The sequence below is a fragment of the Novosphingobium album (ex Liu et al. 2023) genome, from assembly GCF_029076845.1.
GTDB lineage: Bacteria > Pseudomonadota > Alphaproteobacteria > Sphingomonadales > Sphingomonadaceae > Novosphingobium.
The window spans coordinates 1-54,978 of sequence record NZ_JARESE010000007.1 but is presented as its reverse complement, the minus strand read 5'-3'; the positions used below and the strand labels follow the sequence as shown (position 1 = coordinate 54,978).

The window sequence follows — 54,978 nt, the reverse complement described above, 5'->3', positions numbered from 1 at the left end:
TGTTCGTCCACCGCAATGTCGCGAACCTTGCGAGCGCGGCGGATCCGAACTTCCTGGCGGCGCTGCAATTCGCGGTCGATGTCCTGAGGGTCGAGCATATCATCGTCGTCGGCCACTATGGATGTGGCGGCATTCAGTCCGCGATGACCCAGGATAGAGAGGATGCAATCGGCGCGTGGCTGGCGCCGGTTCGCGCGCTTCATCGCGCGGGCGGCAACGCGCAGGAGACCGACGCCGATTGTCTCTGTGAACGCAATATCCTGGCTCAGGTGACGGCACTCGCCGTCAATCCGCTCGTCATGCAGGCATGGGAGCGGCGCGCGTCCCTGACGCTTCACGGCTGGGTCTACGCGATCGGGGACGGCTTGCTGCAGCCTGTCTGTGCCCCTGTAAGCGGCAGGCTGTCCGACGCACCGATGGTCAGCGCCGCGGCAGTTGCGAGATGAGCCCGGTCCGTGTCTTGGAAGTCGCCGGCAGCGAACGGACCCATCTGGACAAGGCGGTCGCTGCATGCCGGGACGCCGGCGCGCCAAGCCGCGAGATAGACGCTCGGATCGCGCTGGCTGTGTTTCCCGCGCTCCGACAGCTGAATCCCGTTGGCCCCGGCGTTTGGCGGCAGGGTGACGGCAGCCATGTTCGGGCGCTGCTCTATACCGCGACACGCCGGGCGGCGGCGACGCTGGTGCCCCAGGGGTGCTGGATAGAGACCGGCCCGCGGGGACCGATCGTCATGGGCGAGCTCGGGGAATGGATCGGCCTCCATCCGATCGAAGCAATTGCGCTGTGCATCGCGGCGCTCGATGCAAGACTGGCCGAGATATCTCATGCGGATTGAGCCCGGGGAGACACCACCCTTTCCCCTCACCCGTGGCACGCGGGCCTGCGGAACCCTGAGCGGCTATCATTCGAGTCAGTTTGTCGAGCATCTTCGGCACCATGGTTATGCGAGCATCTCTCCTGCCGATTGGGGCGCTCCGCTTGTGGCGACCTCGCTGGCGGACTGGGTAAGGTTCGCCGACAGTTGGGATCGCCTCGACCGTGACTGCTGGATGGGCGATGGCGGTCGTTATCGCCGCCGCCGGTTTGCGGCCTTTGCGGTCAACGGCGGCACGATCGCGCGAAAACCGCACCAACCACATTTCCAGAGCTGCGCGCACAACCGGCTGAATGGCGGGATCGCACGATGGTTCTCCCCCGTCGAGACGGTGATTGGCGACCATGGTCTGACGAGGGGGTTGCTACAGATCGGTGAGGAGTTTGCCAACGCCCTCACGGGCTGGACAGAGCATCGCTGGCATGCGGAACTCCATCAGTTTCGGATCGATGCAACACACGGCTCTGGTCAACCGACGCCCGAAGGTCGCCACCGGGACGGTGTCACTGCTGTGCTGATGGTGCTGATCGGCAGGCGCAACGTCCGGGGCGGCGTGACGATGCTGTCAGAGGAGCACAGGTTCGTCGCGGAACTTTCACTCAAGCGCCCGCTGCAAGCGCTCGTTCTCGACGATAGGCGGCTGCGGCACAGCGTCAGCGCGGTGACCGCGAGAGAGCAAGGCGTGCCAGCCTGGCGTGATGCGCTGGTGATCACGTTCCGGCCGGAACGTATGCCCCATTCATTTGCATCCAAGGAGACCTGCTATGGCTGACCCACGCACCAACGAGACACGAGCGCAGCTCGACAGCGGGAGCCTTGTCTTCGCACTACCGCCCCTGCCCTATGGCTTGAAGGATCTTGAACCGGTCCTGTCGGCGGAAACCCTGGAAATCCATCATGGCAAGCATCACGCACGCTACGTGGAGACGCTCAACCGGCTGCTCGCCGAGCAGAACTTCACGGCCCACACGCTCGAGGAGATCATTCGCGTCGCGCAACGCAGCGGGGCAAAGGGCCTCTTCAACAATGCCGCCCAGGCCTGGAATCACAGCTTCTTCTGGGAAAGCATGGCCGCGAAGCCATCGCAACCCTCCGGTCCGCTCGCGGACGCGATCTCGGCAGCCTTCGGCAGTCTCGATGGCCTGGGCCAGCGGTTCGCGGCCGAGGGAGCGGGCCACTTCGGCTCAGGCTGGGTCTGGCTGATCGCAAAGCACGACAAGCTGGAGGTGATCTCGACCCATGATGCGGCAACCCCGATTGCCGAGGATGGCGTGACGGCGCTTCTGGCATGCGATGTGTGGGAACACGCCTACTACATCGACTACCGCCAGGATCGCGCCACCTGGCTGGCCTCCTGGTGGAACAAGCTCGCGAACTGGCGTTTCGCCGAGCGGCAATATGGCGCGGCGCTCGGCCGCGGCGAGCCGTGGCACTATCCCACGCCGACAACCGCCCCTGGAAAGTGAGAGGAGTATGATATGCTGATCGATGTATTGGCGGGCCGAGACAGCCGTTCCGCGGCTTCCTGGGGAGCTTTTCATTTCGCACGGTCGCCAAGCCCCGGAGAAGAGATCGAGATCGACGGCACCTTCGCGGTCGTGACCAAGGCGTGGCACCGACCCGATATCTACTACAAGGGTGCCAAGTTCGTGATCCTCGTGGATGATCCGGTGAGCAACATCAGAAGCGAACGTCAGATCCGCGAGGATGCCGAAGCGATCGCGTAACACGGGCTCCCCGCTCCGAGGAAAGGGTTCGATTTCCGCCGCGCAGCAGGTGAGGAAGACCCCACCGGAATCCTCTTGTTCGAAGCCCGCGAGCGAGACACGGCGCGCTTGTCGTTGGCGCCCTCATTGGTCGTCACAGCGAGCTGAACCCTGCTGCCGCTTCTCTTGTTTGAGGGGCGGCGCATCGCGCGCGCGGTTCCGGCCGATACCCGCCGGCGCCACTGCGCAACATCCGGCCGGATGGAGCCTCGGCACCGACGCATGAGGCTGAACGCGTGCGCTACAGAGCGCATTTCGGCCGTTCTGCGAACGGCGCACCAAAAGATCTGATCGTCAGTTCCGCGATCGCCCGCCGCGCGATCCAGGGCACTGCCAGACCGCTACGGGAATCTCCTATTTGACTTGGGCCGGGGCTCTCGACATCATGGTTCGATGCAGAATCGGCGCCGCCATTTTCGCTTTCGCCACCACGGGGGGCAGCTTCTCACGGGCATGTAGCCCCGGGTTACGGTGCGCCTTGCCCCGAGCTCGGGGCATAAAATCGACCACATGCAGACGAGTGCGGGTCCCGTTGTGGCCGGCCGTCCACCCCCGAAAGAGAAAGTCATGACGAGCACCAAGGCGAGCCGGCGGCCGCCCATCCAGATGATTGATACCGAAGCCGATGCATTGACCGATCTGGCGATGGCGGCGGAAGACCGCGTGCCGCAAGTGAGCGAAATGCTGCTGAACGAGATCGCGCGCGCAAAGACCCATTCGGCCCGCACGATTCCGGCCAATGTCGTGACGATGCACGCCAAGGTCCGATTCATCGACGAGGCGAGCCGCAAGGAATACAGCTATGAACTCACCTACCCGCGAGACGCAGACATCTCGGCGGGGAGGATCTCGATCCTGACGCCGGTTGGCGCCGGTCTCATCGGGCTGCGCGAAGGCCAGTCGATCCTGTGGCCCGACCGCGACGGGCATGAACGTGCACTCAAGATCGTGGAGGTGTCGCAAGCGGCCCGAAACGGCTGAATGCGTCACCCGCCATCACAATAAGGAGACTCTATGAGCGCATCCATGCTCGATCAGGCGCTGACCCGGCTCGACGATGCCGCCTGTCATCTCAAGCTCGACCCCGATGTCCTGGAAAAGCTGAAATATCCGCGCGAGACGGCGAAGACGCGGCTGCTGATCCGGATGGATGACGGCTCGCGCAAGTCGTTCATGGCCTGGCGCTGTCGCTATGACGACACACGTGGCCCGACGAAGGGAGGCATCCGGTTCCATCCCGACGCGACGGCGGATGAGGTGGAGACCCTCGCATTCTGGATGACCTTCAAGTGCGCGGTGATGAACCTGCCCTATGGCGGCGGCAAGGGCGCCGTGCAGGTCGATCCGCGCAAGCTTTCCAAAGCCGAGTTGGAGCGTCTCTCGCGGGCCTATATGCAGGCTTTTTCGGGGATCATCGGCCCTGATCGGGATATCCCGGCGCCCGACGTCTACACCAATGCGATGATCATGGGCTGGATGGCCGACGAATATGCCTCGATCGTCGGGCGGGTATCGCCAGCGGTGATTACGGGCAAGCCGATCGCGCTCGGCGGTTCGCTAGGGCGGGACGATGCGACGGCGCGCGGCGGCTTCTACCTCCTGCGGCATCTCGAGCAGGCGCTTGGCGTCGGGCCCGGTTCGCGCGTCGCCATTCAGGGGTTCGGCAATGCCGGCAGCCATATCGCGCGGCTCCTGAGCGAAGTCGGCTACAAGATCGTCGCCGTCTCGGATTCCCGTCACGGCATTCATTCGGACACGGGGCTTTCCTTCGAACGGTTGGTTGCCGCGAAACAGTCCGCGGGGCTGGAAAGCCTCGCCGGATCGGACGGCATCGCGGCAATCGCGCCCGACGAGATCGTCGGCATCGACTGCGACGTCCTCGTGCCGGCCGCGCTGGAAAACCTGATCCACGCCGGCAACGCGGAAGCGGTCAAAGCCAGGGTCATCGTCGAACTCGCCAATGGGCCGGTGACCCCCGAGGCAGACGAGTTGTTGAATGCCAAGGGGATCGCTGTCCTTCCCGATATCCTGGCGAACGCGGGCGGAGTCACGGTATCCTACTTCGAATGGGTTCAGAACCGGCAGGGCTACTACTGGACGATCAGCGAGATTCACGAGCGGCTCAAGGCCAGCATGGAAGCCGAAGGCCGCGCCATCTGGGATCGCGCGGGCGCCCACGAGATCACCCTGCGAAGCGCCGCCTATGTGCATGCGCTGGGTCGTCTGGCCGAGGCGATCGAGGCTCACGGGACGCAGCAGTTCTTCACCTCCTGAGCGATTTCAAGGTCAAGGAAAGCGGTGCGCGCAAAGTCGCAATTCGGCGACCGGCGAGGCGATGACGATCAAGGCATCGCCCAAGCTCGGGCTTACGGCGCCGAAGGGCGAGCTGAACCCCTGATCGCGGACAGCGCCGTTCCCGGACAAGGCTCTGGGGACAGCGCGATCCCGCCGCTCAGCCGAAGGCCAGAGAGCCCTGCCGCGGCGTCTGCGGCGGTGCCGAGCGCGCCCGATCTGTCAGCAGCAGCTTCCGGGCGGTGGGCGAAAGCGTGTAGACCGCCTGGCGCTGTGCGCCGCGATTGTGGTGATCGACCCGATAGCCTTGATAGTGGCGATGTAGAATACCTGCCCGAACGAGATCGGATACGGCACGGCTCACATTCGTCTTGCCGGACGCCCGAATTCTCGCGCGGATTTCGGACTCGATGTCTTGGTCTGCCTGGGCAGGGTCAGCGGGCAAACCCCCTGCCCGCTTCATTTCCTCTCGCACCCGAGCGGCCAGCGCCATCCGCCGGGGATAGCTGTTTGCCATCGGCACAAGCGCATCGCACAGCCAGTCCCGAATTGAGATGGCCTTGCCATCGTGGACCACGAGCGGACCCGCGCTTCCATCGGGGTTTGCGATCTTCGCGATGAGATCAAGAACCATGTAGGCATAGCGAGGCCGCGAGGAGTTTTGCGAGAGTAGCTCCACAAGGCGGGGCATGTCGAACGGCCTGCTGTCAGGATCGGCGATGAGGCGGGTCTGGAGCATGGCAGAATCATGCACAGGTAGAACGAAAAGTGAATCCCCTTATTCCCGCCGGGCGACATTTGTCTCCTGTGACACTTTGCCGGCGGGTAAAGTGTCATAAGTGGCGGTTTAGAAGTCTGTACGCCCAACGCGGCGATCCAACCGACCACGATTGGTCAGGTCGGGCGGGCTGTCTCGGGTAGCGGCCAACCCCGCCGTAAAGAGCAGCGGAATGAAATGATCGGGCGTCGGGATCCCATTGCATAGTCTGCACGATCGACGTGCCGTCAGATGATCGGCAGCGCTTCGCTCACCTGGCAAACTAGCATGTCGCCGAAACGATGGGTTCAGTCAGCCACTGAGAATACGCGCAAAATGCGCTGCGCCCTGCGCCCCCTCCGGCGTCTCGCCGGATAGGTCCCTATTGACGGGGTTACTCGACAAGCCGGACAAATCACCCGCCCCGAACACGGCTTCGATGCCGCGCACGCAAAGCTCTGTCCCGCTATCGGCAAGGCTGTAATAAACCTGCCGTGCCTGCTTGCGCGTGCTTACAAGGCCCGATCGGCGAAGTTCGGCGAGTTGCTGACTGAGCGCGGGCTGGCCGATGCCGGTTGCTTCATCGATCGCCGAAACCGGTTGCTCGCCCTGCTCCAGCAGCAACGACAGGATCATCAGGCGCTGGGGCTGCGCGTAAGCCTTGAGCTTTTCCGCCGCCGCGTCCGCCAGCTCGCGGGCGGCATGGAGCGCCGTCACGGCGCGCTCCGGCAGAACCAGTCGGCCCCATCCGTGTCTTCCGACGGTGGCAGCAACAGCGGCGCCCCGGCGCGCCATCCTTCGGGCGCGAGGCGATCGCCTGCATGCGCGGCTTGGAGCGCGGCGAGCATGCGCAGCATTTCCTCCACGGAACGCCCGACATTCATAGGGTAATGGGTGATCGCACGGATCACGCCGTCTGGATCGATGAAATAGGTTGCCCGGACACCGGCGCTGTCCCGAGCGTCCTCGCCAATCATGCCATAAGCCCTGCCGATCGCCATCGACGGGTCTTCGACCACCGGGAAGCCGATCTCCACGTCGAACAGGTCGCGGATCGCCTTGAGCCAGGCAAGATGCGAATAGAGGCTGTCCACCGACAGGCCGAGCAGCACGCCGCCCAGCTCCTCGAAGCGACCCTGCGCCTTGGCGAGGCCGACGAATTCGGTGGTGCAGACCGGCGTGAAATCGGCGGGGTGTGAAAAGAACACCACCCATTTCCCGCGCAGCGAGGACAGGCGCAACGACCCTTTGGTGGTCCTGGCCTCGAAATCGGGCGCGACATCGCCAAGTCGCAGAGAGGGAAGAGGTTCGTCCGGCGTCGTCATGGTTTCATCCTTGGCATCTCGCACGTCTTGACGCAATGAGCTTACATACTTACATAGTTCTGTAATTACGAAATCCAAGGAATAAGCCATGGACGAAGCGATCAGGCGCGCAGCGCAGCAAATCAGCGAAGCCCGCAAGGGCGTGCCGCAAATCCGGTCCTTCTTTGACGAAGCCACCAATACGGCAAGCTATGTCGTTCACGATCCCGAAACGCATCACGCGGCGATCATTGATAGCGTGCTGGACTATGATGCCGCTGCTGGCCGCACCGCTTTCGGATCGGCGGATGCGATCATCGCCTATGTGCGCGAACAAGGCTTGAAGGTGGAATGGCTGCTGGAAACGCACGCCCATGCCGATCACCTGTCGGCCGCCCCGTATCTTCAAGAGAAGCTCGGCGGGGAGCTCGCCATCGGCAAGGCGATCCTGACCGTGCAAGCGACCTTCGGGAAGCTGTTCAACGAAGGGACCGAGTTCGCGCGCGATGGGTCGCAGTTCGACCACCTGTTCGAGGATGGCGACCAATTCACGATCGGCAACCTCAAGGCGACCGTGCTGCATGTGCCGGGGCATACGCCGGCCGATCTCGCCTATGTGATCGGCGACGCGACGTTTACCGGCGATACGCTGTTCATGCCGGACTATGGCACGGCGCGCGCCGATTTTCCGGGCGGCGACGCACGCACGCTTTATCGCTCGATCCGCCGCCTGCTGACTCTTCCCGCCGCAACCCGCCTGTTCCTGTGCCACGACTACAAGGCGCCGGGCCGCGACGACTATCGCTGGGAAACCACGGTCGCGGAACAGCGCGCCGGCAATGTCCATGTCCATGACGGCATCGATGAGGAGGGCTTCGTCGCCATGCGCGAGGCACGCGACGCGACGCTGGAAATGCCGAAGCTGATCCTGCCGTCGATCCAGGTGAACATGCGTGGCGGCCATCTGCCCGAGCCGGAAGGCAACGGCACGCGCTATCTCAAAATCCCGCTGGACGCGCTGTGAGGACGCTGTTTCCCGGAGCAATGCCTGGCATGGGGTTCCTCGGCGGGCTTCTGATCGGCCTTGCCGGCGCGGTCATGCTGCTGGGGTTGGGCCGGATTGCGGGCGTCAGCGGTCTTGCCGCGCGCGCCATCGGCCTCGGCAGCGGCATGGATTCGCGCGCTATCGCACTGGCCTTCATTCTCGGCCTGCCACTCGGTGGGGCATTGGTGGCTGTGGTTCGGCCGGTTTCCATCACTTTTCCGTCCTCTGTGGTCGTCCTCGTCGTCGGCGGCTTGCTGGTCGGTTTCGGCACGCGGCTCGGCAGCGGCTGCACCAGTGGCCATGGCGTATGCGGCCTGTCGCGCCTGTCGCTCCGCTCCATGACGGCGACGGCGCTGTTTATGGCCGCGGGGTTCGCGACCGTGGCGGCGATGCGCGCCCTGGGATGGACCTGACATGCGCGGTCTCATCGCCTTGCTCGCCGGCACGATCTTCGGCGCGGGTCTTGCCTTGTCCGGCATGACCGATCCCGCGCGTATCCGCGCCTTTCTCGATCTGTTCGGGGCATGGGACCCGACGCTCGCCTTTGTCATGGCCGGAGCCATAATGCCGATGGCGCTTGCATGGCTCATCCAGCGCCGCCTGCCTCGCGCCCTGTCCGGCGACGCCTTCGCCTTGCCGGGCACCAGACGCATCGACGCGCCGCTGGCCGTGGGCGCGCTGCTGTTCGGCATCGGCTGGGGCATCGCCGGCCTTTGCCCCGGCCCGGCCATCGCCAATCTTGCGCTCGCGCCATTTGCAGTCCTGCCGTTCCTCGCCGCGATGATCGCAGGGATTCTGCTCCACCGCCTCTGGGCGGCAGGGCGCTGACACCAGCGGAGAAGCCCCATGCAAAAGATCACACCCGTATCCGCCAATTTCTCGGTATCGCCCCAGATCGGGCCGGAAGACATGCCCGCTGTGGTGGCCGCCGGCTTCCGGTCCATCATCTCCAATCGTCCCGATGGTGAGGAGCCAGGACAGCCGGACGCGGCCACCCTTGCACGCGTGGCGCAGTCGCATGGCCTTATCTTCGAACATTTGCCGGTCACCAATCCCGACATCGCCCCGACCGACGCTCGCGCGATGCAGGCCGCGCTGGCCCGGCTTCCCAAACCCGTTCTCGCCTTTTGCCGGTCCGGCGGACGCTCTACCGCGATGCACGCCGCCGCCTTGGCGCTGGGCAGCGATGCAGCAGCAACCTATGATGTGGTGATCGTCGGCGGCGGCAGCGCGGGCATCGCCTGCGCCGCCAGCCTGCTCAAGCGCCAGGCCGATCTGTCGATCGCGATCATCGAGCCGTCGGACGTGCATTATTATCAGCCGGGCTGGACGCTGGTGGGCGCGGGCGTGTTCCAGCCGCGAGCCACCCGCCGGGCGATGGCCGAGGTGATGCCCCGCAAGGCTCGGTGGATCAGGCAGGCCGTGCGAGCCTTCCAGCCCGACAGCAACAGCGTGACACTCGCCGATGGCACGGCGATTGCCTACCACGCGCTCGTCGTCGCCCCGGGCCTGAAGTTGGATTGGGGAGCCATTCCGGGCCTTTCCGAAACCATTGGTCGGAACGGCGTCACCTCCAACTATCGCTACGATCTCGCGCCCTATACGCACGAGCTGGTGCGCAAGATGGCGCAAGGCCGCGCGCTGTTCACGCAGCCGCCCATGCCGATCAAATGCGCCGGCGCGCCGCAGAAGGCGATGTATCTCTCCTGCCATGACTGGGAGCAGCGCGGGTTGCTCGAAGGGATCGAGGTCGAGTTCCATAGCGCCGGCCCCGTCCTGTTCGGCGTGGCCGATTATGTGCCCGCGCTGATGACCTATATCGAGCGCTACGGCATCGATTTTCGACCCGGATCGAAACTTGTCGGCGTGGACGGCGACGCCCGGATCGCCCGCTTCGAGCAGGGCGGCGATGGCGAGAAAACAGTGGTCGAGCGCCCGTTCGACATGCTCCACGTTGTTCCGCCGCAGGTGGCGCCAGATTTCGTGGCGGCAAGCCCGATCGCCGATGAAAGCGGCTTCGTCGCGGTCGATCCCGCGACGCTGCGCCATCCCATATGGCCCAACCTGTTCGCGCTGGGCGATGTCATCGCCGCCAGCAACGCCAAGACCGCGGCCGCCGCGCGCAAGCAGGCCCCGGTGGTCGCGGTGAACGTCATCGCCGCGCTTGACGGCAAAAATCCCGTGGCGGGCTATGACGGCTATGGCTCCTGCCCGCTCACCGTCGAGCGCGGCCGGATCGTGCTGGCCGAGTTCGGCTATGGTGGCAAGCTCCTGCCGAGCTTCCCCAACTGGCTGCTCGATGGCCGCAAGCCGACGCGCCTCGCCTGGTTCCTCAAGGATCGAATGCTGCCGCCGATTTACTGGCATGGCATGCTCAAGGGCCGCGAATGGCTCGCTGGCCCCAGCCCGATCGGACAGACGCCGTGACGCTCGAGCCGATCCAGTATCTGCTCGGCATCCTTTCGGGCTCGCTCGTCGGGTTCAGCCTGGGGCTGGTCGGCGGCGGCGGGTCGATCCTGGCTGTGCCGCTGATGGTCTATCTGGTCGGCGTGCCCAACGCCCATGTCGCGATCGGCACCAGCGCGCTGGCGGTAGCGGCCAATGCTGTGACGGGCCTTGTCCAACATGCCCACGCCCATAATGTCAAATGGCGCTGCGGCGGCATGTTCGCGGCCGCGGGCGTCATCGGGGCGCTGGGTGGCTCGACCCTCGGGAAGATGGTCGATGGCGAGAAGCTGCTGTTCCTGTTCGCGCTGGTCATGCTGCTGGTCGGGGCGGTGATGCTCAAGGGGCGGGGCGATCCCGGCAATCCCGGCGCCGAATGCAACCGGGAAAAGGCGCCCAAAGTGCTCGGCTACGGCCTTGGTTCGGGCCTGTTCTCCGGCTTCTTCGGTATTGGAGGCGGCTTCCTGATCGTGCCGGGGCTCGTCGCCTCGACAGGAATGCCGATCCTGTTCGCGGTCGGCACGTCGCTGGTCGCTGTGACCGCCTTCGGCCTCGCCACGGCGGCCAATTATGCCTTTTCCGGGCTGGTCGATTGGCCGCTGGCGATCCTGTTCATCGTCGGCGGAGCCATCGGCAGTCTGGCGGGCACGCGCCTGGCCCGCCGTCTCGGCAAGGAAACCGGGCGACTGACTGTGGTGTTCGCGATGCTGATTTTCGCCGTCGCCGCCTATATGCTCTGGCGTAGCGCCGACGCGTTTGTTGGAGCGTGAGTGAGACCATGACCGACCGGCAATCCCATTGGGAAAATGTCTATACGGCCAAGGCCGACGATAGCGTGAGCTGGTTCGAGGAGACGCCAAGCGTGTCGGTCAGGCTGATCGAAAGAGCGACAGATGCGCGCGGGTCAGTCATCGATATTGGCGGCGGTGCTTCCCGTCTCCCCGATGCGCTCCTCGATCTTGGCTTCACCGATGTCGCAATCCTCGATCTATCCGCCCAATCCCTTCGGATCGCGCGCGCCCGGCTCGCCAGTCGTGGAGATAAAATCCGTTGGATCGCGATGGATATCACCCGCTGGACGCCCGATCGGCTATATGACGTATGGCACGATCGCGTCGCATTCCACTTCCTGACCGATGCCGACGATCAAGCGCGCTATGTCGACGCGCTCCGGAATGCACTCGCGCCGCGCGGGATAGCGATCATCGGCACCTTCGCGCCTGATGGACCGGAACGCTGCTCCGGCCTCCCCGTTGTGCGCCATGACAGCGAGAGTCTGGTGGCCCTATTGGGCAGCGATTTTTCGCTCCTTTCAGAAGAACGGCATGAACACCGCACGCCGGCTGGGGTCATTCAGCAGTTTCAGTTCAGCGTGTTTCGCAAGAATTAGGCATTTGCGGGGGGGCCAGGTGCAAATGGACGGCGACACAGGTACGGGTGAGGCACAATGTCCAATATTCAACCCTGGTGCTCGTCCTAGAGCAGGCACCGAAAGGACATAGACATGTTCGAATCGTTCGATGCGCTGTTCCTCGCCCGCGCGCAATTCGCCTTCACGGTGAGCTTCCATTTCATCTTCCCGGCCTTCTCGATCGGGCTGGCAAGCTACCTGATGGTGCTGGAAGGGCTGTGGCTGAAGACGGGCAAGGGCGTCTATGCCAATCTCTATCGCTACTGGCTGAAGATCTTCGCCATTGTCTTCGGCATGGGCGTGGTTTCCGGCATCGTCCTCTCCTATCAGTTCGGCACCAACTGGTCGGTGTTTTCCGACAAGGCCGGACCGATCATCGGGCCGCTGATGGCCTATGAGGTGCTGACCGCCTTCTTCCTCGAAGCCGGTTTCCTGGGCGTGATGCTGTTCGGCATCAACAAGGTCGGCCCTCGGCTGCATTTCGCCGCGACCTGCGCGGTGGCGGTCGGCACGCTGATTTCCGCTTTCTGGATCTTGTCGGCCAATAGCTGGATGCAGACGCCCACCGGCCATGAGATCGCCGCGAACGGGCAGTTCGTACCGGGACCGAGCTGGTGGGCGATCGTCTTCAATCCCAGCTTCCCCTATCGGCTGGTCCATACGGTGATCGCCGCCTTCCTTACCACCGCCTTCGTCGTCGGTGCGGTCGGCGCCTGGCACCTGCTGCGCGACCGGACCAATCCGGGCGCGCGCAAGATGTTCTCCATGGCGATGTGGATGGCGGCGCTGGTCGCCCCCGTGCAGATCTTCGCTGGCGACATGCACGGCCTCAACACGCTGGAGCATCAGCCGGCCAAGGTGATGGCGATGGAAGGCCATTATCAAAGCCACCCCAACGGCGCGCCGCTGATCCTGCTGGGCATACCCAACAGCGCGCGGCAACGCGTCGATTATGCGGTGGAGATTCCCAAGGCATCCTCGCTGATCCTCAAGCACGACCTCAACGCGCCGCTGGCCGGGCTCGACACCGTGCCGCAGGATGAGCATCCGCCCGTCGGCGTGGTGTTCTGGGCCTTCCGCATCATGGTCGGCCTTGGCTTCGCCATGCTGGGCATCGGCCTGTGGAGCCTCGCCGCGCGGGCAAGGCGCAAACTCTACGATTGGCGCTGGCTGCATCGCGCCGCCCTGGTCATGGGACCATCGGGCTTCGTCGCGGTGATCGCCGGATGGGTGACGACGGAAGTCGGACGCCAGCCCTGGACGATCTACGGCCAGCTTCGGACCGCGCAATCGGTGGCCCCGCTCGACGCACCGGCAGTGGCGACCTCGCTGCTCGCCTTCATCCTCGTCTATTTCGCGGTGTTCGGCGCGGGCGCGGTCTATATCCTCAGACTGATGGGCAAGCCGCCCGAGCCGCATGAAGATGCCGTGCCGACGCACGGCCCGGTGCGGACCGCCGGTATCACGCCCGCGCCCGCGATCGAGGGAGGCAGGCCATGATCGATCTCACCATCATCTGGGCCGGGATCATCGCCTTCGCGGTCGCCGCCTATGTCGTCATGGACGGGTTCGATCTCGGCATCGGCATCCTGTTCCCGCGCTTCCGCGTCGGCCCGGAACGCAACACCGCGATGAACAGCGTGGCACCCGTGTGGGACGGCAACGAGACGTGGCTCGTGCTAGGTGGCGGCGGGCTGATGGCTGCCTTCCCGCTCGCTTATGCCATCGTGCTGCCCGCGCTCTATGCGCCGATCGTCGCCATGCTGCTCGGCCTTGTCTTTCGAGGCGTCGCGTTCGAGTTCCGCTGGCGCGATCCCGGTCATCGCCGTCTGTGGGACATCGCCTTCTGCGGCGGTTCGGTCGTCGCCACGCTGGCACAGGGGATCACGCTCGGCGCGCTGCTGCAAGGCATCACGGTGAAAGGGCGCGCTTATGGCGGCGGCTGGTGGGAATGGCTGACGCCATTCTCGCTGCTGACCGGCGTCAGCCTGCTCATCGGCTATGCGCTGCTCGGCGCGTGCTGGCTGATCTGGAAGACACAAGGGCCGCTTCAGGCCCAAGCACGGGGCATGGCGAAGGCGCTGCTGCCCGCGCTGCTGGTCGCGATCGGGCTGGTCAGTCTGGCGACCTCCTTTCTCGAAGCGCAATATCATCAACGCTGGTTCGAGTGGCCCGGGGTGCTGGCGACCGCGCAGATGCCGCTGCTGGTCGCGATCATCGGCTTCCTCGCCTGGCGCGCGATCGGCAAGGTGCAGAATGGGGGACGGGACTGGATGCCCTTCTTCCTCGCCCTGCTGCTGTTCGGCCTGTCGATGGTAGGGCTTGCCATCTCGATCTGGCCGGACGTGATCCCCGGCCGCGTCTCCATCTGGGAAGCCGCCGCGCCCGAACGCAGCCAGATCTTCATGCTGGTCGGCGCTGGCATCATGGTGCCGGTGATCCTGGCCTATACCGGCTGGGCCTATTGGGTGTTCCGGGGGAAAGTGGATGAAGCGGGATATCACTGAGCCGCCCGGCCCGCTTTGGAAACGACTTTGCTGGTTCGCTGCGATCTGGGCGATAAGCATCGGCGCGCTCGGCGCCGTGGCCTATGGCATTCGCCTGATCCTCAAGCCTTGATGAACGGAAGCTTTCCTATCAGTAATCGGCCGATTTGCCGTTCATATAGGCTTGGGGAGACGCCCCCATTTCGGTGCGGAAGGCATAGATGAATGCCGAGGGCGATCCATAGCCGAGTTCCAGGGCCACGCCAGTCACATCCATCCCGCCGCCGAGCAGTTCGACGGCCTTGAACAACCGCATCCGGCGCCGCCAGGAGCGCAGGCATATTCCGACCTCGGTCTCGAACCGGCGGGCAAGAGTCCGCGGCGACATGCCAAGCGCGCGTGCCCATTGCTCGGCCGAGCGAGGATCGGCGGGATCGGCGTAAAGGGCAGCGCAGAGTTCCGCGAGGGCTTCGCCGCGCGGCCAGGGCAAGGCGGCCGGGATCGGCGCGGCGCGGCGCAGTTGATCGAGGATCAATTGCGTGACGCGGCCGGTATAGCCGTCGCCATCCGATTGCAGATCGACGATCTCCACGATCAGCGCCTTGAGAAGCGGCCCAACGGCATGGACGATGGGCTCGACGGGGAGCCCTGCGCTGACGTCCTGCGCGATCCAGAGGCTGCGGAATTGGGCGCCGGCCAGCGAGCCAACGCGATGCGCCACACCGGCGGGCAACCATACCGCTTGATCGGGCGAAATCACAAATGAACGGCCGGCGATGGCAACGGTGAGCACCCCCGAAATCGCATAGACCAGCTGACCCCAATCATGGGCGTGCTCGGGAAAATAGCTGCGGGCGGCAAGCGATTGCGCGCGCATCGTCATCGGGGCGGGCGGCTTCGCGTCCGGCGGCGCGGCAACGGGCTCCCAATCCAATGTTTGGCTGTTATTATACATAGATTGTCTTGTAATCGAGAGACGGCCAGACGGAAAGCGCCTATGTCGGTAGCAGCGCCCGGGCGGCGCATTGCCTGCAACCCGACACATACGGAAAAAAGAGACGCCAATGGCGCAACGCGACACTTACGGCCTTCCCCTCTCGACCACCTCCGATGAAGCGGCGGCCCTCTATCGCGAGGGCGTGGCCTTGATGCTGTCGGCGTGGCCGGACGCGGCGGAAGTATTGGATGTCGCGAGCGACGCAGATCCCGAGTTCGCTCTGGCGCATGCGGCCCGCGCCCGGTTGCACGCAATCCACTCCGAAACCGCCGAAGCGCGAAGCCGCGTCGCGATCGCTCGTAAAAAGCGCGTTCGAACCGAGCGGGAAGCGAGCCATGTCGACGTGCTCAGCCTTGCGCTCGGCGGCCAGTCGCAACAGGCGCTGGCATCCGCGCTCGCCCATGTCGAACGCTGGCCACGTGATGTGATCATCCTGTCACTGCCACTCGGCGCTTTCGGGCTGTTCGCCTTCTCCGGGATGGCCGATCACAATCAGGCCAAGGTCGAATTGTGCGCCCGCCACGCAGCGGCCTTCCCCGAGGAGGATTGGTGGTTCCTCACCTATTACGGTTGGTCGCTGGCCGAAAATGGCGTGGTAGCGCGCGGGCGCGCCATGCTCGAACGTGCGATCGAACTGCGCCGCGAGAACGCCAATACGGCGCACGCGCTGGCCCATGCGATGTTCGAGAGCGGTGCGAACGACGCGGCCGAAGCGTTGATCGCGGATTGGCTGCCCGATTATCCGCGCGGCGGCATCCTGCACGGCCATATCGCCTGGCATGCGGCGCTGGTCGCGCTGGAGCGCGGTGACGCCGACGGCGCGCTCGCCATCTATGCCGACAAGGTGCGGCATTCTGTGTCGCAGGGGACGCCAATCAACATCATCAGCGACGCGGCATCATTGCTCTGGCGGCTGCAAGCCTATGGTCATGCCGTCCCCGAAGGACTCTGGCAGGATGCGGCCGCCTTTGCGCGGAAGGCTTTCCCGAGGCCCGGCCATGCCTTCGTAGATTCGCATATGGCGCTGCTCGAAGCGGCGACCGGCGATAGCGCAGGTCTCGACCGCCGCATTGCCGCGCTAGACGAGATGGTCGGCAACGGGGCGCTTGGCGCGGGCGCGATCGTGCCCACCATCGGCCGGGCCGCGCTGGCGTTCGCCGGGGAGGACTATGGCGGATGCGCCCATATCCTTGAACCGATGGCGGCGGATGTGGCGCGCATCGGAGGCAGCAACGCCCAGCGCGAGGTGATCGAGGACACATTGCTCGTCGCATTGATGCGGAGCGACGAAGCCACGAAGGCGCGAGCCTTGCTCGATCGCCGCCTCCATCGCCGTCCTTCACCGCGCGACAGTCGCTGGTTGTCCGGTCTGGCGGCGTGAAGCATATCATGTCTTCGACAAACGCAGCTTCATTGAACCCGCACGCGCCGGATCTGGGCGACCGGCGCGAGCAGCGCGGAACGATCATTCGGCTTTCGCTGGCACAGGCGCTCGCGGGCGCCAATTCGACGGTGATCTATGCGACCGGCGCAATCATCGGCGCCAGCCTTGCGCCCGACAAAACCCTGGCGACGCTGCCCATCTCGGTTTTCGTTGTGGGGATGGCGGCCTGTATCCTGCCCACCGGCCTGATCGCCCGCCGTCATGGCCGGCGCGCGGCGTTCCTCGCCGGAACCGCCGGAGGAGTGCTGACCGGCCTGCTCGCGGCGCTGGCGGTGGTGCTGGGATCGTTCTGGCTGTTTTGCCTCGCCACCTTCTTCGGCGGCGCTTATGCCGCCGTCGTCCTGTCCTTCCGTTTCGCCGCCGCCGATTGCGTAGAGCCGGAATGGCGGCCGCGCGCGCTCTCCATCGTCATGGCGGGCGGTGTTGCGGCCGGCGTGATCGGGCCGCAGCTCGTCACCTACACCATGGACCTGTGGCCCTCGCATATGTTCGCGGCGACCTTCCTCGTGCAGGCGCTGGTCGCGGTCCTGTCGGCGGTGGTGCTGACAGGCGTTAGACTGCCGATGCCGACCACCGCTGAGAAGGCGGGCGGTCGTCCGCTGTCGGTGATTGCCCGGCAACCGCTCTTCATCGTCGCCGCGACCTGCGGCGCGGTGTCCTATATGCTGATGAATTTCCTGATGACCTCGGCCCCGCTCGCGATGCGGATGTGCGGCCATAGCCAGGAAACCTCCAATCTCGGCCTGCAATGGCACGTCATCGCCATGTATGCACCTAGCTTCTTCACCGGGCATTTGATCACGCGCTTCGGGGCGGGCCGCGTCGTCGCGGTCGGCTTGGCGCTGATCGGCATCTCGGCGGCGGTCGGCCTTGCCGGCATCGATGTCGCGCATTTCTGGGCCACGCTGGTCCTGCTCGGCGTGGGCTGGAATTTCGGCTTCATCGGCGCGTCGGCGCTGGTCCTCGAATGCCATCGGCCGGAAGAGAAGACCCGCGTGCAGGCATTGAACGATTTCATCGTCTTCGGGACGATGGCGGTCGGCTCCTTCTCCTCCGGCGGCCTGCTCACCGCTTATGGCTGGGACATGGTGCTGTGGGTGTCGTTCGGGCCGCTCGTCCTTGCGGTGATCGCGCTGTTGCTGGTCACCCGGCTGCGCCGCTCTCCCATCATCGGCAAGGAAGCTGTAAGATGACCTCGACGGAAATGCTTGTCCGCGCCGCGCTGGTCGGCATCGGCGGCACGGTCGTCCTCGATTTTTATGCTGTCATCCTCCAGCGTGTCTTCGGCGTGCCCGCGACCAACTGGCGGATGGTGGGGCGCTGGATAGGCCATATGCCGAAGGGCGAGTTCGTCCAGCCCGCGATCGGACAGGCGAAGCCGGTGCCGGGCGAACATGCGCTGGGCTGGGCCTTTCATTATGGCATCGGCATTGGCTATGGCCTGCTGCTGCTCGCCCTTTGGGGCGCCGGCTGGTTCCACAGCCCGAGCATCGTCGAACCATTGACCCTCGCCCTCGTATTGCTGGTCCTGCCCTATTTCGTGATGATGCCGGGTCTGGGGTTCGGCATGGCCGGATCGCGAACACCCAGGCCGAATATGACCCGGCTGAAAAGCGTTATCGGCCATTCCGTGTTCGGCATCGGCATGTATCTCACCGCGCGCCTGTTGGCGGCGGCCGCATCGTCAGGAGCGTAGACTATGACCAGCGTCAGAGTGGCACCATGACAGGATGGCGACCTCGCGCCGTCCGGGCTTGTGGAAAGTATAAGCCCCCGGCGAGCTGACGTTTCAAATATCCTTGTCCGAACAGCTTCCTGACTTCATCATGATGCATACAGTCCCGGAATCATCGCTGTGCGGGACCGAATTCTGGAAATCTATCCATGGAGGTTCCCGTGAGTGGCTGGCTGGTTAGCGTTACCTATGAAATGAGCGGAGGCCTACCCACGCATGAGGCGCTTTTTGTGTGTTGGGTTTCCGACAAGGAAGAAGCGCTTCGCAAAGTGAGCGATTTCGAGCCACGAGGCTCACAGATCCCCCCGCGCCTGATCGCGGAGGTGCCGGACAGCGCCTTGCGAGGGCTCAAGCTTTCACCGGGTCAGACAGGTCTATTGATCGCAGACACAACCAAACCGTGATCGCAGAGTGTCCGACGTCAGCGCCTAAGGCACAGATTTGAGGTTGGAAGCGATGCCGCCAGACGTGGAGGCAGCAAAGGACAGAACCAGCACCCCGAGGTTGTCGAGCCGCCATCTGCGCTTCGATCATGAGGCCGTCGCCGTCATCCCACCGCATTCCACGCCATCACCGCTGCCGCCATCGCCTCGACACCGGTTTCCAGCGTCGGGTGCAGCACCGGCGCGAAATGCGGGCTGTGATTGACGGGGAGGTCGTTCACGCGTCCCTCCGCCTTGGCCTTGGCGTAAAGCGCGGGATCGGTGCCGCCCACGAACCAGAATACCGATGGCGCATCCCAAGCGGTGCCGAAGCAGCCGAAATCCTCGCTCGCCGGCGCCGGGCCGGTATGATGGACACGATCGGCTGAGAAATGCGCACGGAAGGCTGCTGCGACGCGGTCACTCGCATCCTTGTCGTTGACGTTGAGCGGATAATTGTCGAGTGGCGTGATCTCGGGCGGACGCGGCGCGCCAGCGGCTTGCGCCTCAGCGTTGACGATCCGCTCGATCGCCGCAAGCACGCGCCTGCGCACATCAGCGTCGAAGGTGCGCACGTTGAGGTTGATGAGCGCCTCGTCCGGGATGACATTCTCCTTAGTGCCCGCCTGCAGAACACCGACCGTGACAACTGCGGACTCGGTCGCGGCGACCTCGCGCGACACCATGGTCTGCAGGCGCAGCACCGTTGCTGCGGCCATCACCACAGGATCAATACTGGCCTGCGGCATCGAGCCATGCGCGCCCCGCTCGAACAGGCGGATCTCCAAACTGTCCGCCGCCGAGGTGATCGGCCCCGCGCTGCCTGCGACCGTGCCGGCAGAACCAACCATGACATGTTGGCCGAACACCACATCGCGTTTGGGAAAACGGGTGAGCAACCCGTCATTGATCATCGCCATCGCGCCCTGCGCCGTCTCCTCACCAGGCTGGAACAGCGATCAGCGTGCCCTTCCAAACATCGCGCTGGTGAGCAAATAGAGCGCTTGCCCCCATCAGCCAGGCGACATGCATGTCATGACCGCAGGCATGCGCAACAGGCACCGACTGGTCCGAGGCATCGGTGGCAATCGCCGTGCTGGCATAATCGAGCCCGCTATCCTCCCGGATGGGGAGAGCATCCATGTCGGCGCGCATCATGACGGTCGGCCCTTCGCCATTGCGCAAGATGCCGATGACACCGGTCCTGCCGACGCCCGTCGTCACCTCATAGCCATGGTCGGTCAGATGCTTTGCCGCGATCCCGGCGGTGCGGTTTTCCTGCATCGACAGTTCGGGATGGGCGTGCACGTCCTTGTAGGCAGATTCCAGCGTCGGCAGAAGATCGGGCAGACCGGCCAGAAGCCGTTCCAGAGGCTTGTTCATGGACGCGCTCCAGCCTCAGGCGTCGTTCGGCAGCACCGAGAGCACGCGCGCGATATGGTCGTGGAATTCCGACATGTAGTTGCGCAGGAAGCCCTCGGTGGATTCGACCGTCACACCGCCTTGTTCGTCGATCAGGCCGGGCGTGAACTGGATATAGGCCTCGGGCGCGTTCATCTGCGGCGAGTTGCAGAATCCCAGCACGCTCCTGAGGCTCTGCTGGGCAACGGCCGTGCCGATCGCACCCGGCGAAGTGCCGATCACGGCCGATGGCTTGTGCGTGAAACTGTTGGTGCCATAGGGGCGGCTCGCCCAGTCGATGGCGTTCTTCAAGCCACCGGGGATCGACCGATTATATTCGGGAGTAACGAACAGCAGCGCGTCAACGGCCTTGATCGCATCCTTGAATGCCCGTGCGACCGGCGGATAATCGGCGTCATAATCATAGCTGTAGAGCGGGAGTTCAGCGAACGAGATCTCGGTGAAATCGAGATTCTCTGGCGCCAGCTTGATGAGCGCTCCGGCCAGCTTGCGGTTGATGGACTCTTTGGCGAGGCTGCCAATCAGATAGCCGACCTTATAGTGCTTCATGGGATAACCCTTCCGTTCGTGAATATGGGAAGACGGCGTCTGCGGCCTTCCGCTCAGGAAACACCGCAGACGTCTGCCGGCTGTCAGCCTTCACCCATGCCTTCGGCCGGTTGAGGCGAAGCGCCAGCTTTCACCTTCGCCTCGATCCGCTGGCCGACATTGGCATCGACGCTCTTCCAGTAAGCGAAGGCGCGGCTCAGCACCGGTTCTCGCACGCCGCCCAGCAGGCTGCCGGCGACCTGATCGACCAGCCTGGCGCGCTGATCGTCATTGAACACCTCGCGCACGAGCGTGCCGGGCTGGGAGAAGTCGTCATCGTCCGCGCGCAGCGTATAGGCCTGGCGCACCATCGTGCCATCGGCTTCCCAGCCATCGTTCACCGGGCCTTCCTCATCGGCAAAAGGCCGCCCGCCGCTGTTCGGCACATAGACCGGGGCCGCGCCAGTGTGATGGTAGTTCATCGGCCCATCGATCATATAGGTGTTCACCGGCACCTTGGGCTGGTTGACCGGCAACTGGTGGAAGTTCGCGCCGATGCGATTCCTTTGCGCGTCGTTATAAGCGAAGGCGCGGCCGAGCAGCATCTTGTCGGGCGACAAGCCGATGCCCGGCACGGTGTTGCCCGGCGAGAACGCGGCCTGCTCGATCTGCGCGAAGAAGTTCTCCGGATTTCGGTTCAGCGTCATGGTGCCGACCCGGATCAGCGGATAATCCTTGTGCGACCAGGTCTTGGTCAGGTCGAACGGATTGATGCGGTAGGTCTTCGCCTCCTCATAGGGCATGACCTGCACCGAGAGATCCCACACCGGATGCTCGCCGCGCGCGATCGCCTCGAACAGGTCGCGGCGGTGGAAATCCGCGTCCGCGCCCGACATGGTCGAGGCCTCTTCGTTCGAAAAGAACGCCATGCCCTGCCGCGTGTGGAAGTGATATTTGACCCAGAATTTCTCGCCCTTGGCGTTCACCCACATATAGGTATGCGAACCATAGCCGTTCATGTTGCGCCACGTCCGGGGCAGTCCGCGTTCGCCCATCAGATAGGTCACCTGGTGCGCGGTTTCGGGATTGTTGGTCCAGAAATCCCATTGCATGTGATTGTCGCGCAGGCCGGAATCGGGGAGCCGCTTCTGGCTGCGGATGAAGTGCGGGAATTTCATCGGATCGCGCACGAAAAAGACCGGCGTGTTGTTGCCAACGAGGTCGTAATTGCCTTCGCTGGTGTAGAATTTGAGGGAGAAGCCGCGCACGTCGCGCCAGGTGTCGGGACTGCCCATTTCGCCCGCGACGGTGGAGAAGCGCGCCAGCATGTCGGTCGTCGCGCCCTTCTGGAACAGCGCGGCCTTCGTATAGGCCGATACGTCCTCGGTCACTTCGAGCACACCGAAGGCGCCCGAGCCCTTGGCGTGGGGCTGCCGCTCGATCACCTTCTCGCGGTTGAAATGCGCCATCTGCTCCAGAAAATGCACGTCGTGCAATAGGATCGGACCGTCCGGCCCGATCGTCAGCGAATTGCGATCGCTCGGCGCGGGCGCTCCCGTGGTCATGGTCGAGCCGGTCGGGGTCTTGGTCATGGTGTCCTCTCCTTGCTGGGCCGGTTTCGGCGCATTAAAGTCGCGATGTTACGGTCTTTCGTCGGTCGACCTTTTCTCAAAATCTTGAACGGGACTAGCTCGAACAGGCAGCGGGCACTGGATCTCAGCTCTCCCACCCGAATCTCACCCGATCAGATATCCAGATGTGAAATGCTGCCGTCTCCCATGTAAGCCCATTTTGCTCCAAGGATTACGCTTACCTCATCCCCAATCACCAGCCATGAAGGCCTCCCTGGTCATCCTGCATCGCATTCTTCGGGCCCTGTGTGCGGATCAGAAAGCGAGGAAACCCGCCAGGCCGCGCCAAGCTGGTTTCGGGTGACGTCGCCGAGCGAAGGCACCGCGGCACCGCGTTTGCGCGCGGTCTTGCCGGTACATCAGCGCGGGCAGCCCGGCGGCATCGACCGGAACCATGGTCGGCACGAAGCCATGGCAGACGGGATGGCGGACGATGTCCACATCTGGCTCCAAGCCATGATCCTCGACGGCGGATGGAGATCGAGCCTGTCGATCCTGGCTGCCTGGCGTGGCAAAGGCGCCCTCGCGTCGCAGTCCTGCCGACGGCAAGAGGTCGGGGAGGAGAACGACCGCGGCGGTCGGAGCTCTTGTGATGCACTGTCGTTCTGCGTGCGAAGGGTCGGCTTGGAAGATAGCAGAGTGGTCCATCCGCGCTATCGCGCGCGGATGACCTGAGCTTCAGAGACGATCTCACATCGTTCTGCTCAGGTCTTGCTCCCTGCCGTGTCCGCCGCCGGCACCCGAGCGGCGGTAGCGAACGAGTTGGCGACAGTCTCGAGCGGCGCCAGGAAGAAGGCGCGCAACGGTTCGAAAACGGCGACCAATTGCAAAGTGTCGCGTCCCGGCGAGAAGAGGTCTCCGGCATTTTCGCGCCATTCCTCGAAAGCCGCCTTTGTGTCGTCGATGAAGACCTGCCGATTCTGCGCGGCCTCTTGAACGACTTCGGGAAACTTCCCGGGCTCAAAGAAGCTGCCCAGCGCTTGAGTTCCGATCGCGACCTGCCGCGCCCCCGTCGTGCGGGCGATTTCGAAACATTTCGCCGCGAGTTGGCGATTGGCGCCGGCGATGGCCACGGCGTGCTCGAATGGAAATGTCATCGTTGGATCCTTCTCATGATCATACGCGCAAAACGAACCCCGCACGGGGACGCGACCATCGGTCGCATTCCTGTGAGGGCTCTTACCCACGAAAGTATCGCCACTCTGCCCTGATGGGCCCCAGGATGAGTATTGGGATGAATACGTATCGGTCAGCCGCCGCCGATCAAGCGGATGCGCGTGACGGCATCGTATGTCAGCGCGCGACAGTGGATGACGAATGATCGCAACTCGCTGCCGAACCTCTCCCGGGGCCTGCCTCGGTGCGGCTCACGCATGTGCGTTGAGACGTGCATTATCTAAGAAGTATTTTCCTTGCATATTTTTCCCGGAGCTATAGATGCATTGTAGATATATGATTGGAGTGTGAGTCGTGAACGCGATCGATGGGATCGACGAGGAACGGTTGGAGACGCTGGTCGAGCGCTTCTATGCCCGCGTTCGAACCGATGCAGAGCTGGGCCCGATCTTCAACGACGCCATCGCCGACTGGCCAGAGCACCTCGAAAAGCTGGCAGCCTTCTGGTCGTCGGTCATGCTGACAAGCGGTCGATACAAGGGGCAACCGGTGCCGGCGCATCGCAAGCACGCGGCCCGGATCACACCGGCTCTCTTCGAACGCTGGCTCGGGCTCTGGAAGGTAACGACCGAGGAGATGATGCCGACCAAAGCGGCAGAAGCCCTGCAGGAGAAGGCAGCACGCATCGCGGAAAGTCTCCAACTCGCCCTCTTCTTCAAGCTGCCGACGGGGAAAGCGGCCGCGTAGATGGCCGCGATCGGGCAATTGGGGATTAAGACAAGAATGAGGAATAGACATGGCTGAGCCCTATCGCTCGACGCCGATCTTCGACGAAAATACGCTGCCGCAGGCTCTGCGAAGTAACCACCAGACCAAGGAAGGTGTCTGGGGCGTGATCAAGGTCCTCGAAGGCGTCCTCAACCTGACCTACGTGCAGCCGCACGCGGAGAAGGAACTGACGCCCGGCAATCCGGGCCTGGTCGCACCGCAGCAGACGCACTTCGTGACGACGATCGGGCCGATGCGCATGCAAGTCGATTTCTACAACGAACCTCCCACGTTCTGAGACTTTCACCCGGAAAACCTCACACATTCAATCAGGAGAATTTGATGTCGCAGACCTTGAGCGGCCAGACCATCACGCTGGTCAAAGCTACCGTGCCCGCACTTGAGGCACACGGACTCGAGATTGTGCACGAGATGTATTCGCGCATGTTCCAAAACGAGGAGATCCGCGATCTCTTCAACCAGTCCCATCATGGCGACAGCGGCTCTCAACCGCGCGCGCTGACCGGCGCGATCCTGGCCTATGCCAGCAATATCGACAACCTCGGCGCACTTGCGCCCGCGGTCGAGCGGATCGCACAGAAGCATGTCGGCCTGCAGATCCTGCCCGAGCATTACCCGCATGTCGCCGATGCCCTGCTCGGTGCGATCAAGGCGGTTCTGGGCGATGCCGCAACGGAGGAAATCCTTGCTGCGTGGGGCGAAGCCTATTGGTTCCTGGCGAACATCCTGATCGCCCGCGAGGGTCATATCTACCGCGATCTGGCCTCCGCCGATGGTGGCTGGAGCGGATGGCGCGATTTCGTCGTCGAAGACGTCCGGCGAGAAAGCGAGATCATCACCTCGTTCACGCTGCGCCCCAAGGACGGCGGACCCGTCATCCGCCACAAGCCGGGCCAGTATCTCACCTTCTGGCTCGAGATTCCTGGCCATCCGCCGGTGAAGCGCAACTATTCGATCTCTGATGCTCCCAATGGCCAGACATACCGGATCTCGGTCAAGCGTGAGGAACAGGGCCTGGCATCCGGCTGGCTTCATGCCGAGGCAAAGCCGGGCACGGTTCTCAAGGTGGGACCGCCCGCCGGTGAGTTCTTCCTGTCCGATCGGCCGGAGCGACCGGTCGTGCTGCTTTCGGGCGGCGTAGGTCTGACGCCGATGGTGTCCATGCTCGAGGAGATCGTCGCCAATCATGCCGAACTCCCGGTACATTTCGCCCACGGCACGCTCGACGGTTCGACGCACGCCATGGGCGCACATGTTCGGACGCTGACAGCAAAGCACCACAACGGCCGCACGACGATCTTCTACCAGGCGCCGCGCGCCGACGACGCTGCGGGCCGCGACTATGACGTCGCCGGTCTGATCGACGCCGACTGGCTCACAGCCAACACTCCGGTCGATGACGCGGACTTTTTTCTCTGCGGTCCGCGGCCGTTTCTCAGGGCACTGGTCGCCGCGCTGTCGCTGAGCGGGGTTGCCAGCGACCGGATCCATTACGAGTTCTTTGGACCGGCCGACGAGTTGCTCGCAGCGTAGGTTCGAGGCGATCGGCATCCGGACGGAGGTGGCGATGGACGATTTCACACTGGCGCGCGTGCTTCACATCGTTGCTATTGTGCCCTGGATCGGGGGCGTCGCATTCGTCACCACCGTGCTCATGCCGGCGGTCCGCCGACACAACCCGCCAGAGGAGCGGTTGATCGCCTTTCATCGGTTCGAGGCGGGGTTCGCCTGGCAAGCCCGGATATGGATCGGGCTTGCCGGGTTGTCCGGGCTCTGGATGATCCACCGCGCCGATCTGTGGTATCGGTTCGCCGATCCGCGCTTCTGGTGGATGCACGCTATGGTGGCGGTCTGGGCCGTGTTTGCCGCGATGCTTTACCTCATCGAACCTCTGTTTCTGCATAGGCGGATGGAACGGTCGCGGTCTCCGGATCGCGACTTCGCCCGCATGGAACGCATGCACCTGCTCCTTCTTCTGGTGTCCCTGATCACCATCATCGGCGCAATGGCGGGAGCCCATGGTCTGATCTAGCAAGCAGATGCGCGGAACGAATCGGAAGCAGAAAAGCGGTTCCGACTAACGAGGGCAGCGATGGCATATGCCAGGAGCTGCTTCGCTCCCAATTCTGGATGATAAGCGCCCTGGATCTTCGATCGAGGCGGACGATGGTGGGAGAAGGTTGGTGGTTGATACCAATACCCATGGCCACCGCCCACATTTTGCCCTTCTGGCTGCCGGGGCGGAAAATTGGGTGCGGACTCGGACAAGACAAACCGGTCCCCCGCCGACTGGTCGTCAACGGTGTTAGGGCGGCCCAGCGTCCAGCTGTTCCGCCCCGCCATTTTCAGAACTGTTACCCTCAGAACCGATAGGCAACGCCTAGCAGCACCTGGTGCCGATCGAACTTGCCCGCATCGCTGCCAAGGTCACTGTAGCGATATTCGAGACGGGTCGAGACCTTCTCGCCCAGCGCCCGCTCGAAACCGCCGCCGACCATCCAGCCATCATAGCTGTCCTTGCTCGAGAGCGTCGCGTTGGGTCCGATCACCGTGGTCCGCGCCCGCATATTGTCATAGCCGCCGCGCACGTAGATCAGCGACTTGTCGTTCACCAGATAGCCGGCCCGTGCGCTGACGTCGAAGGCATGGAGCGGGTTCACGATGGTATCGACCGCACCCCGCCGGGTCATCTTGTCATCGATGCCCATGTTGAAGCCGGCTTCGGCGCCAATCACGAAACTGGCACCGATCTTGTGGTCATAACCGGCGAAGATCCCGCCGACGACGGAGTCCTTCTTGCGATCCACCCCGACGACACCGAGGTCGCCGTCGAGCGCGCCGATATCATTCTGGTTCCAGCCGGCCTGCACGCCGACAAAGGGGCCATTGAACGGCTCGGCGTGCGCCGGGACGGCCGCGACAAGCCCCGCCGCTACCATTGCGCCGGCGAGGGTACGAAGGGACGACTTCATGTTTCTAGCTCCTTTTCCTGACACCGTCTGGTGCGTTGAAAAGGACTTAGGTCGCGATGATGGAGACTATGTGGAGAGACGGTCGATACGGTATGGAGCGGCCGTGCCACCGGCTGATCGGGGCGTCACCCGGGGCTGGAAGCTGGCCGCATCGGCCATTTCCCAGGCGAAGCCGTAGAAATCCCGATCGTGCGCGCCGGCCAGCAACTCGCCCGTCTCGAGGAACACGTGCATCTGGGAAAATAGCCTGATCTCCGTTTCGCTGACCCGGCGCGCGAGGTGGTGCGGCGCCAGATCGCCAGGGCGCTCGATGCCGGCGGCGGCAAGCATCTCGGCCAGGGCATGCATCGTATTGTGGTGAAAGCGATGAACCCGCTCGGCCTTGTCGGGCACAACGAGCGCGCGTTGCCGCAACGGATCCTGCGTCGCTACCCCGGCCGGGCAACGATTGGTGTTGCAACTGAGCGACTGGATGCAGCCGATCGCGAACATGAAGCCCCGCGCCGCATTGGTCCAGTCGGCGCCGATCGCCAGCAGGCTCGCGATGTCGAACGCGCTGACGACCTTGCCCGCCGCGCCGATGCGGATATGCTGGCGCAGTCCCGCGCCGACCAGCGTGTTGTGCACGAACAGCATCCCCTCGCGCATGGGAACGCCAAGGTGATTGGTGAACTCCAGCGGCGCTGCGCCGGTGCCCCCCTCCGCACCGTCGACGACGATGAAATCGGGACGAATGCCGGTCGCGATCATCGCTTTGACGATCGCCATGAACTCCCAGGGATGGCCGATGCACAGCTTGAAGCCGACCGGCTTGCCGCCCGACAGGTCGCGCAGCCGGGCAATGAACTGCATCATCTCGATCGGGGTGGTGAAGGCGCTGTGGCCGGAGGGCGAGACGCAATCCTGCCCTACGGGAACCCCGCGCACGGCGGCAATCTCGGGCGTCACCTTCGCACCGGGCAGGATACCGCCATGACCGGGCTTGGCGCCCTGGCTCAGTTTGATCTCGATCATCCGGACCTGCGGCATCGTGGCAAGCGCCGCAAAGCGTTCAGGATCGAACGCGCCGTCCGCCGTGCGGCAACCGAAATAGCCGCTGCCGATCTCCCAGACGAGATCGCCACCATGTTCGCGATGATAAGCGCTGATCCCGCCTTCGCCGCTGTCCTGATAGAAGTTGCCCAGCTGCGCGCCGCGATTGAGGGCACGGATCGCATTGGCGCTGAGCGACCCGAAACTCATCGCCGAGATGTTGAAGAGCGATGCCGAATAGGGCTGCGCGCACTGGTCGCCGCCGATGGTGACCCGGAAGCTCGCGGGGTCAGCCACCGGCACAGGACGGATCGAAGGGGCGATGAATTCATAACCGTCGCGATAGACGTCGAGTTGCGTCCCGAAGGGACGTTCGCTGCTTTCGCCCTTGGCGCGGGCATAGACCAGCGACCGCTGGCTGCGTGAGAAAGGTGCCTCATCCTCATCCCCCTCGATGAGGTATTGGCGGATTTCCGGCCGAATCCACTCGATCAGCCAGCGGAAATTGCCAATCACCGGATAATTGCGGCGCACCGAATGGCGCGTCTGCGTGAGATCGAACAACCCCAGTCCCACCAGCGCCATCGCGACCAGCGCCAACGGCCAAAGATGCGGTCGCCAGGCGAGAGCAGCCACCAGGACGATGGCGGCGGCAATGCACAAGGCAAACACGGTGAACCGACTGAGACGCACAGCGACACTTCCTTTTCATGGGGCGAGCCAGCGCCTCAATAGCGGTTTAATGGACAATCTGTGGAGTTAGTGTGCAGGTTTGGCCAAGGTGCGGACTTGTGGTTGGACTTCCCCGACACGAGACATAATCTACCCCCTCAGGAACATCTATGGAACCCTTGATACTCATCGCGGAGGATGAAGCGGAGATCGCGGAGATCCTTGACGCCTATCTGGTGCGGGACGGCTTTCGGACCGTTCGCGCCGAGAATGGCCGCGTGGTGCTCGATCTCCACCTCGCGCTGCGACCCGATCTCGTCCTGCTCGACATCAAGATGCCGCTTCTCGACGGCTATGAGGTGCTGACCGAATTGCGGCGTCGGGGCGATACCCCCGTGATCATGGTGACGGCGCTCGAGGAGGATATCGACAAGCTGCTCGCCCTGCGCCTCGGCACCGACGACTATGTGGTCAAGCCGTTCAATCCGCAGGAAGTGGTGGCGCGCGTGCGCGCGGTATTGCGCCGCACGCAGGCCGCCGGAGCCGAACGCCTCCTCCATGTCGGTGCGGTCACCGTCGATTCCGGCTCCCATGTCGCGCGCGTCGAAGGGCACGACGGGACCGCGCGCATCCTCGATCTCACCCTCACCGAATTTCGCATCCTCGCCCATATGGCCCGAGCGCCGCAGCGCGCGTTCGGCCGCGCCGAGCTACTCGATGCCTGCATGCCCGACAGCGACGCGCTAGAACGCACGATCGACAGTCACATCAGCAATCTGCGCCGCAAGCTGGATGCCGCCGGCGCTTCCGCCTTCCTCGAAAATGTCCGGGGCGTGGGCTACCGGTTGGCGCCGCTCGCATGACACCGCTGCCCGGCCTGCGCCGGCGGATCGCATTGGCCATGGTCCGCGTCACGGCACTGGCGCTGATCGTGATGATCGGCGGGTTGATCCTGTTCCAGATCGTAATGGCGCAGATCTTTCCCGACGTCCTGTCCACCCACCGCGACTGGCGCATGTCGATCGGCGAAGGCGCGGCGATGATCGTCTTCGGCCTCATCGGACTGGGCGGCGCGGCCTATGCCGGCGACCGGCTGGCGCGACGGATCGCCCGGCCGGTGGAGGCCGTGGCGGGCGCAGCGCGGCGGGTGACGGAACAGAGCAAATTCGTGCTCGAAGAGCTTCCGGACGATTGCGCCTTCGAGGAGACCGCGCAGCTCGTCCATGATTTCAACGAGATGGCGCGGCGCATCGATCAGGGCATCAACGAGGCCCGAACCCTGAACCTCGCCATCGCGCATGAGCTGCGCACCCCGCTCACCATCGTCAAGGGTCGGCTCCAGGGCTTTATCGACGGTGTCTTCGCGCCGAATGAGGCCGCGTTTCGGGCGCTGATCGCCCAGGTCGAGGGGCTGGCGCGCACTGCCGACGATCTGCGCACCATCAGTCTCGCGGCCTCGAACCGGCTTGAGCTTTCTATCGCCCCGGTCGACCTGGGGAGGGAAGCGGCTTCGGTGGTTGAGGTGATGCGGCCGGATTTCACCGGGGTCGGCATGATGCTCGAACTCGACGCCAGCAGCTGCATGGTTCCGGCCGACGCCCAACGCGTTCGCCAGGCGTTGATCGCGCTGCTCGACAATGCCCGCCGCTATGCGGGCAAGGGCCGCGTGGTTGTCCAGGTCCGCTCAACGCGCGACACTGGCATCTTGCGGGTGAAGGACGAAGGCCCGGGCATCTCTCCTGAATTCGTCAGCCGCGCCTTCACCTTGTTCGAGCGCGGCGAGGAATCGCGCTCGCGCAGCAGCGGGGGCAGCGGCCTCGGTCTCAGCGTTGTCGAGGCGATCATGACAGCACATGGCGGCGCAGTACGCATCGACAGTGATGTGGATGTCGGCGCGACCTTCGAACTGAGCCTGCCCCGTCGCCACAGCGTCGACCAGGGTTGAACGATCGGGACGAGTTCGCTCTCCGGGGAAGAGGGCCCGTCAAAGCCGCCAGAAGGCCGCCTTCTCATTGGAAGCCTGTTCATTCTCGGCCGTCACCAGCCGAAGTCCCGGAAAGACAGGGCTTGCGAGCAGGAAGAGCCAGGTGACGAGCACGAACGGAAAGGTGAGTGCCGGCAGGCCGAGCGGCTCCAGCGCCGCCGACAGCGCCGCGAAGACGACGGCCGCGGTGATCGTCGCGAACAGCGAATAGGCGATCGATACCCGGTCGCGCACGAAAAACGTCCCACCAAGCGCGATCGCAACGAGTACGCTGTTGAAGCCGAATGCGCCCGATCGGATCGCCGGTTCAGCCGCGCCCATGCCCCACGCGACGCATAGGCCAACCAGGGATCCGGCCAACGCCGTGACGAAAGCCGCTCTCGAACTCAAGACGAGCCCGATCGCGAAGAGCATGCCGGTGACGACGTTCCCCTGAAAGAAGACCTGGGCGATCCCGTTGAAGAGCCCCTCGGCTACCGTCGATGCCGTCACCACGCCCTCGACCGCTACCGCCTTTGGAAGGCCGGCAGTTGGCAAAAGGTGGGTCGACTCAAGCCGGCCGAAGCGCGCGGTGGCCAGGAAGGTGCCCCAGGATATGAAGACGAAGGGCGCCGTCAGCGCGGGCATCCGCCAGACGCCGAGCAACGTCAGCATGGCGGCCATGACGATCGTCGAACATGCGGCGGCGAAGACGACGCAGGCCCAGGTCAGGGCATTCGGCTGAAGGAAGTAAAGTAAGGCGATGGCGACGAGCGCGCCGTTGAAGCCGAACAGCCCGTCCCTTACAAAGGCGCGCTCTACACGCAGGAGCAGGGCGGTGGCGGTGCTGACGGCGGTCCCGATCAGGGCCGCCAGCCCGAAAAGCGGCGCATTGTAGAAAACTCCCGCCAGAAAGAGCAGCCCGGCATAGCTGTTGTTCTGCAACATCACCTGGCCGACCCCGCGCAACACGGAGTCGAGAAAATACAGCACAGAGCACACCAGACCCTGGTCAGTGACGGCCAAGCCGGTCGAAGAAAAACGCGCGCGCATCACCATGCCTTCCCCCAAATCATGGCGCACTATCTACAGCCTGCACCGACATAGGCGACAGTCTCTCGGATCGGTTCGGTCAGTTCGAGATCGAGGCGGCATCCACATACATTATTCGGCGCTTCCCGACGATCTCCCCGAACCCCGCCGGGGCCAGATCATTGAGGGGCGGCCTGATCCTTCAAGGAACGCGTGGGACGCGTAACGTTAGCCTGTCGCTCGTCCGAGTCTGACGGACCAGAGTCAGCAGTGGCATTCGTCCCGGTTTTGATCGTGTTCGTGCCGCAGGCGTGGCATCACATGGCGTTCCCAACCGACGGTTGGCATGATGGAATGCGACTAGACGATGCACGACTTTCCTCCGACACGCTGGAATCGGAACAATTCGGTGTCGCTTGGGCTCGCCACCCGCATCGTCGTGGCCGGTGTGCTGACTTTCATTCTTTGTCACGTTCTGGCGCTCAAGAGTCTCTGGGCGGTCCTGACAGCCGTCATCGTCATGCAGGCGAGCGTCGGCGCCTCGCTCAAGGCGACGCTCGACCGGTTCGCCGGTTCGATTGGCGGCGCGTTCTGGGGAATATGCGTCCTCATTGCGGTTCCGCGCAGCACCGCGCTGAGCACGGGGCTGGCATTGGCCATCACGTTGGTTCCACTGGCTGTCGTCGCCGCGTTCAAGCCGGCCTATCGGGTTGCACCCGTCACAGGCGTGATTTTGCTGCTGACGCCCATGCTACCGGACAGGACGCCATGGTTGGTCGGACTCGATCGGATCCTGGAGGTCGGTATCGGCAGCCTTGTCGCCCTGGCGGTGACGCTGCTTGTTTTTCCGGTTCGCGCGCACGAGACACTCGCCAGAGCGGCAGGCGATGCGCTCGGCCTACTGGCGGACCTGATCGAACAACTGGCGCACGCGATAGCCGGCCGCGGAGATGCCAAGGCGATAACCGAGCTTCACCACGACATTCGTCAAGCCATAACGCGCGCCGAAGATGTCGCGGAAGAGGCCGTGCGAGAACGTGCGAGCTATCTGGTCCACGCGCCCGACCCGCAACCGCTCTGCCGGACGCTCAGGCGAATTCGCCATGATCTGACGATGATCGGTCGCACCGTGGAGACGCCGCACTCCGCGCCGCCGGTTGCGGCGCTGACACAAACGGCCGAACTCGCGGTAGAAGCGATTGCCGCCTATCTGCGAAGCGGCGCCGAGGCACTGGCCGATCGGCACGGGGCACCGCCAATGACCGCGGTGGAACAGGCGCTCTCAGCGCATGGCGCAGCGGTGGCAGAAGCGCGCCGGGTCGGCGCAACCCGTGATCTTGCCGACGAACAGGTCGCCCGAATTTTTGGTCTCGCCTTCGGTTTCGTGCAATTGAAGGAGAATCTGGAGGATCTGTCTGCTCGGATCGACGAATTTGCCGGGATCGCAGTCAAACGGAAGCGCGACTGATCAAGCGGCCACGTCCTGATCCGGGATCGATGTGCGGATTACGCTGATTACAAGGCCGCTGGCAGCGGCGGGGGCGAACCACCCCGAAGCGGCTCCGCGGTCGTCGGAACGGTAACGGTAACGCGAAGCCCGCCCGTTTCCCGATTGGCAAACTCGAGGCGACCGCCAAACCTTTGCAGCAACCGGTAGGCCATCGGTACTCCCAGGCCGAAGCCCGCCGTGTCTCGCGCCCGGGCGGCATCGAGCCGGAAGAACGGATCGAGGATCGTCCCAAAATACTCTTCTGGGATGCCGGGGCCATCATCCTCGATTAGGACGAGCCAGTCCGATGGGGTGCGCGAAATCGTGACGTCGGCCCGCGATCCATATTGGACAGCGTTCCCGATGAGCGCCCGCAGACTCAGCAGCAGAGGCTCGCGAAAGGTCGGCACGGTGGAGGATACGGGCGCGCTCAGCGTCGTGGGCGCATCGACGCCTGCCAGAAGATCGCGAACCGCGGCGGCGAGATCGACGGGTTCGAGTTCCGCTTGAAAGTGCTGAACGCGCAAAAAGGCCTGCAGGGACGCGAGCATTGCTTCGATCTCGGCGGCGCTCGACGCGACGATGCGGGCGATGTCGTCCTCGGACACGAAATCGGATGCAACGATCAGTCTGCTGAGCGGCGTGCGCAAATCGTGGCTGATCGCCTCGAAGGATCGTGTCTGCTGCATGACCATATCATTGATTTTTGCCTGCAGACCATTGAGCGTGCGTGCCAGATTGCGCAATTCGCGCGTACCGGACTCCTCGATCGCCATCGCCGTTCCGTCGGTGATGGCATCGGCCGCCTCCGAGAGGTGCGTCAGGGGACTAGTCAACCGGCGCAGCACCAGGAGACCGATGCCCAGACAGACAAGCGTGATCAGAAGCGTCATCGTCGTGGCCCTGAGGGCGATCGGCCAGCTCGAGGAAATGTCGGTCGAGCGAAAGTTCAGCCATTTCCCGTCAGCGAGCTGCATCGAGCCGACAAGATCGCGGTGGCCCAGGCGTCCCGGATGAATATCGAGGAACAAGGGCCGATCGGCGAGAGGCTTCTCCCAAGCAAGAACATAGCCCCGGATTTCGCGCACGGCAGCCCGCGTTCCGGAGCGGGGAGTGGACGGAGTCGCGGCGATTGCGGCGTCGAGGTGGCCGGTCGTCATGACCCGGACGGTATCCGTTGGCACCAGCCGGTGCAGCCGATCGCTGACGATCAGGAATTCCGCGACGCGGCGAGCATGGTCCTCGCGGACCGACTGCCGATCGATCGCTGCATAGAAAACCAGGCTGGCGATAATCTGGACTGCTCCGACCGCGAGCAGCAGCAGCATCGCGTAGCCTGCAAATTGACGGTTGCGCGCCGGTTTCATGACAGGACGTTGCGCGGAACGCGACATATCATCATTTTTCAGTCATCCGCTGGGCGGCTGCCGGCAATCGCCGCGGCAACTACTGGATTGGGGGTCTGTAGTCGGAATTCCTGAGCGTCAGCATATAGGCCGCGAGCGCCTCGATCTCGCCGGGTGCGACCGTGAAATTCATGATTTCCGGGAAGTTGTGAGAATCGCGCAGCCACGGATCGAGCGTTTCCGCCGTGAGCCCGGGCGTGTTGATGATCGTCTCGAACGACGGCGCTTCGGGTCGGGGCGAAACCCCGGCATCGATTGCATGACAGGCCGAACAGCGCTGTCGTGCGAAAGCGAGCCCGCGCTTCTGCAGCGCCGTTTCGACCGGCTCGACGCGCGGAGCGGGTCGCGCCTGCACGACGGCAATCGCCCCGCACGCCGCGCCCAGCAGGATCGGAAGGAAGAAGACGGACCTCAAACGCACCGCAAGAGCCCCTCGGGTCCGCCCATCAGATTATAGGATGTCTGCGTCTTATCGGCTGCGGTCATGCACACCTCCTCGTCTCTTGGCATCAAGGTTTTCGGATCTCCTCCGGCAGCGCCGATGCGGCTGCACCAATAGTTCGCCGATTAGGGTGGTCAGCGGCTCCGGGATACCAATATCTCGTCCAGCGCGGCGCAAAGGCGAGGCAAAGTGTAGGGTTTGGGCAGCACATCGACGATGCCCTGCTGCATGAGAGTGACCACGAGACGAATCTCGGGCCGGGTAATCTGCAGGATAATCGGCCTGGCCGAGACGAGTTCTGGGTAGGTGCCCAGCGAGGCCGCCAGGTCGCCGGCCGAAACATCGCCGTCCAGGAGAAGAACGAACTGCCCCGGCGGCCACGGCCGCGCGTGCAGAGCCTCCAGGCTCGCGACAGCTCCAGCCCATGTGATCCGGTCATTATTCACGGTCTGGGCCGTCGCGAACTCCTCGGTCGGGCCCACGCCGATGAGTTGGACGGGAATGGGCTTGCCCCCGGGGTCTCCCGCTGAGGTCGCGCCATCATGCATTTGACGCCCTGTATTTCCATGTGCGCGGGATAAGCCACACCAGGGAGGGGAAATCTCGAAGCATCGGGGACGTGCCTCCATCACTAAATTCATGCAATGCCAGACCTGTCAGGATTGGGCAGCGGCCCAGCGCTCGCCCGTCAACCGGACGACCACATCGCCTAGCGCGTGACCTTGAAAGGGCTTCTCGAAAACCTGGCTGAAGCCAGATGCCAAGGCGCGTTCGATCAGATCGTTCGAAGCACATGCCGTGAAAAGCACCGCTGGACCTGACCAGCCTCGGTTTTTGAGATTGACTAGCACCTCTATGCCGTCAGTTTCGTCCAGACTGTAGTCTGCGACAAAGCAGCATGCATCGCGAACGGAGGGATCGGCGAGAAGCGCGGCACTCCGGGCATAGGCGCGCACATCGAAACCACGGGCCCGGAAAAGCAGCTGCAACGATCGGCGAACCGCCGCATCATCCTCGACCAGGAGAAGACGAGGACGTTCTCCCGCCGAAGGTTCAAAAGTCTCGCCTGACATGGCTTTCCTGCAAATCCAGCGACACTACTGGTCGATCGGGGATGTCAGGAAATCGCCGGCAGGTCGCTACGTAACTGTCCTAGGCTCAGCCCGTCACCCCCGCGGCAAAGGCGATCCGGAGCGCCTCCGACAGACTGCGAACGCTGAGCTTGGTCATGACGTTAGCGCGATGCACTTCAACCGTGCGGGGCGAGATCCCCAGATCATAGGCGATAGCCTTGTTCGGCAGACCCTGGGCAAGACCCTTGAGGACATCCTGTTCGCGCGCGGAAAGGCCGGCGATCAGGATTGCCGCATCCGCCGCTCGGTTCGCGCGCGCCTCCGTATCGGCGATACGTTCGAATGCGCTCTCGATGGCGGTGAGGAGGATGGCCTTTTCGAAAGGCTTTTCTATGAAGTCGACCGCGCCGGCCTTCATCGCACAAACCGCGTTGGCGACATCACCATGTCCTGTAAGGAGCACGACCGGCATCGCGACGCCGCGTCCATTGAGCTCTTGCTGGACCTGGAGGCCGTCCATCTCAGGCATCCGGATATCGAGAAGAATACAACCATGGGCTGCGTTCTTGATATTCTTTAGAAATTCCACTCCGGAGACCCACGGCACCACCATGTAGCCCGACTTCTTCAGCATGAAGCCAATCGATCGACGGACCGAATCCTCGTCATCGACGATATGAACTACCCGCTTATCGTCCATCGACCTTCTCCGCCTCAGCTCTTATCAAAGTGAAATGGAACTGTGTTCCGCTCTCATTCGCCGGCTCCATCCAGATGCGCCCTCCATTTGCCTCGATGATCGTTCGACAGATTGATAAACCAAGACCCATGCCTTCGGACTTGGTGCTGACGAAAGTTCGGAAGAGCTGCTCGGCGACTTCGGGTGCCACGCCGGGGCCCGTGTCGGCCACCGTGACGCGGATGAAGCCCGGTTGGCCTGGCGTCGTACGAATCGTCAGAAGCCGACGGGCGCTGGTCCCCATGGCTTCGACCGCATTGCGGATAAGGTTAACGAGGACCTGTTGGATCTGGATTTTATCGACCAGTACGTTCGCGGCGTCATGATCGATGTCCATGCGGGTCTCGACCGAGCTCTCGCTGACGCCGATCAACCCGAAAGCGGCCGCTTCGTTGATCAGATTGGGCAGATTCTCGACGGTCTTCTCGACTTCGCCCCGAGCAACAAAGTCGCGCAGGCGACGAACGATGTTGCCGGCCCGCAGGGCTTCCCTGGCAGCATCCTCGAGCGCCTCGACCATCTCAGGTATATCCTCGAGGTCGGGTTCAGCCAGCATGTCGCGCACGGTCTCGACGTAATTGGCGACAGCAGTGATCGGCTGGTTGAGTTCATGCGCGAGCGTCGAGGCCATGGTGCCCATGGCGCTGACCCGTGCGACGTGAATGAGCTCGGACTGGAGTTCCTCGAGCTTCTCCTGCGTTCTTTGACGGTCCGTCAGATCGCGGATGAAACCCGTAAAGAGCCGCTGGCCCTCACCGCTCGTTTCCCCGACGGATAACTCCATCGGAAAGGTCGAGCCATCCTTGCGCATGGCGAAGACCACCCGGCCGATGCCGATGATCCGTCGCTCGCCGGTTCTGAGATAACGCTCGAGATAGCCGTCGTGGCGCTCACGATAGGGTGAAGGCATCAGCATGCTGACGTTCGAACCCACAACCTCGACCTGCGAATAGCCAAACATGCGTTCCGCCGCATCGCTGAATGACACCATATGACCACGCTCGTCGATGACGATCATGGCGTCGGGGACCGTCGAGAGGATCGAGCGCAAGTGGGCCTCACTGTTGCGCAGCGAGGTCTCGGCGGCGCGCTGGTCGGTGATGTCGTGCACGATGGTTGCGTAGCCCCTCAGGGAACCATCGGGGTTGTTGAGAGCAGTGATCGAGATATGGGCCAGAAATTCGCTGCCGTCCTTGCGCATCCTCCAGTCGTCGACTTCGATCCGGCCGCGCAGCCGCGCCTCCTCGAGGAAGCTGATCGGCTTGCCGGCAGCAATCGCATCGGGCGGGTAGAACAGATGCGCGGGCCTGCCGATCATCTCCTCCGCGGACCAGCCCTTCAGGCGTTCCGCACCTTCGTTCCAGATCGTCACCTTCCCACCGGGATCGAGCATATAGATGGCGTAATCCTGCGCGCCGTCGATCAGAAGGGCGAGCTCCTCCGCCAAATCCGCGGTGTTATCGGCCAATTCGCGCGTAACCGAGACAGTGCGATGATGATTCCACCACAGGAGGATCATCGCGATCAGAAACATGGCGACTGCCATTTGCTGGCTGGGTTCTCTGGGCCATCCGTCCACAATCACAAGCGTCGCAAGCGTCATGATGCTCACGCTCGAGATCACGAACAGGACCGGCCTGAGGGCGACCAGCACCATCCCGGCCATGGCGAGTGTCACGAAATAATGGACACGCTCATCGACATGCTCAGCGAGCTGCTCGCGGGTGACGAATGCGATGACGGAGATAGCGATGCCCGCAAGGAGAGCGGTGAGTAGCTGTGAAGATACGGAACGGCTGGCCAGCAGCGCTGTGACCGCAGCTGCTGGCAGGAAATTGCCCTTCCTCGAGGATTGCAGGTTGTTGTCCGTAATCGTCCTGTTCCCAGCACATTTGGCAGGAAACAGCACGATACTCACGGCCGGTCATTCTTCATAGGCGGATTGAACCGCTTCTTCGCGGAGCGGTCCAACAATGCGCAGCACCGCCGGAATTGTCGGGCGGGCGGCCGCTGGTATGCGAAAGGTGCGGTATCCCGCGCCCCTGGTCATCGCGTCACGGATGCGGTCCCGCGCTGCGCTGTGAGACCCGTCGTCGATCTCAATGAGAGCGACCACCCGTCCGGTCGTCGGATCCTGCACCACGAAGTCGACGATTTTCTGGGAGAAGGCGTTGCGGTCCGCCGGTGTTCCCCGGCAGCCCATCCTCGCAGGAACCTTGAGAAGCGCGCCCATCGCAACCTGCGCGTGGAAGCGGTACATCGGGAATATTTCCTCGAGCACGGCAAGCATGGCCTCTTCACGGCGGGTCATGAACGGTTTGGCGACAGGCGGCGGAGGGCCGGAAAAGCCCGTCGCACCGCCAAGCAGCGCCAGGATCAGCATGGCGCAGCCGATGAAAATCATGAGCGGCAGGTTGGATGCGATCAGCGTGCCGATTTGTTTGTGCAGGTCCATGGCCACCTCCCTTCAGCCCCAGCCGTCCCGCCGGCCCTCGCCATTGTCGCGCAGGTTTCGGCCATCGAGGGCCGAGCGGCGGATACTGAGCTCGACCTCATCGCCCTTGCGGGTGATCTGGACGTCGCGTGGATCGATGTTGTTGCGGCGGGCATATTCGTCTGCCGCTTTCTCGCTGCCGAACTTGCCGGCCTGTTCAAATTCCCATCCCATTCGTCGTCTCCTTCCAGTCGCCCACACCCTGCCGGCGTCGTCACATCACAAATCGAGGCCGAGACTGCGCTCGGGGAGCGGCGGCAGTGGATCGGCCCGGTCGGGCTTGAGGTCCGGCGGCATCTTCGGATCCTTGGCGTCCGGCGCTGGTCCGGTTGGAAGCGGCGGCAGATCGCTCGGCAGTGGCGGAAGATCGGAGAGGTCGCCCCCGTCGATCGGTCCGGGATCGAACTTCTCGCGCGGCTGCACGCCCGGTCCCTTCTTGCCGTCGACGTCGAGCCGGCCCAGCGTCTCCAGCGCGGAGGTCTTGTTACCGGGATTCATGTCGAGTTGACGCTCGAGCTTCGCGCGATCGTCGATGACCATGGTGAGCTCGTCGCGCACGCGCGTGACGCCCACATTGAATAGCCGCTGGTTCGAAAGGTTGCGCTCGTGCGCCGACATGACCGTTATGGCCTTGTCGGTGGTGATCCCCTGCGCCATGTGCATGTTGAGGCTGTAGGCAAGATCGAGCCTGGAAAGCATGGGATCACCGAGCTCGAGCGTCAGGCGACCCTTGTCTGCGGTCTCAACGGTCACCCCGCCGGCATCGACGCTGACGACGCGTGCGAGTGCCACGTTGTGCAGCCCTCGCACCTTGTCGTTGGCTGTCCAGCGGATTCGGTCACCTTCGCGCAACTGGAGATCCTTCTTCTCGGAAAGCTGCAGCCGATCGCGCTGCTCGGTGGGCGAGAGCTTCTGGGGGTCGAAGCGGATTCTGCGCCGTCCATCGGCAAGCTCGACCTTGCCGCTCGCATGAACCTTCAGCACGTCGTAGCGCCCACCGGCGAGGCCAACATCCTGCGCCCCGCCCTTCCCTACCTCGAGTGTCTGACCAGGCTGGTAAGTCGAGGCGTAGCGCAGTTCCTCGCGGGTAGTGTTCACCCGCTCGTAGACGGTGAGGTGGATCGCCGCGCCCTTGACGCTGCCTTCGGCGATCAGCCCATCCTGGATCCGCTGATTGATGATGGCCCGCGCGTCGCGGCCAGAGGCGAAGACGGCCGTCGCCTCGCGGTCCGGCTGGGACAGGGCCAGCCACATATCGGCGGCGGCCTCCGCAGGCTCGGACGCCTCGACGACGCGGTCGCCAAGAACCTTCATGGCGGCGCTCGCCTTGCCGACGTTGGCGAGCGCCGCGACGGTCCGGAGCTGATCGGTGCGCTGGCGGATATTCTGGTCCATCCGCGCCATCGTGCCGCCGCCCGCCTGGATCATGGCAAAGGCCTTGCCGGCGTCTATCGAGGAGAGCTGCTGCCGGTCGCCGACCAGGACCAGCTTGTCGACGCCGAGCGCGGCCGTGATCTGATGCAGCTTCAGCATATCGCTCGACGACACCATTGAGGTCTCGTCCACGATCAGCATGGTGCCACCGAGCTTCTCGCGCGCCGCTTCGTAGCGAGCCGTATCCCGTTCCGAGACGAAGCGCTCATTGGCGAGCACGAAGGAGGCGATCGTCTGGGCCTGGATGCCAGCGCCATCGGCGAGGTCCGCGACCATCTTGTTCTGGAAGGCGAGACCCGTGATCGTGCGCCCTGCGCTTTCCGCGACCCGCGCCACCGCCTGCAGCATGGTCGACTTGCCGGCGCCAGCGACGCCCTGGACCGATACGGTGCGATCGGGCGACGAGAGGATCAGCGTCGCCGCTCCGAGCTGGCCGGGGTTGAGGGGGCGCTCAGCGGCATCCTGCAAGCGCTGCGGTGCATCCACGGCCGCCAGGATCGGCTGGGACGTTCCCTTGCCCTCCTCGACGGCACCGAGGATCTTCTCCTCCGTGCGCAGCGCTTCCTGCGTCGTCACCATGCGACCCGTCCGGTCGGCCGCAGTCGCGACGCCCGGGATGAGCTGGCGGTTCTGGACGAGTCGGTCGATGCGCCGCTCGATCATATCGACGGTCACGCCTTTGAGGCCGAGATCGACCGCCGTCTTGGACAGCTGGTGGACGGGCCACGCCGCTTCACGCTCGGACAGGATACGCACGGCCGATGCGACCGCGAGCTGCGCGCGCGCCTCGCCCGGCGACTTGACCGCTCGGGCAAGCGCGCCATCGACCAGCGGATCGCGGGGCCGAGCCAGGCTGCCCAGACGGTCGCGGGCACCTGCGATGGCATCGACGATTGCGCGGTAGCTGCGCTCCAAGGTTCCTTCGGACGGCTGGAGCCCGGCCCGTGCCTCGGCCGCGGCGACAAGATCCTTGCCGTCGAACCCATGGCTCTCCGCCCGGTCGATCCAGTCCTGTTTCAGGGCGGCGCGATCCTCAACGTCGAGCTTTGGATCGCGCGAGCGCTTGGTGATCTCGCGCAAGCCCTCCGGCGACTTGATGCCGAGCCGGGTCGCATGTTCGAGGATGTCCTCACGCCGCTGGCTATATTCCTGGATCACCGTCTTGGGCACACCGGCAATCTCGAACGTGCCGTGCTTGCCCTTGAGGTCGAGCTGGTAACCGATCCGTTCGAGTTCGGCCCGAAGATAGGCGTGATAGATCGAGCCAATGATGCTGTTGTGGCTCCAGATCTTGTCGGCATGGAGCGCCTGCCATTTGCCGTCGGGCATTCGGGTCAGATTGGCGATGACGGCGTGGATGTGCGCCTGCGGGTCGAGCGCCCGGCTCGTGTCATGCTGGAAAAGCGCATAGACGAGATTGCCGGTCTGGACGGGGACCTTGCGGCCCTCGACGTCGCGGCGCCCCTCGGCAAGGTTCTTCTCGACCCAGGCCATGGTCGCCTTGACCGCAGCCATGTTGGCGCCGAGCACACGCTTGTCGCCGGCGACATAGGCCATGACCGAGGCGGACTTGGGCATGGAGAAGGTGAGATCATAACCTGCGCGCCGGTTGTCGACCTGGGCGACCGCTTCTCCGCTCGGAAGGATGCCGTTCAGCGCGCCTTCGAAGGCCTCCTTGGACACCTCGCCCGAGAGACCGATCGCCTCGGCGCCCTCCCCTCCCCAGACGCTGACCTCGGACGAGCCCTCGACGGTGTAATAGTCGTCCTTCGCGAAGTAATTCGCGGCACCGGAAGCGGAGCGGACGCCGGCGACCGAGAGCATCAGATGCCCATATCCATGCCGTCATGGTCGCGGCCGGACGAGAAGTCCTGCCGCAGTTCGGCGAGAGTCTGATCCTCGACCTGCGGCGCGCCCGGGCCTTGTCGATAGCCGTCGCGCCGGTCGTCCCGGTCGCGGGTGGTGACCGTCTGCTCCTCCGCGCCCGCGCGCGCCGCCTGTGCCCGGTCGGCGGCATGGATGTGTTGGGGCACCTGTTCACCGCGATCGTCGGCACGTTGTCCCTCGCGGGCAGCCGTGACCTCGGCCTCCTCTTCGACCTCGGCCGAGAGGATGCGCGCGGCCAGGTCCTTGGCGAGATTGCCCGCCTCGGACACCTCCCTGACCACCTGATTGGCTCCATCCCGTCCGCCGGCCTCACCGCCCTCGTCCTCCTCGAACGCCTCCTCTCCGCGCTTTGATCGAACCGGCTGAACATCGGGCCTCTGAACGAAGCCCTGGGCGATCTGCGGATAGTCCTTCCACTCGAGGAGGATCCGTGCAGCGGGAAAGCCGTCGGGAAACTTCACGAAGCCGTGCATCGAGGGCAGGTTGGTGATGTCATCGGCGATGACGAGCGGCTCGACCTGCTTGCGCGGGGTCAGTGTCGAGGCGTCGCGGGTATTGTTGTAACCATAGCTGTAGGCCTCATCCATCTGACGGACCTCGCGGTTACCAATGTAACGGGCGCACTGCTCGGCGGTATCGAGATCGGCGGTCGCAAGGATGAGCTTGGAGCGGGCCAGCGAAGCGAGATTGCGGGCGCCCTGTTCGCCATAGACCTCGACCAGTTTCTCGAAGCTGTGGAGGCCGAGGATCATCGCGCCCCCGAAAGCGCGCGCGGTCTGGAGCCCATTCTCGATCGCGGGCAGACGGTGCAGCGCGCCGAGCTCGTCGAACATGAACCAGGTGCGTAAACTCCGCGTGCGCGGGAGCGTCATCAACCGGTTGATGGCGAGGTCCATCCAGAGCGTGAGCAGTGCCCGGTTCATCGGCAGGTCGACATAGCTCGAGGTGACGAACAGGATCGACCCGGGCTTCTTGTCCCGCGTGATCCAGTCACGGATCGAGAAGGGTTCGCCCTCGTCGGGAAGGAAGCGCAGGACCTGCGCATTGGTGTTGAAGACGGCGCGGATCGATTCCGCCATGCGGGCGGCTTCAGGCGCGGTGAGCGGGTCGGCGATGGTGTTGGCAAGGAAGCGGTGCACGCGCTTCAGGTCCGCGGTCATCAGATTCTCGGAGAGTGCGAGGTTGCTGGTCTGTCCGCGCTCCTGAAGACGGATGCACATCTCGATGAAAAGTGTGCGCGCGGCCAGCGCCCAGAAGGGTTCGGACGAGCCGCCGTCAGAAGGAATAAGGGCGGCCGCCGCGGCGGTGAACTCGCTGTGGGTGCGGCAGTCATTGAAGATCGACCAGGCCGGGCAGCGCGCGTCCATGGGGTTGAGGATCGTATCGCGCCTGGGATCGTAGAAGGCTTCGACATAGGCGCCGGTCAGATCGAAAATGACGGCCGTGTCCTGACGCTCGCGCATCTGGGTGACGAGGCTTCTGAGTTCGGTGGTCTTGCCCGACCCCGTGGTGCCGATGAGCATCGCATGGGACTGCTCGGTCCGGTGCGGAAAGGGGATGCCCGCGAGCATGTAAGGATGATGGATACCCGCCTCCTTCCGCGCGCGGAACGGCAGTGCCAGAACCTGCCGCGAGGGCATTCCGGGGAAGAGCTCGACCGCCTCTTCTTCGAACTTCGCGCGGTTGTGCTCGGCGATCTCCGCGAGGAGGACGCTACGGTCGACCAGCATGGCGCCGCGTTCATGCCGTTCCTGAAGGATCGATCGACCGCGCCGGTGCGAGATGTCGACGAACCAGATGGCCGCCGGAATGGTGATGAAGACCGAGACAAGGAAGGCGCCGATGAGGCCCCGCATCGCGACGGCCCAGGCGGTGATGACTTCGGGGATGAAGGGCACTGCCGGCATCACCGTTCGCATGATCTCGCCGCTGGGCAGCGTGACGTTGACGCGCTTGTTCGGATTGAGGTCGACCCAGTTCCAGATGGTCGCATAGATCTTCATGCAGACAAGCTGGAAGCCATGCTCGTCGAGCTTGAGCGACATGATGAGGAACCATGCGCCGAGGAAAGCAAAGAACCAGAGGATGAAGGGCAGTTTCGCGCCCGAAAACCACATCAGCATCTCGTGGGTGAGAAGCTGGCTGCCGCGCGTGAAATTGCCCGCGTTGCGCTGCACGTTTCCGCGCGCCGAATGGTGGGTCAGCGGAACGGGTCGGCCGTCTGTGCGGATGTCCTCACGCGCCATGATATTGCTCCAGGCGCCTGTCGGTTTCCGCGATAATGCGGTCGCGATATTCGGGAAATTGCTCGCGGATGATGATGTCGAGGGCCAGCTGCTGGAACTCGCTGATGCGGGCGATCCGGCGGTGGCTGGAGGTCAGGAGCTGGCCGGATGACAGGAACCCGTCGACGGCCGTGCGAAGCAGGTCGGAGGGCGTGCATCCGCGCTCGGCGGCGAGTGCGACGAGGCGATCATATTTGCCGCGGTCGAGCCGGACCGAGCAATGCTTGTAGGTGGAAGTCAAACCAGGCCTCCTAGCAGGGAGGCTGGTGGGGTCTCAGAAAACGTCGCCAGTTATAGGCGAGTTTGAAGATCAGGGCAAGAAATTCGGCCGGCCAGGAAAGCGTGTGTTCTGACGTAACACGCTGAAACACCGCAAATCTGCGGGTTTTTCTGGCCTGCAAAAGCTGTCCCACAGCACCCCACACAGTGAAATAGCTCTAAGTATCTGGATTTATTCCAGAACCCATGCACCGACGGTGCGTTCGGTGTGCTTCTCTGCACCAGGGCTGATCCAGTCCTCGGGGCGTCCTGTGACGCGGTCGATCGGCAGGGAAAATCGCTTCCGGCTGGGCGCCAGGCCGTCCGGCGGACGGAGCCTTCGCGGTCGCAGGTGCGGGTGGGTGCGAGACGACGGCGCGGGTCTGACGCGCGGTATCGAACGCCATACACGCAAACGCATGTGATCACGGCCCAGTGCTGGCGGCCGAAGTTGCGCTTTCGGCAGCGGCGGTCAGCGTCTATACTCAACGGGTTCATAGCCCGATCAGCGTGAACCAAGAGGCCCTTCATGGCACGCACATTGGAACAGGAAAGAGCAGCGATCGAAGAAGATGCCCGTCGGCTCGAAGAGCGACGGCAACGGCTGGAAGAGAAGGAGCGTGATGCTGCGGTTCAGGCCGTCGAAAAGGCCGGCCTGCTCAAGCTCGACGCCAAGCGGTTAAACGCACTTCTCGCGCGCATCCGCAGCCTCGGAATCGAGGAAGTGGAAAAACGCCTGACGGCGTGACCGATCCCCGCCGCGATGGTCTCGCGGCACGGGCATGGGGGGTTCGATGCCCCCCATGCCCGTTCATCCTCGCAGCAAAAAAAGGGAGAGGCCGCCAAGCCCCTCCCTCAAATTTTTTCAATATTCGTCGAGACGCCCGCCCGGCACGCTGTACACAATCCGGTCGATGATCGTCATCGGCAGCGCGCCGTAATCGCCCTCGTCGATGGTGATGTAACCTGCCTCGTTATCGGCCACGACATGCTGGTCGAAGTAACTGTGAAGCGCCCGTCGCTCGGCGTACGCTACGGCGGCGAAGTAGGCGGCGTTGTCGGCGGCGGCGTTGGTCGAGATGATCTGCATCGGTCTGCTCCTGTCTGTCTTGAATGACAGGGGCATGCGCGTCGGGCGGGCGAGGTCGGGTCAGGGATCGCCGGCTTGCCGGCGACCGCGCCAGCGGCGGTGGGGGTCACGATTTTCTTCGGTGGCCGCCACGGTGGCGAGAGGAAACCGACGCCCGATCCGCCGAAGAAAATGGTGGGGCCCCGCCGTCCTTGAGGCGGCCTCGTCCGTCCGACATCATGGGAAGTCTGTGAGAGATGTTCCTCTTGGATAGAGCCCCCGGCAAGGCGTAGCGGCGTGCGGACCGGAGGGTCCGCGCGGCACGTGAGCGAGCCGGGGCAGAAGACGCCCGCCGCGCAAAAAATAGGACCAATTGAGGATGGCGTTCCGGAATGCGAGCAGCGCTTGCGATTGGCGGCTGGCCGGGTTCGGCTTGGTGCGAAACTGTGGCTGTGGTAGGGCGCAAATTGCGCTGCGAAAACGGCGGCGCCGGGGCTCGAAAACCCTGTCGATAACGGCACTCGGTGTGAGGTTCACGCCGGGGTGCCTGCGCATATGTCCAGGTACCCCGGTACTAAAATCTCTAGCTGCTGCCCCCACGGTAGAGGGTATCCAGACTTTATATTGCTACGTCATGATCTTCTTCTCCGTCGATCATTGCAAGTCCACATCATCCATCCCGGAGTGCAACAGTCTCTTCGCGGTCGGGCGTTTGTCGTGGCCGTTGGGCCGATCGCCTGCCGCAGTATGGGCATTCACTAGCAAAGGGTGGAGCTTCAACAAGCGTCACGAGGTTGTCACCACCTCACCTTTAGACCCGAAGTCTCCGATCCCTCCGCCTCCCGGGAGGACTGTTTCGCCGCCATTGTGCGAGCGAACCTGGTGTGAACCTGCGCGCTCAGGCCGGCAGCCGGCTCTGCATCAGCGCCCGGTGCGCCGGCACGTCGGCCGCCTTGGCCATGAAGTGGGTGCCGTCACGCCACAGACTGAACATGATGATCGCCAGCTTCCGTGCCAGCGCGACCTTCGCCTTGTTGAAGCCGATCCGCTTGCTGAGCTTGAGGCCCCAGTCCTTGAGCGTGCTGAACGACCGGGTGTTCGACAGCATGACGGTCGCGGCGCCGACCAGATGCGTGCGGGTGAGCTGGTTGCCCATCTTGCTGATGCCGCCATGCGTCAGGCTCTCGCCCGACTGGTAGACGCGCGGGGTCAGGCCCAGATAGGCGGCCACATCGTCGACATGCCGGAAGCGCGTCGGGTCCTCGATCGCGCTGTAGAACGATACGGCGGTGATCGTGCCGACGCCGGGGATCTCCATGAACCGCCTGCAGACCGGGTTCGACGCGGCCAGCAGTTCCAGCTCGCGCTCGATGCGGTTGGCCTCGACGTAGAAGCCTTCGCACAGATCGAGCAGCGGCAGGACCCGTGGTCGCAGATCGACGCCTTCAGTGTCGGCGATGAGGCACATCTGGTCGATGGCGCGGCTGCGATAGCTCGCCGCGGTTTCGGTCCCACCCTCGATCCGTCCGCCGTAGACCCGCACCAGGCCGCGGATCATCGCCTCGGTCTCGCGTCGCTGTTTTACGAGGCGGTCGCGCATGGTGAGATAGGCCCTGATCTCGAAGCACAGGTTCGATTTGACATAGACCTCGGTCAGATATTCCCGGCCCGTCCGCGTGATCTCGGCGATGCCGCGTGCGTCGTTCGTGTCGGTCTTGTTCCGCTTGACCGACAACACGCGATGCACCTGGCGCGCATCGAGCACTACAACCTGGAAGCCCTGCGCACGCAGCTTGGTCGTCAGATGCGGCGTCAGCCCGCCGCTCTCAATGCCGATCAGCGTCACATGCGATTTGAAGTTCTTGCGCAGATAACGTCCGATCTCGGTGGCGCTGCTCTTCATCGAGACCTGGTGAACAATCGCGCCGTCACAATCGAGAACGCAGACCGCCGTATTCTTGTAGCCGACATCCAGGCCAACCCAAAAGCGCGCCGCCGAAGGATCGGCCTCCGCTCGATCCATCGCCGCCAAATAGGACGGCACCACGATCTTCTTCGACATGACCGACTCCTTTCTTGCCAACATCTGGTCAACAAAGGATACCCTCGCGTCGAAGGCCGGGCAGCAGCTAAGCCACAAGCGTAGGCGCACTGTTTCGACTGTGTTTTCGAGCCCCGGCTCCCGCGCCCAGCGCGCGGGAGTTTCCGGGTCCGCCATGTCCCCCGAGCTATCCGCATCTGCATCATGGCATGCGACGGAGGAGAAATGGGCGAGGACGTGGGCGACGCGTTGCGGACGGACCCGATAGTGCAGAGGGCATTGGCGGTGGTGCTGCTTCGAGAGGCATTGCCGCTGCTTTATGCGCTCGACGAGCATGGCGCGGCCGCGCATCTTCAAACAGCGATCGACACGGTGCTTGGCGCGGGACATGAAGCGCCGCCGCAAGGATCATGCTGACGGTGCGTCATTGATTGCGCATCGGCTATCGCCGTCCTCACGCCCAGACGAGACGAGCTTCGTCCAGATCTGTGGCGCTCGCCAGGAGGCGTTCCAGCCGAGGCAGATAATGCTCGACGCGGCGCTGCGCCGCCCGCGCCGGGGTTGACGGATCGGAGAGACGCGTGCGGAGGCTGTCGAGCGCGATCTCGCCAACGCTTTCGGCTTCGATCTCGAGCGCCTCAAGCAGGGCGTAGGCGTTGCCATAGGCAAGATCGAGTTCGAGGCCGCGGTCGGATGTCATGGCCACGCGCATCGTGATTTGGGCGTCACTGGCGCTGTGGTACACCGAGATGCGGCGCCCCCGGAACTGGGCTTCCTCGACGACGGTGATGACGGCCGGATCATGGTCGAACAATGCGGTCACGGCGGCGAGTGCAAGCGGGCAGATACGCGCTTCGAAGCGGTCGGCGATCGCTTCGTCGGGCTCGATGAGCGGGAGTCCGATGCGCTCTCCTTCCGCCCGGAGATAGCGCCGGAAGGCGGCGAGTTGGCGCGCGGTGATGACCGCGTAGCGGTCGAGTGCCTCGTCGGCGGGAACAGCGATGCGGAAGAGGACGGACATGGCCTTTGACTCCTTGGGCAAACCGCCGCGCCCTCCCCTCTTTCCTTGGTCCTCCGGGCATCGTCGCTGCGACGGGCGCCAGCGCCCGGCGGTGCGCGGGGGTTCGATGCCCCCGCGCACCGCATAGAGCCAAAAGGAAGAGGGAAGAGAGGCCTCGGCGGTTGCCGGAGCCTCTCGGGATGCGAGGTCAGGCCCTGCGTGCCATGCGCTGACCGGAGGGCACCGTCGCGCGCTGCTGGTCGAGCTTCACGACGTGGAGCGGGACGCCTGCCTGCCGCAGCTTCTGGGCAAGGTTCATCTGGATGCCGGACCCTTCGCAGACGACGGCTTCGACCGGCTTGAGGGCGAGCAGCCGGTCGTTGCGAACAAACGCGGCCTTGGCTCCCAACCGGCGGTCGAGGCGGAACATGATGACCTTCACGCCGCGCGCTGCCGCCCAGGCCTGGGCGATGGCATCGCAGCCCTTGGTCTGCGCCGTCGTGGCGAGGATCATTTCGGGAATGCGGGCCTTGATCGAGTCCAGCCCCTTCCAGAGCATCTCGTGATCGTCCCAGACTTGACCGCCCGAGAAGGCGACAACAGGGCCTTCGGGGGTGAACTGCTCGCGGCGCTCCCGGCCCCTTGCGGCAAGATAGTCGCGGGCGTCGATCATCGAGGCGGTGACGCCGTTCGAGACCCGGCTGCCGCGCGTCGGCGAATAGGGCCGCCCGGTCTCGACACGATAGACTTCGGCGGCGTGGTCGCGCATGCATTCCATGGCATCGCGGCACCCTTGCAGCGTCTGGCAGAGGAGCTGCGCTTCCTCGATCTGCGACGCGTAGATTTCGCTGGGGTCGAAGCTGCGCGCGAGTTCGCCAAGCTCCTTGGCGGCGTCGTCCTCGCGATCGCTGATGCGCTTCGCCACGACATGGAAGCTGTTGACGAAGCCCCATGCGAGGTCGCTCGCGAAGGGTTCGAGGCGGGTGTCGCGGAACACGTCGAACAGCGTCGCCATCACCATCTCGACGGCGGCTCGGGCCTGCTCCGGATCGGGCATTTCCAGCTGCTCGGTCTCGTCGACGGGCGACAGCTTGGCGCGTTCGTCATGCTCGATGAAGGCGGCTTCGTAGAGCGGGCTGCGCTCGTCGGTACCCGTCTCGCTGGCGATGAAGCTGGCGAAGTCGGCGAAGTTCGAGAAAGACTTGGTCATGTTGGCCTCCATGGCTTTTGGTGTCTCATCCACGCGATGAGGCCTTGCTCACGGCATGCGGTGGTCAGGGACGTCGGGCACGTTAACCGGGAAGCCGGCCCGCGGCCGGACCCCGGTTAACGCCGCGGCAGCGGGGAGTGGGGGAACCGATTTTTTCGGGTGGGCGCGCCAGCGGCCGCGCGGAAAAATTGGGGGGACCGCTCATGCTCGACGGACCGCCAACCCCGCATGCCACACTAGGCAGACACAAGAGAGGAATAGGGGTTTCAAACCTCATCTGGGGGATCCCGCAAGCGGGTTCGTTACCCGAATGGGCGGAGACGGGCCGACGGCCTGGCTCCGTGAGCTTTGCTGGTGCTCGCGCGGCACGCGCGGGCGGCGGCTTAGCGAATAGAGCCCCGGTCCCGCCCGGCGCGAAGCGTTGGGCGGGATGCGCCTAAACCCACTTCCCTTCCTGCACTTCCAGCAGCCTCGCCGACCGGACCAACGCTGGATGGTGGGCGCAAACCACGCCTCCTCCGTGACGTCTTGGAGGGTCTCGGGACGACGATGGGGATCACGCATTTGCTGCGATCCGCTTCGATCACCATCAGGCTGCAATCGGCAAGTTTCGGGCCTTGGGCGCGGCACATCCCGCGGCACCGGTCGAAGCCGATCGCTGCACCAACGGGCCATAGCCCGGCGTCAACCGGATGGAGGCACGGCAAGGCGAGGACGATGCCTCAGATGGTGACGCCCGGCGACCTGTCCGCCAGACCGATATGATGCTGGCACGAGCCGGAAGTGGGCCGGGGCCGGCAGGCGCCGGCTCCGCTACTCGGATCAGGTGGGCCTGATCCATGTGGCTGCGGACTGCCAGCCAATGATATCGCTGCCGCTATCGCCGACCGCATCGGCGGAGATGTCACGCCACGGCGAGTGCGGACGATAGGTCGGCATGTGCCGGGCCGTGAGCAGTTCGTATGTCGAGCAAGTGTAGCCGCTCAGCCGGATCGCGAGCACGGGCTGGTTCTCGGGCGGCAGGGCGGTGAAGACCGAGATGAAGCCTGCCGGGACCGGCTGCAGCGTCGCATCGATCATGGTGCGCGCGAGCCGGGTCTCAAGCTCCCCGGCTTCAGCCCCCCAGGGGTGAGCATCGATGTCGAAGATGCCGGCATCCGCGCGGCTCGGCCGACAGGAGAATTCGCCGGACCAGCAGCGGCTCTCGGGATTGAGCGCGGCGACATCGCCGGCAAGGCGCGGCTCGCGGGTCTCGCGGCGCAGCCAGTCAGCGAGGGCCGGCGTGAGCCGGCCAGAAAGCTTGCGCGCGCGCAGCGGTGGCGCGTCGGGTTCGGGGAACTCGACCAGCCACCAGGCGAGGCGATGGTGCATGATGATGCCGTAACAGTGGTCGGCCGATGGGACGGCCGCGGAACGGGCGTGCATGGGCATTGTCCTTTCTCGATAAGGGCGACGGGTCAGTGGACCGACCCGTCGTGCGCGATGATGATTTCGGGGATGATCAGCTGGTGTTCGGCGGCAACCAGCGACCAGGCGGCGGCGAGTTCGTCATGATATTCGCAGTCGACGACTGCGTCGGCGCTGGCTTCGCCGAACTGCGCTTCCTCGAAATCGCGGATGTGCGCCGCGTCGGCGGCCTCGGTGATGGCCTGGGCCAGGCGGGCGGCGATCTCATAGGCGTTGAGGCTGTCGGCTGCCCGTCGGATCCGGGCGACCATGGTGGGGTTGGTGACTTCGATCCCGTAGGCGACCCCGGTGATCTCATCGAAGCTGGCGAGATGGAACATGTGCTGTCTCCGCAAGAAATGAGAAGGGCGGCCCGAAGGCCGCCCGATGGGGTCAGAGGAATTCGATTTCCTCGGCGACGATGTCGGTGTTGTAGTAGGTGCGCCCGTCGCGCTCGTTGCGGCTGTAGCGGATCTCGCCAACGATCATGAGCTTGTCGCCCTTCTTCTTGTGGTTGGCGACCGACTTGCCGAGCCCGTTGAAAGCCTTGACCTGGTGGAATTCGTCGTAGGTCTCGGTGTAGCCGTTCTCGTCCTTCTGGACCTGGCCGTCCTTGATCACCGGCTTGGAGGTGACGAGGCTGAAGCTGACGCCGCCCTTGCTGTCGGTGCCGAAGCGGCTGATGTCCGAGGTGATGCGCCCCGAGAGAAAAACCTTGTTCATGTCCGTGACCTTTCGTCTCACGCCAGCGGGCCGATCCCGCTGGGATGAACTTGACCGAAGCCCGTGATTGAGGGGCCGTCGCACCCGCGCTTCAGCGCGGGGAAACCCCCCTTTTTCGAGTGGTGCGGGCAGAGGCCGTCAGGCCTCAACACGGTCGGGAAAGGGCGGGTTGCGGCGGGCCCGCACGGGCGTAGCGTTCATTCCACAAGCGGGTGGCCAGATGGCCGGCGAAAGCCCCACGCATGGACTTGGGAAGAGGTTCGGGCCGGTTCCCCCGCATCGCCGCCGACGTCGCCGCGGCCGGCGGCATGGCTATCGGCAGGATGAACCCGGTCGATCGGCGCGGCGGACCAGCAGGATCATGAGGCACCGCAGTCACGGGGAGGCACCGGTCGTAGGCTGTCGGGCGCCGGGCGGCAAGCGCGCGGTGGGCGGCATCCATTCGCGGCGATGGCCTGGCGCGCGGGCGGGCGCCACGCCCATGAAGACAGACGCGGAAGATGAGCGCTGTCCCAGCAAACGGGGCGATGCGCGCGCGGGCCTTTCGCGGAAGGTCGCCAATCCCGGCGGAGCGCCGAACCGGGGCAAAACGGGGCTAATGCCCGGGCGTTAACCCTGATGTTTCAGGCGGCGACAACCCTGACGTCGCCATAAGGGTCACAAGAGCAATGCGATGCGCCCTGCGGCGTGGCCGGCGAGTGAAGCGAGATGATCGAGAATCAGAAGTTCCGCCCGGCGCATGTCATTGGGCCGCTCGGCGAGCCGCTGACGCTGGACATGCTTCCCGCGCCCGACACGCGCCGGTGGGTCGTGCGGCGCAAGGCCGAGGTCGTCGCGGCCGTGAACGGCGGGCTGCTGACGATCGATGAGGTCTGTGAGCGGTACGGTCTCTCGCTGGAGGAATTCGCGGGCTGGCAACGCGCTGTCGAACGTTCGGGGATGCAGGGCCTGAGGGTCACCCGCACGCAGCACTACCGTGATCTCTACGAGCGGCAGCAGCGCTATTGAGCCTGCGGCGCCCCGAGCGACGATCCGCAATGCCAGGACGATCGGCTTTACCCTCTGAGCCCTCATGAAGTCTGCGTGGACGAGGCTGGAGAATGCATCGCTCGATGGTTTCTCCGTCATTGCCGCCGCCTGTGCGCGATAGCCATCTGCTCTTCAGCCGCGCCGCGGTCGGCGGCGCCCCAAGCCACCGTTGCCAGAAGGAAGGCTGACCGCAGACGCGCCCACCTATGGGCTGTGCCGCTCGCATGATTTCCCCGAGATCATGAATTTCGAGAGCGCCGACGTTCAGGTTGATGCCCTGGCCGTCTATATATGCCGACGCTTCGCCAGCCTCCCGTCCCGGCGGCGGTCGGGCACTGGAAACAAAAAACAGGGCCCGCTTCGCCGGGGGAGCGAAGCGAGCCCTGCGGGGAAGCGTGCCCGGCCTGGAGGCGTTGGACCGGGCACGGCGGGGGTCAGCTGACGGCTTCGGGTTCCTCCGCCTGTTCGGTCGCGCGCTGGCGGCGCTGCCGACGGCCGCCTTCCTGCGGCTCGTGCTGCGGTTCGCCGCCGAAGACATGATCCGCGGAGGAGTGGCCGAGGCCGGCCTCGGCGCCCTGGCCGGACGGCGCGGGCTCGTCGGCGCCGGGCAGCGGCGGCAGACCCTCGTCGGCCTTGGGCGCCATCTCCGAGGCGAGGTCGCGGCGCCGCGTCGGGCGCGACCAGACGACGTTGTAGCTGCCGTCCTCCTGGCGGAACGCCGACACATAGAGCGGCGCGGCCAGGCTCGGATCCTCGATCTTGCCGTTGAGGAACGCCTCGCCGGTGCTGTTCGAAGCCAGCTCGAAGAGCGCGCCGAC

At 64.2% G+C, this 54,978-nt stretch carries 61 protein-coding genes (1 of these 61 only partly in view); 30 read left to right on the top strand and 31 right to left on the bottom strand.

The window, feature by feature from the left end:
- The 7 genes from PYV00_RS02875 to PYV00_RS02845 form a co-directional block, all read left to right on the top strand.
- On the top strand, positions 1–446 hold the 3' portion of the coding sequence (locus PYV00_RS02875; RefSeq protein ID WP_275226739.1) for a carbonic anhydrase. 232 nt of this gene lie to the left of the window's left edge; 446 of the gene's 678 nt are visible here — the last part of the coding sequence; its start codon lies off the left edge, out of view; the stop codon is at positions 444–446.
- 14 nt (positions 447–460) lie between these two features.
- Positions 461–835 carry a hypothetical protein gene (locus PYV00_RS02870; protein ID WP_275226738.1) on the top strand — a complete coding sequence of 125 codons (375 nt, stop codon included), beginning with the start codon at positions 461–463 and terminating at the stop codon, positions 833–835.
- Positions 825–1,646, top strand: coding sequence for a 2OG-Fe dioxygenase family protein (locus PYV00_RS02865; RefSeq protein WP_275226737.1), 822 nt, complete (start codon positions 825–827; stop codon positions 1,644–1,646). Before PYV00_RS02870 ends, PYV00_RS02865 begins: the two co-directional genes overlap by 11 nt.
- Entirely contained in the window at positions 1,639–2,340 is a 702-nt protein-coding gene (locus tag PYV00_RS02860; RefSeq protein ID WP_275226736.1) for a superoxide dismutase, read from the top strand. Before PYV00_RS02865 ends, PYV00_RS02860 begins: the two co-directional genes overlap by 8 nt.
- Positions 2,341–2,352: 12 nt before the next feature.
- Positions 2,353–2,601: a hypothetical protein gene (locus tag PYV00_RS02855; RefSeq protein ID WP_275226735.1), complete on the top strand. Its 249-nt coding sequence runs from the start codon at positions 2,353–2,355 to the stop codon at positions 2,599–2,601.
- A 549-nt stretch (positions 2,602–3,150) separates the two neighbouring features.
- Positions 3,151–3,621: a nucleoside diphosphate kinase regulator gene (gene rnk, locus PYV00_RS02850; protein ID WP_428981603.1), complete on the top strand. Its 471-nt coding sequence runs from the start codon at positions 3,151–3,153 to the stop codon at positions 3,619–3,621.
- A 33-nt stretch (positions 3,622–3,654) separates the two neighbouring features.
- Entirely contained in the window at positions 3,655–4,914 is a 1,260-nt protein-coding gene (locus PYV00_RS02845; protein WP_275226734.1) for a Glu/Leu/Phe/Val family dehydrogenase, read from the top strand.
- Positions 4,915–5,092: 178 nt separating this feature from the next.
- Here the strand turns inward: PYV00_RS02845 and PYV00_RS02840 are convergent, their stop codons facing one another.
- The 3 genes from PYV00_RS02840 to PYV00_RS02830 all read right to left on the bottom strand — a co-directional run bounded on the left by PYV00_RS02840 (position 5,093) and on the right by PYV00_RS02830 (position 7,014).
- Positions 5,093–5,671 carry a hypothetical protein gene (locus PYV00_RS02840; protein ID WP_275226733.1) on the bottom strand — a complete coding sequence of 193 codons (579 nt, stop codon included), beginning with the start codon at positions 5,669–5,671 and terminating at the stop codon, positions 5,093–5,095.
- Positions 5,672–6,001: 330 nt separating this feature from the next.
- Positions 6,002–6,406 (bottom strand): ArsR/SmtB family transcription factor, encoded by a 405-nt coding sequence (locus PYV00_RS02835; protein ID WP_275226732.1) that lies wholly within the window; start codon positions 6,404–6,406, stop codon positions 6,002–6,004.
- On the bottom strand, positions 6,403–7,014 hold the full coding sequence (locus PYV00_RS02830) for a peroxiredoxin (RefSeq protein ID WP_275226731.1): 612 nt from the start codon (positions 7,012–7,014) through the stop codon (positions 6,403–6,405). Before PYV00_RS02830 ends, PYV00_RS02835 begins: the two co-directional genes overlap by 4 nt.
- 88 nt (positions 7,015–7,102) lie before the next feature.
- On the opposite strand from PYV00_RS02830, the gene PYV00_RS02825 reads away from it, so the two are divergent.
- The 9 genes from PYV00_RS02825 (at position 7,103) to PYV00_RS02785 (ending at position 14,513) form a co-directional block, all read left to right on the top strand.
- The gene (locus tag PYV00_RS02825; RefSeq protein ID WP_275226730.1) at positions 7,103–8,017 is read left to right on the top strand and encodes an MBL fold metallo-hydrolase; all 915 of its coding nucleotides are present in this window, start codon (positions 7,103–7,105) and stop codon (positions 8,015–8,017) included.
- A 29-nt stretch (positions 8,018–8,046) separates the two neighbouring features.
- Positions 8,047–8,451: a YeeE/YedE family protein gene (locus PYV00_RS02820; protein ID WP_275226729.1), complete on the top strand. Its 405-nt coding sequence runs from the start codon at positions 8,047–8,049 to the stop codon at positions 8,449–8,451.
- Position 8,452: 1 nt separating this feature from the next.
- Positions 8,453–8,866 (top strand): DUF6691 family protein, encoded by a 414-nt coding sequence (locus tag PYV00_RS02815; protein ID WP_275226728.1) that lies wholly within the window; start codon positions 8,453–8,455, stop codon positions 8,864–8,866.
- Between the two features lie 18 nt (positions 8,867–8,884).
- On the top strand, positions 8,885–10,465 hold the full coding sequence (locus PYV00_RS02810) for a bifunctional protein tyrosine phosphatase family protein/NAD(P)/FAD-dependent oxidoreductase (protein WP_275226727.1): 1,581 nt from the start codon (positions 8,885–8,887) through the stop codon (positions 10,463–10,465).
- The gene (locus PYV00_RS02805) at positions 10,426–11,253 is read left to right on the top strand and encodes a sulfite exporter TauE/SafE family protein (RefSeq protein ID WP_275226726.1); all 828 of its coding nucleotides are present in this window, start codon (positions 10,426–10,428) and stop codon (positions 11,251–11,253) included. The genes PYV00_RS02810 and PYV00_RS02805 overlap by 40 nt, the downstream gene beginning before the upstream one ends.
- Complete coding sequence (locus PYV00_RS02800; RefSeq protein WP_275226725.1) at positions 11,250–11,873, top strand: class I SAM-dependent methyltransferase; 624 nt, start codon at positions 11,250–11,252, stop codon at positions 11,871–11,873. Before PYV00_RS02805 ends, PYV00_RS02800 begins: the two co-directional genes overlap by 4 nt.
- 114 nt (positions 11,874–11,987) lie before the next feature.
- Positions 11,988–13,394, top strand: coding sequence for a cytochrome ubiquinol oxidase subunit I (locus tag PYV00_RS02795; RefSeq protein ID WP_275226724.1), 1,407 nt, complete (start codon positions 11,988–11,990; stop codon positions 13,392–13,394).
- Positions 13,391–14,401, top strand: a complete 1,011-nt coding sequence (cydB, locus tag PYV00_RS02790; protein ID WP_275226723.1) for a cytochrome d ubiquinol oxidase subunit II — start codon at positions 13,391–13,393, stop codon at positions 14,399–14,401. Before PYV00_RS02795 ends, cydB begins: the two co-directional genes overlap by 4 nt.
- The gene (locus tag PYV00_RS02785; RefSeq protein ID WP_275226722.1) at positions 14,382–14,513 is read left to right on the top strand and encodes a DUF2474 domain-containing protein; all 132 of its coding nucleotides are present in this window, start codon (positions 14,382–14,384) and stop codon (positions 14,511–14,513) included. The genes cydB and PYV00_RS02785 overlap by 20 nt, the downstream gene beginning before the upstream one ends.
- A gap of 18 nt (positions 14,514–14,531) precedes the next feature.
- Here the strand turns inward: PYV00_RS02785 and PYV00_RS02780 are convergent, their stop codons facing one another.
- Positions 14,532–15,335 (bottom strand): AraC family transcriptional regulator, encoded by an 804-nt coding sequence (locus PYV00_RS02780; protein WP_275226721.1) that lies wholly within the window; start codon positions 15,333–15,335, stop codon positions 14,532–14,534.
- A 109-nt stretch (positions 15,336–15,444) separates the two neighbouring features.
- On the opposite strand from PYV00_RS02780, the gene PYV00_RS02775 reads away from it, so the two are divergent.
- From PYV00_RS02775 to PYV00_RS02760, 4 genes are all read left to right on the top strand, one after another.
- Positions 15,445–16,758 (top strand): tetratricopeptide repeat protein, encoded by a 1,314-nt coding sequence (locus tag PYV00_RS02775; RefSeq protein ID WP_275226720.1) that lies wholly within the window; start codon positions 15,445–15,447, stop codon positions 16,756–16,758.
- 8 nt (positions 16,759–16,766) lie between these two features.
- Entirely contained in the window at positions 16,767–18,014 is a 1,248-nt protein-coding gene (locus PYV00_RS02770; protein WP_275226719.1) for an MFS transporter, read from the top strand.
- Positions 18,011–18,517: a DUF2938 family protein gene (locus PYV00_RS02765; protein WP_275226718.1), complete on the top strand. Its 507-nt coding sequence runs from the start codon at positions 18,011–18,013 to the stop codon at positions 18,515–18,517. The genes PYV00_RS02770 and PYV00_RS02765 overlap by 4 nt, the downstream gene beginning before the upstream one ends.
- A 200-nt stretch (positions 18,518–18,717) precedes the next feature.
- Positions 18,718–18,960 (top strand): hypothetical protein, encoded by a 243-nt coding sequence (locus PYV00_RS02760; RefSeq protein WP_275226717.1) that lies wholly within the window; start codon positions 18,718–18,720, stop codon positions 18,958–18,960.
- Positions 18,961–19,103: 143 nt separating this feature from the next.
- Here the strand turns inward: PYV00_RS02760 and PYV00_RS02755 are convergent, their stop codons facing one another.
- The 4 genes from PYV00_RS02755 to PYV00_RS02740 form a co-directional block, all read right to left on the bottom strand.
- Positions 19,104–19,898 (bottom strand): peptidase dimerization domain-containing protein, encoded by a 795-nt coding sequence (locus PYV00_RS02755; RefSeq protein WP_275226716.1) that lies wholly within the window; start codon positions 19,896–19,898, stop codon positions 19,104–19,106.
- Between the two features lie 19 nt (positions 19,899–19,917).
- Positions 19,918–20,361: a M20/M25/M40 family metallo-hydrolase gene (locus tag PYV00_RS02750; RefSeq protein ID WP_275226715.1), complete on the bottom strand. Its 444-nt coding sequence runs from the start codon at positions 20,359–20,361 to the stop codon at positions 19,918–19,920.
- Between the two features lie 15 nt (positions 20,362–20,376).
- Positions 20,377–20,949, bottom strand: coding sequence for an NADPH-dependent FMN reductase (locus tag PYV00_RS02745; RefSeq protein WP_275226714.1), 573 nt, complete (start codon positions 20,947–20,949; stop codon positions 20,377–20,379).
- An 83-nt stretch (positions 20,950–21,032) separates the two neighbouring features.
- Positions 21,033–22,520: a catalase gene (locus PYV00_RS02740; RefSeq protein ID WP_275226713.1), complete on the bottom strand. Its 1,488-nt coding sequence runs from the start codon at positions 22,518–22,520 to the stop codon at positions 21,033–21,035.
- 462 nt (positions 22,521–22,982) lie between these two features.
- Between PYV00_RS02740 and PYV00_RS02735 the strand changes: the two genes are divergently transcribed.
- The gene (locus PYV00_RS02735) at positions 22,983–23,234 is read left to right on the top strand and encodes a hypothetical protein (protein WP_275226712.1); all 252 of its coding nucleotides are present in this window, start codon (positions 22,983–22,985) and stop codon (positions 23,232–23,234) included.
- Between the two features lie 29 nt (positions 23,235–23,263).
- On the opposite strand, the gene PYV00_RS02730 is transcribed toward PYV00_RS02735, so the two are convergent.
- The gene (locus PYV00_RS02730; protein ID WP_275226711.1) at positions 23,264–23,656 is read right to left on the bottom strand and encodes a hypothetical protein; all 393 of its coding nucleotides are present in this window, start codon (positions 23,654–23,656) and stop codon (positions 23,264–23,266) included.
- A 373-nt stretch (positions 23,657–24,029) separates the two neighbouring features.
- On the opposite strand from PYV00_RS02730, the gene PYV00_RS02725 reads away from it, so the two are divergent.
- Genes PYV00_RS02725 through PYV00_RS02710 form a run of 4 tightly spaced genes read left to right on the top strand, consistent with a single transcriptional unit; the run spans position 24,030 to position 26,496 of the window.
- Positions 24,030–24,422 (top strand): group III truncated hemoglobin, encoded by a 393-nt coding sequence (locus PYV00_RS02725; RefSeq protein ID WP_275226710.1) that lies wholly within the window; start codon positions 24,030–24,032, stop codon positions 24,420–24,422.
- A 49-nt stretch (positions 24,423–24,471) separates the two neighbouring features.
- Positions 24,472–24,741 carry a DUF1971 domain-containing protein gene (locus PYV00_RS02720; RefSeq protein WP_275226709.1) on the top strand — a complete coding sequence of 90 codons (270 nt, stop codon included), beginning with the start codon at positions 24,472–24,474 and terminating at the stop codon, positions 24,739–24,741.
- Between the two features lie 44 nt (positions 24,742–24,785).
- Positions 24,786–25,997 (top strand): NO-inducible flavohemoprotein, encoded by a 1,212-nt coding sequence (gene hmpA / locus PYV00_RS02715; protein WP_275226751.1) that lies wholly within the window; start codon positions 24,786–24,788, stop codon positions 25,995–25,997.
- Between the two features lie 34 nt (positions 25,998–26,031).
- Positions 26,032–26,496, top strand: a complete 465-nt coding sequence (locus PYV00_RS02710) for a hypothetical protein (protein ID WP_275226708.1) — start codon at positions 26,032–26,034, stop codon at positions 26,494–26,496.
- Positions 26,497–26,824: 328 nt separating this feature from the next.
- Here PYV00_RS02710 and PYV00_RS02705 read toward each other — a convergent pair whose 3' ends face one another.
- Positions 26,825–27,436: an outer membrane protein gene (locus PYV00_RS02705; RefSeq protein ID WP_275226707.1), complete on the bottom strand. Its 612-nt coding sequence runs from the start codon at positions 27,434–27,436 to the stop codon at positions 26,825–26,827.
- 66 nt (positions 27,437–27,502) lie between these two features.
- The gene (locus PYV00_RS02700) at positions 27,503–29,161 is read right to left on the bottom strand and encodes an FMN-binding glutamate synthase family protein (RefSeq protein WP_275226706.1); all 1,659 of its coding nucleotides are present in this window, start codon (positions 29,159–29,161) and stop codon (positions 27,503–27,505) included.
- A 149-nt stretch (positions 29,162–29,310) separates the two neighbouring features.
- On the opposite strand from PYV00_RS02700, the gene PYV00_RS02695 reads away from it, so the two are divergent.
- Together PYV00_RS02695 and PYV00_RS02690 are read left to right on the top strand one after the other, a co-directional pair.
- On the top strand, positions 29,311–30,003 hold the full coding sequence (locus PYV00_RS02695) for a response regulator (RefSeq protein WP_275226705.1): 693 nt from the start codon (positions 29,311–29,313) through the stop codon (positions 30,001–30,003).
- Positions 30,000–31,085, top strand: a complete 1,086-nt coding sequence (locus tag PYV00_RS02690) for a sensor histidine kinase (protein WP_275226704.1) — start codon at positions 30,000–30,002, stop codon at positions 31,083–31,085. The genes PYV00_RS02695 and PYV00_RS02690 overlap by 4 nt, the downstream gene beginning before the upstream one ends.
- A gap of 39 nt (positions 31,086–31,124) precedes the next feature.
- Here PYV00_RS02690 and PYV00_RS02685 read toward each other — a convergent pair whose 3' ends face one another.
- Positions 31,125–32,162 carry an urea transporter gene (locus PYV00_RS02685; protein WP_275226703.1) on the bottom strand — a complete coding sequence of 346 codons (1,038 nt, stop codon included), beginning with the start codon at positions 32,160–32,162 and terminating at the stop codon, positions 31,125–31,127.
- A gap of 340 nt (positions 32,163–32,502) precedes the next feature.
- Here PYV00_RS02685 and PYV00_RS02680 point away from each other — a divergent pair, with 340 nt between their 5' ends.
- Positions 32,503–33,603, top strand: a complete 1,101-nt coding sequence (locus tag PYV00_RS02680; protein ID WP_275226702.1) for an FUSC family protein — start codon at positions 32,503–32,505, stop codon at positions 33,601–33,603.
- 47 nt (positions 33,604–33,650) lie between these two features.
- On the opposite strand, the gene PYV00_RS02675 is transcribed toward PYV00_RS02680, so the two are convergent.
- The 11 genes from PYV00_RS02675 to PYV00_RS02625 form a co-directional block, all read right to left on the bottom strand.
- On the bottom strand, positions 33,651–34,991 hold the full coding sequence (locus tag PYV00_RS02675) for a sensor histidine kinase (protein ID WP_275226701.1): 1,341 nt from the start codon (positions 34,989–34,991) through the stop codon (positions 33,651–33,653).
- 79 nt (positions 34,992–35,070) lie between these two features.
- Positions 35,071–35,451 carry a hypothetical protein gene (locus tag PYV00_RS02670; protein WP_275226699.1) on the bottom strand — a complete coding sequence of 127 codons (381 nt, stop codon included), beginning with the start codon at positions 35,449–35,451 and terminating at the stop codon, positions 35,071–35,073.
- A 155-nt stretch (positions 35,452–35,606) separates the two neighbouring features.
- Positions 35,607–36,020, bottom strand: a complete 414-nt coding sequence (locus PYV00_RS02665; RefSeq protein ID WP_275226698.1) for a hypothetical protein — start codon at positions 36,018–36,020, stop codon at positions 35,607–35,609.
- 108 nt (positions 36,021–36,128) lie between these two features.
- Entirely contained in the window at positions 36,129–36,545 is a 417-nt protein-coding gene (locus PYV00_RS02660; protein WP_275226697.1) for a response regulator, read from the bottom strand.
- Between the two features lie 85 nt (positions 36,546–36,630).
- The gene (locus PYV00_RS02655) at positions 36,631–37,245 is read right to left on the bottom strand and encodes a response regulator transcription factor (protein WP_275226696.1); all 615 of its coding nucleotides are present in this window, start codon (positions 37,243–37,245) and stop codon (positions 36,631–36,633) included.
- Positions 37,235–38,803 (bottom strand): PAS domain-containing sensor histidine kinase, encoded by a 1,569-nt coding sequence (locus tag PYV00_RS02650; protein ID WP_275226750.1) that lies wholly within the window; start codon positions 38,801–38,803, stop codon positions 37,235–37,237. The genes PYV00_RS02655 and PYV00_RS02650 overlap by 11 nt, the downstream gene beginning before the upstream one ends.
- A gap of 405 nt (positions 38,804–39,208) precedes the next feature.
- On the bottom strand, positions 39,209–39,739 hold the full coding sequence (locus PYV00_RS02645; RefSeq protein WP_428981602.1) for a DUF2726 domain-containing protein: 531 nt from the start codon (positions 39,737–39,739) through the stop codon (positions 39,209–39,211).
- A 12-nt stretch (positions 39,740–39,751) separates the two neighbouring features.
- Complete coding sequence (locus PYV00_RS02640) at positions 39,752–39,952, bottom strand: hypothetical protein (RefSeq protein ID WP_275226695.1); 201 nt, start codon at positions 39,950–39,952, stop codon at positions 39,752–39,754.
- Positions 39,953–39,997: 45 nt separating this feature from the next.
- The gene (mobF, locus tag PYV00_RS02635; RefSeq protein WP_275226694.1) at positions 39,998–43,036 is read right to left on the bottom strand and encodes a MobF family relaxase; all 3,039 of its coding nucleotides are present in this window, start codon (positions 43,034–43,036) and stop codon (positions 39,998–40,000) included.
- Positions 43,036–45,345 carry a type IV secretion system DNA-binding domain-containing protein gene (locus PYV00_RS02630; RefSeq protein WP_275226693.1) on the bottom strand — a complete coding sequence of 770 codons (2,310 nt, stop codon included), beginning with the start codon at positions 45,343–45,345 and terminating at the stop codon, positions 43,036–43,038. Before PYV00_RS02630 ends, mobF begins: the two co-directional genes overlap by 1 nt.
- Positions 45,335–45,625 carry a hypothetical protein gene (locus tag PYV00_RS02625; protein WP_275226692.1) on the bottom strand — a complete coding sequence of 97 codons (291 nt, stop codon included), beginning with the start codon at positions 45,623–45,625 and terminating at the stop codon, positions 45,335–45,337. Before PYV00_RS02625 ends, PYV00_RS02630 begins: the two co-directional genes overlap by 11 nt.
- A gap of 546 nt (positions 45,626–46,171) precedes the next feature.
- Between PYV00_RS02625 and PYV00_RS02620 the strand changes: the two genes are divergently transcribed.
- Positions 46,172–46,390: a hypothetical protein gene (locus tag PYV00_RS02620; RefSeq protein ID WP_275226691.1), complete on the top strand. Its 219-nt coding sequence runs from the start codon at positions 46,172–46,174 to the stop codon at positions 46,388–46,390.
- Positions 46,391–46,507: 117 nt separating this feature from the next.
- On the opposite strand, the gene PYV00_RS02615 is transcribed toward PYV00_RS02620, so the two are convergent.
- The 7 genes from PYV00_RS02615 to PYV00_RS02585 all read right to left on the bottom strand — a co-directional run bounded on the left by PYV00_RS02615 (position 46,508) and on the right by PYV00_RS02585 (position 53,131).
- On the bottom strand, positions 46,508–46,732 hold the full coding sequence (locus PYV00_RS02615; protein WP_275226690.1) for a hypothetical protein: 225 nt from the start codon (positions 46,730–46,732) through the stop codon (positions 46,508–46,510).
- Positions 46,733–47,609: 877 nt separating this feature from the next.
- The gene (locus tag PYV00_RS02610) at positions 47,610–49,142 is read right to left on the bottom strand and encodes an IS110 family transposase (RefSeq protein WP_275226689.1); all 1,533 of its coding nucleotides are present in this window, start codon (positions 49,140–49,142) and stop codon (positions 47,610–47,612) included.
- A gap of 64 nt (positions 49,143–49,206) precedes the next feature.
- Positions 49,207–49,773, bottom strand: coding sequence for a hypothetical protein (locus PYV00_RS02605; RefSeq protein ID WP_275226688.1), 567 nt, complete (start codon positions 49,771–49,773; stop codon positions 49,207–49,209).
- A 187-nt stretch (positions 49,774–49,960) separates the two neighbouring features.
- Positions 49,961–50,962: a DUF2493 domain-containing protein gene (locus PYV00_RS02600; RefSeq protein ID WP_275226687.1), complete on the bottom strand. Its 1,002-nt coding sequence runs from the start codon at positions 50,960–50,962 to the stop codon at positions 49,961–49,963.
- Positions 50,963–51,784: 822 nt separating this feature from the next.
- Positions 51,785–52,387, bottom strand: coding sequence for a hypothetical protein (locus PYV00_RS02595; RefSeq protein ID WP_275226686.1), 603 nt, complete (start codon positions 52,385–52,387; stop codon positions 51,785–51,787).
- A gap of 32 nt (positions 52,388–52,419) precedes the next feature.
- Entirely contained in the window at positions 52,420–52,749 is a 330-nt protein-coding gene (locus PYV00_RS02590) for a hypothetical protein (protein WP_275226685.1), read from the bottom strand.
- A gap of 52 nt (positions 52,750–52,801) precedes the next feature.
- Positions 52,802–53,131 carry a single-stranded DNA-binding protein gene (locus PYV00_RS02585; RefSeq protein WP_275226684.1) on the bottom strand — a complete coding sequence of 110 codons (330 nt, stop codon included), beginning with the start codon at positions 53,129–53,131 and terminating at the stop codon, positions 52,802–52,804.
- Between the two features lie 708 nt (positions 53,132–53,839).
- On the opposite strand from PYV00_RS02585, the gene PYV00_RS02580 reads away from it, so the two are divergent.
- On the top strand, positions 53,840–54,139 hold the full coding sequence (locus tag PYV00_RS02580) for a DUF1153 domain-containing protein (protein WP_275226683.1): 300 nt from the start codon (positions 53,840–53,842) through the stop codon (positions 54,137–54,139).
- A 455-nt stretch (positions 54,140–54,594) separates the two neighbouring features.
- Here the strand turns inward: PYV00_RS02580 and PYV00_RS02575 are convergent.
- A partial coding sequence (locus PYV00_RS02575) for a DUF736 family protein (RefSeq protein ID WP_275226682.1) occupies positions 54,595–54,978 on the bottom strand: 384 nt, incomplete at its 5' end.

Coding starts and splice junctions, on each gene's coding strand:
- PYV00_RS02865 (WP_275226737.1), top strand. CDS start 825: ATGCGGATTGAGCCCGGGGAGACACCACCCTTTCCCCTCACCCGTGGC.
- PYV00_RS02860 (WP_275226736.1), top strand. CDS start 1,639: ATGGCTGACCCACGCACCAACGAGACACGAGCGCAGCTCGACAGCGGG.
- PYV00_RS02855 (WP_275226735.1), top strand. CDS start 2,353: ATGCTGATCGATGTATTGGCGGGCCGAGACAGCCGTTCCGCGGCTTCC.
- rnk (WP_428981603.1), top strand. CDS start 3,151: ATGCAGACGAGTGCGGGTCCCGTTGTGGCCGGCCGTCCACCCCCGAAA.
- PYV00_RS02845 (WP_275226734.1), top strand. CDS start 3,655: ATGAGCGCATCCATGCTCGATCAGGCGCTGACCCGGCTCGACGATGCC.
- PYV00_RS02840 (WP_275226733.1), bottom strand. CDS start 5,671: ATGCTCCAGACCCGCCTCATCGCCGATCCTGACAGCAGGCCGTTCGAC.
- PYV00_RS02830 (WP_275226731.1), bottom strand. CDS start 7,014: ATGACGACGCCGGACGAACCTCTTCCCTCTCTGCGACTTGGCGATGTC.
- PYV00_RS02825 (WP_275226730.1), top strand. CDS start 7,103: ATGGACGAAGCGATCAGGCGCGCAGCGCAGCAAATCAGCGAAGCCCGC.
- PYV00_RS02820 (WP_275226729.1), top strand. CDS start 8,047: ATGGGGTTCCTCGGCGGGCTTCTGATCGGCCTTGCCGGCGCGGTCATG.
- PYV00_RS02815 (WP_275226728.1), top strand. CDS start 8,453: ATGCGCGGTCTCATCGCCTTGCTCGCCGGCACGATCTTCGGCGCGGGT.
- PYV00_RS02810 (WP_275226727.1), top strand. CDS start 8,885: ATGCAAAAGATCACACCCGTATCCGCCAATTTCTCGGTATCGCCCCAG.
- PYV00_RS02805 (WP_275226726.1), top strand. CDS start 10,426: ATGGCTCGCTGGCCCCAGCCCGATCGGACAGACGCCGTGACGCTCGAG.
- PYV00_RS02795 (WP_275226724.1), top strand. CDS start 11,988: ATGTTCGAATCGTTCGATGCGCTGTTCCTCGCCCGCGCGCAATTCGCC.
- cydB (WP_275226723.1), top strand. CDS start 13,391: ATGATCGATCTCACCATCATCTGGGCCGGGATCATCGCCTTCGCGGTC.
- PYV00_RS02785 (WP_275226722.1), top strand. CDS start 14,382: ATGAAGCGGGATATCACTGAGCCGCCCGGCCCGCTTTGGAAACGACTT.
- PYV00_RS02780 (WP_275226721.1), bottom strand. CDS start 15,335: ATGTATAATAACAGCCAAACATTGGATTGGGAGCCCGTTGCCGCGCCG.
- PYV00_RS02775 (WP_275226720.1), top strand. CDS start 15,445: ATGGCGCAACGCGACACTTACGGCCTTCCCCTCTCGACCACCTCCGAT.
- PYV00_RS02770 (WP_275226719.1), top strand. CDS start 16,767: ATGTCTTCGACAAACGCAGCTTCATTGAACCCGCACGCGCCGGATCTG.
- PYV00_RS02765 (WP_275226718.1), top strand. CDS start 18,011: ATGACCTCGACGGAAATGCTTGTCCGCGCCGCGCTGGTCGGCATCGGC.
- PYV00_RS02755 (WP_275226716.1), bottom strand. CDS start 19,898: ATGGCGATGATCAATGACGGGTTGCTCACCCGTTTTCCCAAACGCGAT.
- PYV00_RS02750 (WP_275226715.1), bottom strand. CDS start 20,361: ATGAACAAGCCTCTGGAACGGCTTCTGGCCGGTCTGCCCGATCTTCTG.
- PYV00_RS02745 (WP_275226714.1), bottom strand. CDS start 20,949: ATGAAGCACTATAAGGTCGGCTATCTGATTGGCAGCCTCGCCAAAGAG.
- PYV00_RS02740 (WP_275226713.1), bottom strand. CDS start 22,520: ATGACCAAGACCCCGACCGGCTCGACCATGACCACGGGAGCGCCCGCG.
- PYV00_RS02735 (WP_275226712.1), top strand. CDS start 22,983: ATGGCGGACGATGTCCACATCTGGCTCCAAGCCATGATCCTCGACGGC.
- PYV00_RS02730 (WP_275226711.1), bottom strand. CDS start 23,656: ATGACATTTCCATTCGAGCACGCCGTGGCCATCGCCGGCGCCAATCGC.
- PYV00_RS02720 (WP_275226709.1), top strand. CDS start 24,472: ATGGCTGAGCCCTATCGCTCGACGCCGATCTTCGACGAAAATACGCTG.
- hmpA (WP_275226751.1), top strand. CDS start 24,786: ATGTCGCAGACCTTGAGCGGCCAGACCATCACGCTGGTCAAAGCTACC.
- PYV00_RS02710 (WP_275226708.1), top strand. CDS start 26,032: ATGGACGATTTCACACTGGCGCGCGTGCTTCACATCGTTGCTATTGTG.
- PYV00_RS02705 (WP_275226707.1), bottom strand. CDS start 27,436: ATGAAGTCGTCCCTTCGTACCCTCGCCGGCGCAATGGTAGCGGCGGGG.
- PYV00_RS02695 (WP_275226705.1), top strand. CDS start 29,311: ATGGAACCCTTGATACTCATCGCGGAGGATGAAGCGGAGATCGCGGAG.
- PYV00_RS02690 (WP_275226704.1), top strand. CDS start 30,000: ATGACACCGCTGCCCGGCCTGCGCCGGCGGATCGCATTGGCCATGGTC.
- PYV00_RS02685 (WP_275226703.1), bottom strand. CDS start 32,162: ATGGTGATGCGCGCGCGTTTTTCTTCGACCGGCTTGGCCGTCACTGAC.
- PYV00_RS02680 (WP_275226702.1), top strand. CDS start 32,503: ATGCACGACTTTCCTCCGACACGCTGGAATCGGAACAATTCGGTGTCG.
- PYV00_RS02675 (WP_275226701.1), bottom strand. CDS start 34,991: ATGAAACCGGCGCGCAACCGTCAATTTGCAGGCTACGCGATGCTGCTG.
- PYV00_RS02665 (WP_275226698.1), bottom strand. CDS start 36,020: ATGCATGATGGCGCGACCTCAGCGGGAGACCCCGGGGGCAAGCCCATT.
- PYV00_RS02660 (WP_275226697.1), bottom strand. CDS start 36,545: ATGTCAGGCGAGACTTTTGAACCTTCGGCGGGAGAACGTCCTCGTCTT.
- PYV00_RS02655 (WP_275226696.1), bottom strand. CDS start 37,245: ATGGACGATAAGCGGGTAGTTCATATCGTCGATGACGAGGATTCGGTC.
- PYV00_RS02650 (WP_275226750.1), bottom strand. CDS start 38,803: ATGATCCTCCTGTGGTGGAATCATCATCGCACTGTCTCGGTTACGCGC.
- PYV00_RS02645 (WP_428981602.1), bottom strand. CDS start 39,739: ATGGACCTGCACAAACAAATCGGCACGCTGATCGCATCCAACCTGCCG.
- PYV00_RS02640 (WP_275226695.1), bottom strand. CDS start 39,952: ATGGGATGGGAATTTGAACAGGCCGGCAAGTTCGGCAGCGAGAAAGCG.
- mobF (WP_275226694.1), bottom strand. CDS start 43,036: ATGCTCTCGGTCGCCGGCGTCCGCTCCGCTTCCGGTGCCGCGAATTAC.
- PYV00_RS02630 (WP_275226693.1), bottom strand. CDS start 45,345: ATGGCGCGTGAGGACATCCGCACAGACGGCCGACCCGTTCCGCTGACC.
- PYV00_RS02620 (WP_275226691.1), top strand. CDS start 46,172: ATGGCACGCACATTGGAACAGGAAAGAGCAGCGATCGAAGAAGATGCC.
- PYV00_RS02615 (WP_275226690.1), bottom strand. CDS start 46,732: ATGCAGATCATCTCGACCAACGCCGCCGCCGACAACGCCGCCTACTTC.
- PYV00_RS02610 (WP_275226689.1), bottom strand. CDS start 49,142: ATGTCCCGCGCCAAGCACCGTGTCGATCGCTGTTTGAAGATGCGCGGC.
- PYV00_RS02605 (WP_275226688.1), bottom strand. CDS start 49,773: ATGTCCGTCCTCTTCCGCATCGCTGTTCCCGCCGACGAGGCACTCGAC.
- PYV00_RS02600 (WP_275226687.1), bottom strand. CDS start 50,962: ATGACCAAGTCTTTCTCGAACTTCGCCGACTTCGCCAGCTTCATCGCC.
- PYV00_RS02595 (WP_275226686.1), bottom strand. CDS start 52,387: ATGCACGCCCGTTCCGCGGCCGTCCCATCGGCCGACCACTGTTACGGC.
- PYV00_RS02590 (WP_275226685.1), bottom strand. CDS start 52,749: ATGTTCCATCTCGCCAGCTTCGATGAGATCACCGGGGTCGCCTACGGG.
- PYV00_RS02585 (WP_275226684.1), bottom strand. CDS start 53,131: ATGAACAAGGTTTTTCTCTCGGGGCGCATCACCTCGGACATCAGCCGC.
- PYV00_RS02580 (WP_275226683.1), top strand. CDS start 53,840: ATGATCGAGAATCAGAAGTTCCGCCCGGCGCATGTCATTGGGCCGCTC.